Here is a 57,671-nt window from a genome sequence, read left to right as displayed (position 1 = left end):
TGCGATTAAAGTCTGGTGTGAAGCTTATCTCAAATGGCTGGGAATTCTTCATGCCAATGGTATCGGTTTAAGATGGTTTAATGTTACAGCTTTTTACAATCAAGGCAATTTGATCATAGACCGTTCCAACTTTCCCGATCTAGTAGAGAAAGGTCTGGATAAAGAAATTAACATTCGTATTAGAGATTTAAGCAAGAAGGACTTACAAGGAATTGACAACGGGACAACGGGACTGGCTAAAGCTCTGTATAAGGTTTTATCGGAAAAAAGTATTTAAAAGCATTAAGAGGAGATGGATTCAATGAGTAGCTCTTTTTTACCCCCCTTGAAATCACAAGCGCGTGTCAAACCAGGAGAAGCGGGAAAATGGCAACCCCAAGCAGGAATCGCTTATACAGAGGTTGCAGATAGTTTAACCCGCCCCGAGATTGGGACTAATACTCAAAGTATTAGTTCAATTCCCGATATGTGGGCAAGACCGTTACTTGTGGATATGGTGTTACGGGATCAAGAATATCCGCTTCATAGTGCCATTAAAGCCCAATGGAAGGGGATGTTAGCGGCGATCGCCCTAGCAGAGGTGAAACGGCTTAAACTACAAGCCCAACTACTAGATTTAGATACGCTCCAAGCCGATGCTTTGATCAAAGCATTAATCGCTCTATCACCTTCCAGTCAAAGAACGGTTTATCAGTCAACGGAAAGAATTAGGGGGGAAAATCGTAATCCTTGGCACAAAATCTATGTTTTTCTGCTGAATGGACAGTCTGTGGGCATGACTTCTCCCGCAACCTTAGTCTGTCCTGCCGAAGAGGGGAACTGGGAAGGTATTCCTTGGTATGCAGATGGACGCTTACATTCTCCCTTGGACTCCAGTGAATATTTAACAGAAGATGACAAAATTCAATTATGGTTGTGGTTAGATAACTTAAAAACTCAGCTTGACAGTCAAAGGGGGGTAGATTCTGCCAAACTTAAAGAACTTTTGAAAGAATATAAAAATGAACTGGCACAGGAGCTAACGATTGATCCTAGAGGGCAAACTTTTAGACCTAGTAGAAATGTTGCCTATTTTGGAGTACCGCTTACTTTAGGGGATTTAGATGCTCTCAATATTCCAATTCAAGCGAAAAGAAATCCTTCCAGTGTGAGTATTTTAGCTTTAGGGAAGTCAATGAATGAAGAGGTTATTTTCATTCCAGACCTTGAGCAATTGAAAAAACAATGGCCAACCAAACAATCTGTTGATATTTGGATCTATGATACGGTCAGTGCCGCTATTTTTGATAAAGCCGAGTTTACCAAACAATATAAAGGAAAAGTCAAGTTTCTCACAGAAGATGACATCTTTACAAAAACCTTTTTCTATTTGGAAGGAGAGGGAAACTTACCAGGGGCATTACTCCCTGAAGACACAAGGGAGATCACTTATACGGTTGATGAACAAGAACGTCATTTAACCCCTTTATTACCGCTAGAATCTGAAGTGCTTAATTATTTTAGCTCAGAAGAACTCATTAAGCGTCTTGCTTTTAATCCGACGACCATTGGCAACCAATCAGCCGTCAGAGTATCTTTAACTTTACCCTTATCTGGGGGAGACTTTACCATTCACAGAGAGTATCCTATTGAAGTTAACAATGCAATTACAGCGAAACCATTCTTAGAAATTTGGCCGAATTTTAAAGCCCCGAACTGGAAAGCGTATTATGCGCTATATTTCGACAACCGCACCGAAGCGACTAAACAAAATAAAATCTTTCGAGCCGTTTTTCCTGAAGCAAGAGAAATTCATCCCCTTGATCTTAAAGACTGCCAAATTACTCGTTTAGATAGTTTTCCCGATTATATTCTTTGTCAGGATGAAACAGGGATTTCTCAAGGGTTAATTTTGTTGAAAACACCTCCTAAAGTGGGGGATCAAAATCCCAATAAAACATGGACAGTGGGCGTTGATTTTGGTACATCTTTCACCAATGTCTATTATCACATTAATAATGTGCGCGAAGGTGTCACCTTAACGCCGCTGCATCTTCAAATCACTCAAGCTACTCAGATTGAGCGTTTCAGCATTTTGTATGACTACTTCATGTCGGGTGAAGCTGAAAAATTTCCCCTTTCATCCGTTCTGACCACTAAAGGGAGTAAAGAAGAGGAAAGACCTGTACTAGATGGACGGTTCTATATTCTGGAAGATGTCAGAGCGTTTGACCCCACTCAAGATGATATTAAAACCGATCTTAAATGGCACCCTCAGAATATTGCCTATACTCGCACCTTTCTAAAGCATTTAGCTCTTTTAATTACGGCTGAAGCGGCGAAAAATCATGTCAAAAAGATCAACTGGTCTATTTCCTATCCCTCGGCCTTTTCTCGCAGTGACAAAAATCTCTATAAAGTGACGTGGCAACGAATTATCGAGGATTTAGGCAAAACGACGGGAATTGACCATAAATGGTTAGACAGAGGCAACCCCTATCGTGCAGAAAGTTTAGCATTAGCCCATTATTTTGCCGATGAAGAAGGAAAAGACCTCCTTTATACCACCTGCATTGATATGGGAGGGGGAACGTCCGATATTTCTATCTGGGTTGGTAATCGTTTGATTCATCAATGTTCGGTACAGATAGCAGGAAGACTCCTCTTTTCCCAATTTTGGAAAAACCGACCTGATTTTCTTAATCAGCAATTTAATACAGATTTAAGTGATTTAAGCAGTAGTTTGCGGGATGAACCCTTTTTCGTGAAACTTGATGGCTTATTGGCGGCCGAAGGAAGCAAGTGGTTAGAACGCAATCGAACGCTGATGGACGACGATACTGATCTGCAAACGATTGTACAACTTTCTACACTAGGGATTTCAGGTTTGTATTACTATATCGGTCTTGTATTGCGTGCTTTAGACATTGAGGAAAAATACACTCGTAAGCTGAATACGCCAGTCTATATTGGGGGAAATGGCTCTCGGATTCTTAATTGGTTGGATTTAAGTGGAAGATTTAGTCCAGATTGTGAAACTTCTCTTCTTTTTAGCCGATTGCTCAGTAAAGCATCAGGATTTGAGAACAAAAAAGAACCCACTGTCCTCAGTTCTAAACCGAAAGCAGAAGTCGCTTGTGGCTTAGTTTTAGATCAAAATGTGACTCGTTTAACGGGATTACAAGATGATGATGAAGTGATTTTCGCAGGAGAAGATTGTGAGGTGAATGGGGTGGCTTTTGGCTGGCAAGATCGCCTTGATTTAACTCAATTTCAAAAAATTGAAAGCTTTAAGCTGGTTGGATCAGATGATGAGGAGGTAGGATTAGCCAATCTTCAGAAATTTCTAGAGGATTTTCAACAAGCTTTTAAGGAGTTAAAAATCACCAGTATTAAACCGCTCAGACAGTATGACGATGAGCAATGGCGCAATAGTCTCTGGACAAAGGTTAAGCGTTCGGTAGAATCCAATTTAACGAATTTAGAAGGTCGTAACTCAGAGGATGTCAGGGTTGAACCTCCCTTTATCTTAGGGTTAAAAGCCTTATTAAAAGAATTAAATAGCAGACTATAGGAGGAAAGGAACGATGAGGGTTAGAAAAACATTTCTGATACTTTATTTAGCAACGGGATTATCTGCGGGGTTGTTAAGTGGTTGTAATCTTTCTGGGCATCAAGCACAACACTCTTCTTCTTCATCAGCGACAGGAAGTTCAATGGGGCAATCAACAACAGTTGCAGACGATCAACAGACTGCCGCTATTAACAATTTAAAGGCACTGCGAGAAAAACGCGAGGCTCTGAATACTTTTGTTGCAAATATTCAAGTTACAGAAAATGAAGCAAAAGTAGAAAATCCTGTAGATTATGCTAAAGCAAAAAAAATTGTTGATGAACTTGCTACTGCTTACAAGACATTTAAAGATAGTTTATCTGATGATATTAAAACGAAAATCAGTTTTAATAATATTGATTCAAAGATTGAACCTATCCTAGAAGGAACTTCTCAACAGCGAAAAATTCTAGAAGATTTAGCAAGTAAACAACATAGACAAGCACAAATAAAATTACAGAATTTAGGATTCTATACGCAAACAGTTGATAGCACTGATCCAGGTCAAGATGGCGACAACCAACGAATTGCGACTAAAGAGCTATTAAAGCAAATTCTAAATGTAACCCAACCTCTCGCAACTTTAAAAATTGATAATTCATCAGAGCAACCTACTTTAACTACAGATGATTTAAAAACTCAATTAGAACAACTTAAGAAGGATATTAATCGTAATAATTGGGTATGGCCATTATTCAATACTCTTGCGTTACTTTCTGTTCCCATTAGTTTTATTTTTTTATGGAGCAGAATGACTGGCGTTCTTATCACTTATAAAACTAAGAAACCGACAGATTCATCTGATGAACAGCAAAAAATTTTAGTAGAATTGCCAAAAATCAAAAGCGTAATTGAAGGTTTGCAAGAAAAAGTTTCTTGGCTACAAATTCTACCATTTAATAAAAAACCACTTAGTAGTTCAGAAGTAAAAGAAATAGAAAAAAGCCTAGAAAACGTTAGGAAACAATTCAATGGACTATATGAGAAAATAATTATATCACAATCGATTCTTGTTGAAAGTGATAACGATAAGCAGGAGGAAGATACAAAAGCAGTTTATTTTCAAAATTGGCTAGTGGAACAACTTCAATCTATTAAAAAAGAGATAATCACTGATGTAAAATCAACTTCCCTAGATGAAACTACGCAAAATACACTGAAAGATTTAAGCGATAAAGTTAGTAATATTCAAGCAATAGTTGGTAGTTTAAGTATAGGTAAAGAGGGTGGGAGTATATCTCAACATAAAGAAAAAAATGAGCAATTAGAGATTAAAATTCAAGAATATGAGGATCAAAAAGAACGTCATTTGACAAGAATTGGAGAGCTAACTGACGAACGTAATCGACTATCGCAGAACTTAGCAAAACAACGTCAGCAAATCGAGCAGTTTAGTTCAGGAGAAGTGGAACATTTGCGTAAGGAAAATCAGAGACTTTCTAGTTCTTATCAAAACCTAGAAACACGATTGTACAATGTAAACATTGAAAAAGCACAACTAGAACAACAAGCTACAACTCTAAATAGCCAGGTAAACCAGTTACAGCAAGATAAAAAAGATTTAGAGTTAAAAGTTCAGACAAATGTCCAAGATATCGAAGCACTTAAAGAAGAGATTGAACGACTAAGAAAGCTGCTTAACAAAGAGGCAATTGAGACAGTAGATATTCCCTGGCAATGGCAAAACATAATCAATTCCTATAATCAGTCTCCAGATGCTATCCTTAATATTCATGGGGTGCAAAGACAGGGAGAAGTGGTCGAGGATGAAGATAAAGGAGCAGAAAGACGGAATAATTCTAGTAAGCCTGTGGTTTTGACATCTAATGTGTCCCCTGATGGATTTTATATCGTATTAGTAGGAAACGATTACTTACTCTTTCCGAAACAGCACGCTATTGCCGTTTCTCAAAAGTTTACAGTATCTGCTTTATTTGATGGCTATAAAAGCGGCAACACCAGTAAATTTACCTTAATTTCACCTGCACAAGTTACCCCGGTTGGTAGCAGTGGGATGTGGCAACTGAAACACAAAGGAAGATTAGAATACAATTAATGTAAGCTAACAAGCTCAAATATTTTAGATAACTTCCCGTATTTATCAATAATAAAGCGACGAATTCTCATTAACACATCTCGACCAGTACGACCTAATCTGAAATCCAAACTACCGACTGGGGTTTAATAGCTTGATTGGCAGTTAAACGACACTGATTTAAGCGTGCCAGTCGAGTATAAACGTGCCATTCTGCTCCCTGAATATCGGTATTTTTAGCACTTTGGCTAGATTGCCAAGGAATCGCCTTTAAAACCGCGTCTATATCTTCCCTTCCGCGAATTAAAATCGGTTCTGTAATCGGTTGGACATTATCAGCAAAGGGGAATAAATAAACGGAATCGTTATTTTTTAAACTATCGCGAATAATTTGACCGAGGCGCGTCCGTCCTTCATCATTAAAGTTAACACTACCGGTAAGATCGATCGCTAGGATAACATCTCGTCCCTGCCAACGAGCCACCAAATCTAATCCGAGTTTTTGCCAATCGGTAAGCGGTTCCCCGGGGGATACCGTTAAACAGTCAGCACTTTTCATCTAACCTCGTCCGAGAGTGAAAAATTGAGCTTATCCCTATTCTTGCCCCATTGTACTAAAAAAGTTAATACTTCTTAAAAGTTTTTTTCGCTTTTATTCTCGATTTGCCCTAGGTTATTGTCAATAGTAACCATAGATTAAAATAAATTTTTCTGACTCGATTGGCAGCATAGATTAATATTATGGGTGCATCTCAGATTTGCAGAAATACCGACAATTATTACATATATATCAGCAGCTGCCTGTAAGCATCTCACCGAAAAACTGATGTGCAGTCGAGTGAGTGGAACGAACCACTCCAGACACAAAGGAGACAAAGATTGATCGCTACTATATAAGTTAAACTTATCACACAAAGCATAAGAGAGCCAATATTATTCAATTAAGTAACTTTGATTACAGATGAACGTAGGTTGGGTTGAAGCATGAAACCCAACGCCAGCATGGGTTACGCTACCGCTAACCCATCCTACAAATAATTGTGCCTCCCTACTTAAATTGCTTGTTGAGATAAGGCAAGAGGCAACAGCAAAGGGGGGAGATTCAGAGGTTAAAATGGGTCCTAGCTTATCATCTAACCACCTAATCCTAATTCTCGTCTGAGCAATTGAATTGATTTATCCCCAATATAATTATCACTACAGATAATTTCTGGCAGACGAATTAAATCCGATCGCACTTCATTAATCATATTTTTAATTAAAGTATAACTCGCTTGATCACTGATAATTGTCTGGGAAGTTCGGGCTAAAACTTTTAACTTATCCGTTTCATGAATTTGGGCAGACATAACTAATAAATCATCGCCCCGTAAACTATGAATTAAAACTTCGGCCACCTTAATAATACCGGTGCTAATACTGACAATCCCCAAGCGGCTATCGGTGGGTAATTTTTTGATTAATGCCAATTCCTTGCTGTAATCGTAGATATCGATGGGAATGACTCGTAATTGAAAAGGAGCGGCAATTTCCTCCGCTACACTGATAAAATAGCGACTGGTGACAACAGTGGCAGATTTAGTATTGGCTAAAACTTGGGCTAAATCCTCCATTGCCACTAATTGGACGGGAATTTTGAGGGATTGCTCTAATTCTCTTAACATTAGTTCCCCTGCTCCCAAATCATGACGGGGAATGGTGACAAGAACTTGAGAACTACACTGCGATCGCCAATCGATTTCCGCCAGTAATAACTCGCGAATTTGCTCTAAAGTTAAACCTTGAGCGAGAAAACTGGCTAAACTCTGGCTAATTAGTCGGCCTATTTCTGGATTTTGTTCCAATAGGGGCGAACCCAATAAATTATCGTTTTCATGCCCGCGAGCCTTGACATAAATCCCCGAACCTGCTATGGATTCCACTAACCCATCGTCTTCCAGTTGTTGATAAATTTTACTTATCGTATTACGGTGTAATCCCGTGATCATAGCTAGTTGACGGGTACTAGGTAAACGATGGCCCGGGGGATACTGACGAGAGGCGATAGCGAAGCGAATTTGGTCAAATAATTGCTTAGAGGCGGGTATTTCACTGTCTGGCTGGATTTGGAACTGCATCGGATCACTTCACTCACAAACTACTTTCGCTGATGCCCATTCTATCATTAGACCTCCGGCAACAATCGGATATCTTCCCCGATCTGAGGGGTCTTCGAGGCAGTATTCAGGAGCCAGAAGCAGCAAAAACCAAGATATTATTTATTTAAACCAGAAAAGCCACTTTTTTGTTTAAAAATAGTTAAAACAATCATTTTAATCCGTCCCCGAAATCCCACTCATGGGGTAGATAGTCATACCAAATCCGTTTTTAATAGTGTGATTAACTCTCAAGTTATGAATTGTTTCTCCCCACACCCCACTTCCCTATCACCCCATTTCCCCCCGCAACGCGCACGCAGTGACCCCCCCACTATCCTATACTTTTTGAACAGGATTTAGTATCAACAGCTGATTAAGGTGATTGATCCTCGTGGAGAAGTTTTAAGCGATCGCTCAAGGTTTTGGTTAAGCGGACAGTTTCCCGTTTTAGCGAATTTTGTTGATAATCAAGCACATTAATCCCTTGACCGATATTTACTGTTGCTTCGCTTCCCCATCCGGGGTAAGGCTGATTATAACTAATACTTACCGGCAAAATCTTGATATCTGCATCGGGTTTGATAGTCTTAACTTCCAACGCAATCCGCGCTACCCCCGGTTTAAGGGGATGAACCACTCGATCGCGAGAGATACCCCCTTCTGGAAAAATCGCCACCATTTCCCCCGCGGCCAAAAGTTCGACACTATGGACTAGACTACCCATACCGGGGTGATCGGTGTTGACGGGAAAACCCCCCAAACGTCGGATAAACCAACCTTGCACCCCTTTGATCTCATTAGCGGAAACCATAAAGCGCAAATCCCGTCCACTAACTAAGCGTCCCACCGCATAGGGTAAAATCAGCGCATCCCAACGGGACCGATGGGTAGGTGCCAAGATGACACCTCCCGTTAGGGGAATATTTTCCTGGCCTGTCACCGTTATTTTGCTGAAAAAAGCTGGTAAAACCAGATAATTTCCCAGAAAATAACAAAAGCGAATTAAACAGGGATTAATTCGGGAATTGACAGCAGGACTTTTTCTAATGGTGGGGGACTCGTCAATGATAGTGCTTTGAGACATCCGAGTGTTAGGAAAGATCGAGACTTTCTGACCACTTCTACTTTAGAGTAGTTGTCTGGGGGTCGCCATCTTGTCCTGACCAGTTCGGTAATTGTCTTGTCAGATTAATAAACCTCTTGCATAATTAGGGTTTGCGGCAAAAAGTTCTTCCTGGTGGCAGGGTGTGGGGTGTGGGGTGTAGGGTGTAGGGAAGGAAACCTCTTTCATCTGTGGGGGTGAAAATTTTTTCATCGGGACTGACTACTGGCTACTGACTCCTAACCCTAACAACAATTTTTGATTTTTACAAGAGGTCTAATGGTTAGGATTGCGGTTCTACTCCCGATCCTACCGGTGCGATCGAGTTTAATTGCAAAGAGGGATGATCTTCTTTGACTTGCTGTAAATTCCACTCATTTTTGAATAATAAGACGGGACGACCCCAGTAATCTTTGACAGTTAGAGTATTAAAGAGTTTACCTGCTTTTTCTAAAGCGGCCCAACCCCCGGCGACCCAACGGGCTAAACTATAGGCTAGGGGTTCGAGGGTAGTTTCGACTCCGTACTCGCTTAAAAGACGGAATTGCACCACTTCAAACTGTAATTGACCGACGGCGGCTAAAATCGGGTCGCGTTTAAATTCATCGATCGAGGATAATATCTGTACGGCCCCTTCTTCCTGTAATTCCGAGACTCCTTTTTGAAACTGTTTGAACTTGGAAGGGTTAGGATTTCTGAGATAGGCGAATAATTCTGGAGAAAAACAGGGAATACCTTCGTATTCGAGCTTTTTACCCATATAAATGGTATCACCGATCGCAAAGACCCCGGGGTTATTCAATCCGATCACATCTCCGGGATAAGCTTCTTCAATAACTGCCCGATCTTGGGCAAAAAGCTTCTGAGGACGGGATAAACGGATAGTTTTACCGGTTCTAGCGTGGTTTACTACCATATCCTTCTCGAATTTCCCCGTACATACCCGCACAAAGGCCACCCGGTCGCGATGTTTGGGATCCATGTTTGCTTGCAGTTTGAAGACAAAACCGGTGAAATCGGGATAGGTGGGATCAAGGACTCCGAGGGAGGAATTGCGTCCTCTGGGTGGCAATCCATAGTCGAGGAAGGATTCTAGGAATAATTTCACCCCAAAATTGGTCATGGCGCTACCAAAAAAGATCGGGGTCATTTCTCCTGCGTGGACTGCTGGCAAATCCAATTCCGCACCCAATTCCGAGAGTAGTTCTATATCCTCTTTTAACTGGTAATACAGGTCTTTTTCGAGATAATCCTCAATTTTGGGGTCGCCAAGCTCGATCACGGTTTCCTGCGCCTCCTGAGAGCCGTGGGAGCGACGTTCAAACAGGTGTATGGTCTGGGTGGCTCGATCGAAGACTCCCCGAAAGCGATCGCCAATTCCGATCGGCCAATTGACGGGATAGGTCTGTAATCCTAATTCTCGCTCGATTTCGTCCAATAAATCCAGAGGTTCGCGGCCGGGGCGATCCATTTTGTTAACAAAGGTAAAGATGGGTAACTGCCGCAGTTTGCACACTTCAAAGAGTTTTCTCGTTTGGGGTTCCAAACCTTTGGCCGCGTCGATTAACATCACTGCATTATCGGCAGCGGCCAGGGTACGATAGGTATCTTCGCTAAAATCTTGGTGGCCGGGAGTATCGAGGAGATTAATCTGAAAATCACGATAATCGAACTGTAAAACCGTGGAAGTAATCGAAATTCCCCGTTGTTTTTCCATTTCCATCCAGTCGGAGGTGGCTTTGCGTTGGTCGCGTCTTGCTTTGACTGCACCCGCTTGATGGATTGCACCCCCGTATAGTAACAGTTTTTCGGTCAGGGTGGTCTTTCCCGCGTCAGGGTGGGAGATAATGGCAAAATTTCGCCGTTTTTCCAAGACAGCTTCGCTGGTTTCTAGTTCTTTTTCAATTTCGGTCGTCATTCTAATTTCGATCGCTTTCCTATCTTTCTATTCTAGTTTAGCTGGGGAGTCAGATATCTTTATGGCTCTGATTCTAGGTTAAACTCAATCCGGCTCTGTAAAACCATTTCTGCAATTACCGCTCCTCCTTTACCTTGAGCTAAAACCCGCTCAAAACGGTTGATTAATTCGGGAATATTGATCACTTCCTCTACAGATTCTAGATATCTTTCGACAATTGCCCTGATCTTGTATCTTATCTTAGCTTGCTCCGCAACTTTTTCTAAAATTTCCTCGCAAGTCTGCTCAGTTTTAACCACAAAAGTAATGGGATATTTTTGCACTTTATCAATATCTAAAAAATATTTATCAGCAGCTATCGTTTCCGTAACTTGAAAAAATCGACCTAGGGGTTTCATGACAAAATCTATCCCCCCGTCATTGGCATTTGTTCGACCAGTTTTATATAAAAGTAAGTATTCAGAGTTTAAGCGATCAGGCGACCATCCCCAATATATTTTCTGTTCCCCATAATACTCTTTAAGAATTGCATAACTGACAATCTCAAAAACTCTAGCATCAATGTTTGGTCTGAGTAAACTCCGAATAAATTCAATGGCTTTCTGGGGATCTTGCTGTTGAATATCAATCATCTGTTGACAATAGCTGATAAATTGATTAAATGCTTTTTGTCTTGTTTGCACATAGGCATCAATTATATCTATAATCACTGGCGCAATATTAACTTGATTACCCTCTAGAGAAACCTTAATTAGATTCTCATTAATCCAGTATCTATTGGTTTTAACATCTCTAATTATCGGCAGATAAGATAAAGTAGGAAAATACTTGTTAAATTCCTGATTTAATCGATGATTGAGAGCATGATTTTGTAATTTATTGCCAAAAGGAAGCTCCCTTTGCCTGCGAAAAAGTGTCATATACTGAGCGCCTTTATACTCGTCGTATCCATCCTTAAGATGAAACTCATTATTAATATAGTCTTCCACTAAAACATAAATGGCATAATGATTAGCCAATCCTGATCGGGATTTAGAACCTCGATTAGCGGCTCTAGTTTTAATGTTCAAATATTGCAATAACTCACTAGCATTTAAAATGCTATTTCCCTGATTGGGAAAGTAATTATCGATAATTTTAATAATTATCTTGGTGAATTCATGCTTTACTATCGACATCGAAAAGACTCTCCTGTACAAAGTTAGATTCTTGTTTATTTTCGCTTTTTCTACTATAGCTTTTTTGAGGAGGGAGTAACTTTTCTCCCTTGTATTCTTGCCATCCGAGAATCCGTCGAAGACCAATTTTTAAATACTCCTCTTGTAATTCTATACTAATAGAAATTCTTCCCAAACGTTTAGCTACAGCTGCAGCTGTAAAAGTTCCTGCAAAGGGATCAAGCACAATTCCACTCTTGTCAGTGCTGGCCAAAATAATTCTTTCTAGCAATGATTCAGGTTTTTGTGAGGGATGATTTTCGTATTCATCCATGCGATATCTTACCCTAGGGAAATACCAGACATTGCCCGGTACTTTCTCTGTATTGTATTGACTCGGAATCGCTTTTCTATAATCAATTAGTTTTCGTTTTGCTCCAGTTTTTGCTTCTATCTTAATATCCTTTGAATTAAAAGTGTAATTATTTTTATCTTTCACACAGTGAAGTATTGGTTCATACATCGAACCAAAGTATTTTGTTGCTTGTACTCCTGAACTATCATAATGCCAGATAATGCGACTAAGAATCGTCATTTTTTGTCTTAAGTAAAGATCAAAGTAAGGCATTGCTTGAGTGCTGGCCATAACATATAATGTTCCCTGGGGTTTCAAGATGCGAAGGCAATGATCAAGAATTTGATTTGCCCAATTTATATAATCATTTTCCGATTCCCATTTGTCGTAAAAATCGGCGAAATGCTTACCTATATTATAGGGAGGATCGAGAAAAATAAGATCTACGGAATTAGAATCAATCTCACTGGATAAAATCGGCAAAGAATCACCATGAAATATAACTTGTTCATCAGCTTCATATCGTTTAAACATGATCATTTTTTCAATTTAAAGTAGTTAGATTTTTACTAGCTATTAGCGTTCAGCACCTAGAGAATTTTTCAGATATCAGAACATCCACTTTTAGTTCTTTATTTTTCAATTAAGCTGAGGGCTTCAAGATCAATCCTATAAGATTTGTTGGGAAAATTTATATTTGTCAACAAAATTACAAAGTATTGTAAATATTGTTAAACAATGTATCGAATGTCAACTATTGGTCAAATAATTTTGACATAATTGGGGTGGAGGGGTTGACAGGTAAAATTTTTGTGTTTTATCCAGCATTTCTTAAGTGTAACTAGGATAGTTTAAAATCCACAACTGATAGTGTTATGAGTGATAATACCAAACAAATTTATAACTACACCGTTATTCTAGAAAAAGAGTCAGACGGTGGTTATCACGCTTTTTGTCCTGCGCTTAAAGGTTGTCATTCTCAAGGAGACACTTTTGAAGAAACGATTGTCAATATTACAGAAGCTATGGAATTGTACCTCGAAAGTTTGATAGCTGATCATCAACCCATTCCCAAAGAAGATTTGATTTTTAAGCCTTTAAATATTTTAATATGAGTCAGTATCCCGCAGTTAAAGTCAAGGAGTTTATTAAAGTTATTGAAAAATTGGGCTTTTATTTGGATCGTCAAAAAGGTAGCCATGCTATTTACAAAAATAGTGGTGGATGTAGGGTTGTGATCCCTATTCATTCAGGAAAAGATATTAAGCAAGGTACTCTCATGGGTATGATTCAAGATATTGGTCTTGATAAAGAAACATTTTTCGAGTTGTTACGAAAATAAGAGTTAAAAGATAGTCGAAGCGATAGCAGCAATTGTACTTTAAGAGGAACGAAGCAATGTTTTAGACAAAATGTAAATTATAATCTGCAAAATGTGAATTATAATCTGTAGAAATGTCTCATACACTTTCTTGATAATTGATCTGTGGCACAAAAAGAATCCTTAGATATCAAACATCGTTTTGGTAAAGCTATCAGAAGACGCAGAAGGGAACTTGACTTATCTCAAGAAATCTTAGCTGAAAAAGCGGAACTGCACCGAACTTATATTTCCAGTATCGAACTTGGTAAGTGTAATGTATCTTTAGAAAATATCGAAAAGTTAGCCAAAGCACTTGATATATCTATTGCTGATCTTTTTGCTGATCTATAAATTTGATTAATTGCAATTCAGTATGGATAATAACCAGTTAGTGATAGAAATTCAAAAGCTAATTAAAAACTCAATAGAAAACTATTTTAAAAAACCCAAACCTAGGAATCATCATATTTTAGATTATTTATTTCCAGAAGAGAGACAGATTAGTTCTGTGATGACTGGACTAACGACAAGCATGGGAACTACTTTCTGGGAAAAATTAGCAACCTTTTTAGCCAAAGATAATGGATTTCGTATTTTATATAAGCAGGATAAAAAACTTTTACAACCTAGTCCATTTCCTCAAGACTTAAGAAGTGAACTCGATAATTTAAAAAGTCTCAGAAAATCGAAAGAACAAAAAATATCCATGACAGAGTGCATTGAAAGACTTAGAGTAGTAGCTAAGAAAATAAATAGGAATAACCTCAATTATATCGATCCTCCTTCTGGTCATGGAGTAGATATTTATTTAATCAAAGACAATATTGAGTATGTGTTTGATTTAAAAGCTACACATCCTAATAGGGGAGATGGTTCTAGATTTAGCGACCAGTTGTTAGATTGGTATTGTTATCGGCTGTCCCGTGAACCTTTAGCAAGTATTCACACAAGAATTGTTATTCCTTTTAATCCTTTCTTACCTCAAACATGGTGGCAATCACAGGGAAATAAAATGTATCCTCTAGAGGAACATCATGATATATGGGTTGAAAATGAATTTTGGGATTTTTGTTCTGGTAAAATCAATACTTTGTCATTAATTAAAGAAGCTTTTATCGATCTTCAAAAAGATCAAGCATTTATCAACAAGTATAGACAAAAGTTTCGTAATTATCTAGATAATTAATTTGGTAAAATTATTTCCAGTAAATTTCTTGCTACTGCCTCCACCACTGGTACAGGAACAGCGTTTCCGAATTGTTTTTTAGAAATAGCCGGCTGTGGATGATAGATAAAATTATCGGGGAATCCTTGTAATTTACGCGCATCTTGGGGAGTAATTTCTCGAAACTTTTTGGGTTTATAGATTTTATTTAAAAACAATTGTTTGTATTCTTGGGGATGAGTAGCGGTAATTGAAATAGTAGCAATATAATCTTTAGCACCCGTAGCGGTTAGGGTAGGAATAATATCGGCCGTCGGTAAAATAATCCGATAAATGCCGTTAATTCCCGTCATATTTTTCGAGTTAATAAATTCATACTTACCTGCGGTCGTTTGCCAACAAATACCGAGAGAAACTAACTGATTTAGTTCCTCGATTTTTAGGTCGGGTATAATTTCCAAAAAAGTAGAAAAAGCCACGGGATGACCATCTTTTTCGCCATACTTTTTACTGCGTCTTAATTTCAGCAAAGCTAAACAGATACTTTTTTGTCGTTCCGTAGTTTTGATAATATCCCAAGAATGAATAGTTGTGTGGCCATTTCTTAAATCAGAAAAAATAAAGAAGTCATTTAATTCATCTTCTTTTTGGAAACGAGTTCTTGATGGGGGAACAAAACCATTAAATAAAGTATCCGCAGATAACTTAACTTTCTCGACGGGTTGAATATTTTTGATGTCTTCTAAAATATCCAAAACCTTCGGATGGATACCCAAAGGTAAAGGAAATTTAAACCGCTCATAGTTATCTATATTTTTTCTAATTCCTACGATAAAAACTCTCTCGCGATTCTGGGGTAAACCAAAATCGTAGGCATTTAATAACTGCCAGTAAACTTGATAACCACAGCTAGTTAATTCATCGATAATTAACTCTAAATTCTCCCGATTGCGAGGACTAGCTAACCCACTGACATTCTCGAAAATAAAGCTTTTCGGTTGACTTTTCTGGACTAATTTAATCACATCAAACCAGAGTTTTCCCCGGGGATCTTCAAATCCCCGTAAACATCCCGCCACCGACCAAGGTTGACAGGGAACGCCGCCGACAATAAGATCAAGATTATCGGGTAAATTGCTGATTTTACTCACATCTCCGAAAGCAATTTCATCGCTGTTGAGATAGCTAATAAAATTCTGTTGATAAACTTGGATTGCCTGTTTATCGATTTCTGAATAGCCTAAACAACGTCCTCCCAATTTCTCCAAAGCGATTCTAAACCCACCGATTCCCGCGAATAAATCGACAAAACGATACTGGGGATGGGTAATAACTAGATGTAGGGGTAATTGGGGTTGTGTGCTGACTTTAACTGTGGTTTTCAAGGGTAAATAATTCCTTTTCACCGTCTGGGAAGATGCCTATATGTACTAACTATTTTAGTATAAATTAAGAGTTTTTTTCCAGAGACCTCTTGCAAATCTCCTGTCTCCTGACTTGAAAGAGGGTGTGAGGTGTGGGGTGTGGGGAAGTGGGGAAATTGAACTAAAACCCCAAAACCCCAAAACCCAAAACCTGTCTCCTATCTCCTGTCTCCTGAATCCTCACTAACCACGACAATTTTTGATTTTTGCAGGAGATCTATCGAGTCGAGGAATGCTCGTAGTCTTCGATAATATGGAGAAGTCGCATAGCTGAACTACAGGATTCTTCTAAAATTTCCTGTTTCTCCTGAGAATCATCGATTAAATCCTCAGATACCAGACGCAGAGAACCCAAAAGACTATTAAGACTGCTTCTCGCTTCGTAGGATAAATAAGCTTTTCTTTTTTGCTCATCTTCCCTATTCTTAGAGTCAGCCTCTTTGCTATCACTAAATTGCAGAGCGTGTAAACGGGCATAATGACCACCTTGAGCTAATAATTCCTCATGATTGCCGATTTCCGCCACTTTTCCCTTGTCCAGCACCACAATTTGATAGGCTTTTTGAACAGTGGAAAGACGGTGAGCGATCACAAGAGTAGTCCGCTCGCGACAGAGTTCATCGATCGCTTCCTGTACTAAACGCTCAGAAATTGTATCCAAAGCACTGGTAGCTTCATCGAGAATGAGAATATCCGGCTCTCGCAATAAGGCACGAGCGATCGCTAGTCTTTGTTTTTGTCCCCCCGAAAGTCTCACTCCCCGATCACCAATTTCCGTATCCAGTCCTTCCGGCAGTTTGCAGATAAACTCGTAGGCATTCGCCCTTTTTGTCGCTGCTACAATTTCTGCATCACTAACATCGCTTAATCCGTAGGCAATATTAAAACGCAGAGAATTATTAAAGAGAAAAGTGTCTTGACTGACTATTCCCATGGCTTTTCTCAGAGATTTGATCTCATAATCCCTTAAATCTTGACCGTCAAAAAGAATTCTCCCGCCTCTAGGATCATAAAAGCGTGGTAATAAATCGGCAATTGTCGATTTTCCCGCCCCCGAAGCACCAACAAGAGCGATCATTTTTCCTTTTGGAATCCAAAGATCGATGCCCTTGAGAACTAATTCTTGATGACCGGGATAGGAAAATTGGACGTTATCAAAATGAATGCCTGTCTCTAATCTTTGATAGGGAATAGAGCCATTGCTCATAAATGGTTTATTCTCTCGAATGAGAAAATCCGCTACCACCTCTACTGCGGAAACATCACCCAATAGACTACTCCTAGCACTGTTAATTTGACTAACTATCGGCAGGGCCCGGAAAAGTACATAGAGATAGGTCAATAAAATTGTCGCTAAAGCTTGCAGTTGTTCATTAAAAAGATAACGACCAGCAATGATAATTAAGGCAATAATAATTACCCCACCGATCTCATTGAGCGGAGCGATTACAGCATTATTAGTCTGGGCATCTAAACCCGCTTTCTCCCGGGCTTCTATATCTTCCACAATAGATTCTAATTCGTATCTTTCATTTCCTACTGCTTTAATTAGACGAATTCCCGTTAATAGTTCCAACAGTTTATTAGTTTGCTGTTTGGCCGTTACGGTGATAATCTCTCCAAACTTTTTCGCTCTCTTGACAAAGTATTGATTAAGCAGACCTAAAAGGCCTCCCAAAACACTAGAAAGAATAGTTAATTGCCAAGAAATTGATAATAAAATAGCCAAGTACATGAAAGCTGTGGCGATAATCTTAATCAGGTTTATGTAATTTCTAATTGATGCTACAGCCCGATTAATCTCCGACATGAAACGATTAAAAATATCTCCTATTTTACTTTTTACATAATAATCTATATCCACTTCTAGCAGCAGAATAACTGAATCAATTCGCATATCTTTGGCCATAATCAAAGACAAGTAAGTGCCTAGCAAATTACTGACAAAATTGGTAATGTGCTTGAGAATTAAAATCAATAATATCGCCGCAAACATCCAGAAAAAACGAGTATCGACCGAGAAAACCTCGAAAACTGAGAGCAGCTTTTTGATAATTTGGGGGGCATTTTTTAATATATCATTTTCGGGATTAATAAAAGAAATTAGTAAGGGGATAACTAAAATAGCTCCCACCCCATTAAATATGGTACTGGCAAAGCCGATAACAATACTGGAAACCACTAATATCCAGTGTTTAAGCGTATATTTAAGCAGAATTTGCTGAGGATTCATCGCTATAAGTAATAAAGTAAATAGTCAACGGTCAATTATTCTACTCGCTAGACTCTAATATTTCCCTTCCAGAGAAGTAATTATGCCAGAGAGAGTTGTCGCCATGGCGGTGGTACTGTAGGAGGCGATACAGCGCTCTCTCGCTTTTAGTCCTCGTGCATTAGCCGAGTCGAGATGATTAAAAACTTCGCTAATCATAGCAGCTAGTTGCTCTGGCGATCGAGGTTCGACTAAATAGCCAATATCAGCTAAAATTTCGGGAATATCTGCCACTTTAGTGGAAATAATCGGTTTAGCCATCGCCATACCATCGGTGAGTTTAATCGGAAATTGGGCGTTAGCCGTGGCTTCATCCCTCTGGGGAACGATAATAGCATGGGCAGCGGCGATAACTTCCGGCATTCGCTCGATCGGTTGAGCAGCTAAATGAATTAACCAAGGTTGACCTTTTTCTAGCAAACTATCCAGATAACCATCCCCGATTTGGCGACCACCGACCACCACCAATTTAAAATCAGGATCACCAATTTGATCTAAAGCGATTAAGACATCTTCTAAACCTTTGTGGGGTCTAGCTGTACCCGGGAACATTAAGACTTTATAGGCAGATAAACCGTATTTTTGACGACAAGCGACAGGATCGTAGAGATTGGGATCGAAAAGTTGCGTATCCTTGCCATTCGGTAAATAAATCCCCCCATAACGCTTTTGCAAAAATTGATTATTAACCGTCACCGCATCAGCGCGGTTAATTAAATTTTCCAGCCAACGCAGATAAAGAGGGTGATTCGGATCCCTAAGCGCACCATTTTTTTTGAGGATATCCCTAGCTAATTGTCGGGGATGAGGACGATAGGACCATCGATCGCCACCAAACCAACTCATTTCCCAATCGTCAATATCGAGAATTAGGGGACGTGGGGAAAAAAAACGTTTCAGTAAACCGATGCCGAAACTGGTGGGACGGGGTTTAACCGCGTAGATAATCTCTCCGGAGAGGCGATCAAGTAAAGTTTTGATCTGGCCAAAAAACTGGGGATAATTATTGCCTTTGACCGATACCACCGGTAAACTCTGCGGTGGGGTGGGATAGATTTCCCGGCCAAAAATCGGACCATAAACCGTCACCTGACAGTTTAGCTGTTGCAAGACTTGAGCAATCAAATAGACTCTTGTGCCACCACCACCGGATAAATCTGGTGCTAAAACAGAGATTTTTTTGTTCATGATCGCCGATCAATCCAGATTATCTAGCACGATAGGAGAATGTTAATCAATGTTAACGATTTTGTCAATCTTAAACGGACTTAACATTAATCCCCCCCAGAGATAGACTAGACAAGGAAAACTAACATATACATTGCCGAGACAACTAACTGAGTAAACATCACCGGTAAACCGTAGCGCAGAAAGGTATGAAAAGTAATTTTGCCCCCGTGTTGTTCGGCGATGCCGGCGGCGACAATATTAGAAGAAGCCCCCACTAAAGTACCATTACCTCCTAGGGTGGCCCCATACATCATCGCATAGAAAAGCGGTAAAACTTCCGGGGGAAAAGAACCAGCATAATCGGGAGAAAGAACCTCCGTACCGACTAAATTAACATTAACCAGGTACTGTTTCAGCAGTGGAACCATGGCCACCACTAGGGGAATATTCGGAACGACACTGGAAACAAGTCCGACAAAAAACAGCAAAACTAGAGAACCTAAAAAGATATTTTGTCCTAAAATTATCGCCAGAAATCCCGATACACTATTAACTACCCCAGTTTTTTCTAAACCGCCAATTAGGACAAAAATCGACATGAAAAATAACAGGGTACTCCAGTCCACATCTCGGAGAATATTATGCACCGTATCGATTTTCGATTGCTGGGCTAAAAGTAGGGCTAAAGCTGCCCCCATCAAAGCAACGGCAGCAGGAGCAAGGGGTACAGGAAAGGATTCACCGACGACGAATAAAAATAAGACCAAAAAGACGATAATTCCCCCCAGAGCTAAGACGCGAGGATGATTAATCTTCGGATGGGGTAAGTCTTCTAAATGCTCGAATTTTGTCCGCCAGATCGTGGGGAATAACCAAGGTAACATAACCAGAATGGTAATCACTGCCAACGCACCACCTAAACTTAAACGCTGTAGGTATTCCATGAAGGTGATATTAATAGAATCACCGACGATATAAGTAGCGGGATCACCAACGATAGTTAATAACCCGGAACTGTTGGCCACGAAAACCATCAGGATTAATAGCGGCACAAAATCCACGCCTATGTCTTGAGCTAAGGGGGGAATCAGCGGGGCTAATAACATCACTGTGGTAGCGTTGGGTAATACCGCACAGATCGGGGTAGTAATGGCGACAATCCCTATTAGTAATAATTTGCCCTGTCCCTTGGCTAAAAGCACCATTTGTGCTGCTAAATAATCAAAAATTTTCGTTGGCTCAAAGGCTCTCACTAACACCATCACCCCAAAAAATAGGGCGAGAGTGGCATAACTGCGACTGATATAACCCACCGCCTCCTGGAGAGTCATGATATGGGTAAAAACTAATATTAAAGCTCCCAGTAAAGCCGCTACGGTAATATGAAGCCACTCGAACATAATCACCACAATGACTGCAATAAAAGTCATCGCAGCAATCCACATTGGTAAAGATTCCAGCATTTTTGATCCTGTTTTTACTCTCGGTTTCTCAATAGGACTAAAAGTTTGCCCGAAGAAGGTACAGCAAACTCATAGAAAATATGGTTATCTACGGAAAATCTTAAAATTGTTGTGATCGGTAAGCTGACATGAGAATCCCCATAAACAATGTCTCCTGTAAGTTATGACTATCAAGTAGTACCAGCGACATAACTGAACCGATCAAGACATTGCTAGGAATGTAGTGATGTTTCAGTCTTCCCCCCCACGCCGACGAAGTTAGCTGACGGGCTAGGATAGAGAGATATCCTTTTCTAGGCTAAAAAATCTAGAAATACGCCCCAAATATGGTTCCTCCGCTCCGAATTTGTCTAGCTAATATCTAGCATAGAAACTTGGATTAGGCTGACTTACTCTATTTAGTGATCCACCATAACATATTAACCTCAAAAAAACTATATAGCCCTATACTAGACCTATCCTGTCGGTTATCCCCCAGGTTGCTAGGATAGAACAGTGATAAGCTAATAGCTAACGACTGACCGCCATAGCAGCCACATCAGAAATTTCTATGAATAGAAGACCTCGTTATACTCCTCCTCGATCGCGCGAACGTGATTATGACCGCTCCTATGGCGATGACTCCCGCGCTTCGGCCCCCGGAGGCCTATTGGCAAAATTAAACTATGCCATGGTCGCCCTGATTGGCGGTATTTTTGTACTAGGAGTGGGTCTCGGTCTGGTATTCAGTTCTACTGCTAATTTTAGCCCCGAAAACGTCGCTTCCCGGGAAGTAATTGATCGCAGCGCCCCCAATGCGGAATTATGCGTGCAATTTGGGGCCAGTGCCATTGTCACCGATTTGCGGGTTTATGTCACCCTTAACCCCTTTAATGTTTTTGTCACCCAACCAGTCATGCAACCCGGTTGCGTTTTGCGACGCAATAACTGGTCAATTTTAGAACAACAAAAATTAGTCGATGGACAGCAGGTACAAAGTTGTAAAAACCGGATGAATACCTTTGGTTATACTGGCCCCTTGGAAGGCAAGCCGAAAATCGATTGTATCTTCCAAAATGAAGCCGGGGGCAATCTTTTTGTTAATCCCGCCGGCGCTGTTGGTCCCAGACCAGATACAGATAAATTCTAAACTGGAAAAGCTCTTTCTCCTGACTGCTGACTTGAAAGAGGGTGTAGGGTGTGGGGTTTTACCCATTTTCAGGGGGTCAATTACCTAATTTTCAGGGAAAAAGTCCCTGAATTTTTCCCCCCCGATCACTGCAAGGGCTGGCACTTTTTGATTTCAAAAAAGCCTAAAAATATTATCCAGCAAGGGTTTTACCATTATTCAGCAAACCCTAATTAACTACGACAATTTTTGATTTTTACAAGAGGTCTAATGAGTTAGCCATTGGGCCGTAGTCACCACAAAAATTCCGCCGGCTTTTTTTAAAAAAGGCTGAATTTTATCGATCAGACGACCGAGTTGTTCGTCACTATTACAAACCGTCATAATGTAGCTACTACTGTAATCACAATCCAAGTCATCACAGGATAAACCTCGATCACCTTTTCCCGAAGTACTGCCAAAGACGGTATAACCAGAAACTCCGACAACATCAAGAACACTTAAGGTTTCTTCCAGAAAAGCATGACTAACAATTATCTCCACTTTTTTGACATTTTGTAGGGAAGGATGCGGGGATTCAAGCATGGTAGTTAAATAAAAAAAAGACAAGTGAAAGAGAAAAATTTTGACAGGAATTATTTAAAAACCGCTGGGCATTTTAGACTCCACAGCCAATGATTTTAATCATCTCTAGGTACAGAGGAATACCGATGATGATATTGAAGGGAAAAGTTAAAGCCAAGGCCATAGAAACGTATAAACTAGGATTCGCTTCGGGAACAGTCATTCTCATGGCCGCAGGAACAGCAATATAAGAGGCACTGGCACACAAAACAGCGAATAATAAAGCATTGCCCTGTTCAAATCCGAGAACCTTAGCGATGAGAATGCCAACTATAGCATTGATGACGGGAATGAACACCGAGAAACCGATGAGAAAAGGACCAGTTTTGCCTAATTCTCGGATTCTTTTCGCCGCCACTAATCCCATATCCAGGAGAAAGAAAGTTAACGCACCATAAAAAATCCCTTGGGTGAAAGGTTGTAATTTTTCCCAGCCTCTTTCCCCAGTGAGCATACCAATAATAACACTACCGACTAAGAGAAATACCGAACCATTTAAAAAGGCTTCATGTAGAACCTTTGACCAAGAAAACGCTTCTTCTTGGCCATTTTTCTCTTTAAAGACTCGCACCAGGATTAAACCCACTACAATCGCCGGCGATTCCATTAAAGCTAAGGCGGCTACCATGTGACCGCCATAGGAAATATGCAGTTTTTCTAAAAAAGAACTGGCGGTGATGAAAGTAACGGCACTAATGGAACCATAGGCGGCTGCAATCGCTGCTGCATTGGCACTATCGAGTTTAATTTTCAGGATAAAGAAAGTGTAAATGGGAACGATGCAAGCCATAACCACAGAGGCAATCAAAGTTAAAGCGATTTGGTTATTGATGCCACTTTCCGCTAGTTCATAACCTCCCTTGAAACCAATCGCCATCAACAGATAAAGAGAAAAGAGTTTAGGCAGTGGTTGGGGAATCTCTAGGTCGGATTTAAAAAACACTGCCAGCATTCCCAAGAAAAAGAACAAAACCGGCGGATTGAGAATGTTGAACAGGATTAAGCTGCCATCCATAGGTTTGCCTACATTGAGTTATTTCAATCTATACTATTCGATTTTGGCAATATTGAGAAAATGTTAAGAACCCGATTAAAACTCTTAACGATGGCCGCCCAAAAAATGCCGTCAGCTTTTCTCCCCTCTCCCTTCTCCCTTCTCTCCCTCTACAATAGACCTTTTATAAAAACCAAAAATTGTTGCTAGGGTTAGGAGTCAGTAGTCAGGAGAATTAAAAATGAATGATAATCAGTTAAATGGTCTATTTACATACTTTATGCCATTTAATCCTTATTTTTGCCGTTTTTGAACCCTGAAAAATTAATTATGCAAGAGGTTTAATAATTACTCGCAGCCAGAAATCACTTGGGTTCTTATCATACTTTCTGCTTTTTGTCAAAAAAACTTTTTTTTTGCAATAAAACTACACAAAAAAAAGATCATCGTTGTGGGTGAAATTGACTGATTTAACCGTCTTAATTGGGATTACCTTCTAGGTGTGGCAAAGGTTTCAACCATTGCTGCCCAAAAAAGCACAGAACAACCCATTATGAAATTCAGTAAAATCGCTGTAACTATGATAACATCGTTGTTAAATAAAAATCTTTCTCAATTAATTCTTAAGAATTTATAAATATTGCGGAATGTTAATTTAAATATTTTCAAGTTTGTGGAGTCAATAAATAACTTTTGCTTATCTTTGTCGGAAAATAGGACTCCTGCAAAAATCCCACATCTACCATTGGATTCAGGAGACAGGATTCAGGATTCAGGAGACAGGAGATTATTTTTATTTATTCTCCCTTCTCCCCACACCCCACACCCCACACCCCACACCCCACACCCCACACCCCACACCCCACACCCCACACCCCACACCCTGCTCCCTTCCCCGATCAATGCCAAAAATCCAGCTTAAAACCCCAAAATCAGAGCATCTGGCCGCCATGGTGTCCCTCGATCACAGCAGTCTCGGCGGTATTTGGACCCTATCCGGTTATGAACGGGAATTAAACAGCCCCAACAGTGAATTATTAATTCTTACCCTGGGCCAGGAGGACGAAACCCTAATCGGATTAGCTTGTTCTTGGGCAATTCTCGAAGAAGCGCATATTACCCTCCTGGCAATTTATCCGGACTATCAAAGACAAGGATTAGGAAAACTGCTTCTCTACAAACTACTGGAGAAGGCTGTACAAAGACAACTGGAAAGGGCTACGCTAGAGGTGAGGGTGTCGAACCAGTCGGCGATCGCACTCTACGAGCATTTTGGCTTCCGCGTCGCTGGAGAGCGGAAAAATTATTATTCGCAAACTGGCGAATCAGCCCTAATTTTCTGGCGCAACGATCTACAAACGGCCGCTTTTCAGGAACAATTAAGCAAGTGGCGCCAAGAAATCCGCTCAAGACTGGCGCGGGGAGAGTGGCAATTAGAGGAAGAAACCAGAGACAAAATAGATACCATGGGGATGCAATGATTACCTACAAGCTTAAATCAGGTCGAGGTTAGGGAAAAATGAGGATTTTAGTCTTGGCGTGGGAATTTCCACCGCGATTAGTGGGCGGTATCGCCCGTCATGTCGCCGAACTCTATCCCGAAATCGTCAAACTCGGTCACGAAGTCCATTTAATCACGATCGAATTCGGTCAGGCCCCCAGCTACGAACTGGTGGAAGGTATTCACATCCACCGCGTCCCCGTACCCCCTGGCAATGACTTTTTCCATTGGGTGGTCAACATGAATAACAGCATGGGACAACAAGGGGGCAAAATAATCGCCGAATACGGAAAATTTGACCTTGTTCATGCCCACGATTGGTTAGTAGGGGATGCGGCCATTGCCCTGAAACATCTCTTTAAAACACCCCTGATTGCCACAATTCACGCCACGGAATACGGACGTTATAACGGACTGCACACCGACACCCAACGCTATATCGCCAGCAAAGAGGGGACCCTTGTCTATAATGCTTGGCGCGTTATCGTCTGTACCGGCTATATGCGCCATGAAGTCCATCGGGCTTTGGGCGCACCCTGGGATAAAATCGATGTGGTTTATAACGGTATTCGGGCCGAGAAAAAGCAAAGAGACCCTAACTTTGATTACCGAGCTTTTCGTCGTCAATATGCCGAAGATCACGAAAAAATCGTCTATTATGTCGGGCGCATGACCTTTGAAAAGGGGGTTTCGGTGTTACTCAACGCTGCCCCAAAAGTCCTCGCTCAGACGGAGGCTAAAACTAAATTTGTGATTATCGGTGGCGGCAATACCGACAAACTCAAACAACAGGCCTGGCATCTCGGTATCTGGCATCATTGTTATTTTACGGGCTTTATGTCCGATGAAAACCTCGATCGCTTCCAAACTGTGGCCGATTGTGCCGTTTTTCCCAGTCTTTACGAACCTTTTGGTATTGTCGCCCTGGAAAGTTTCGCCGCTAGGGTTCCCGTGGTAGTTTCCGATACCTGCGGTTTTCCCGAAGTTGTCCGTCATGGCCAAACGGGAATTGTCACCCGCGTCAATAATCCTGATTCCCTCGCTTGGGGCATTTTAGAGGTTTTAAATAATCCCGAATACGCCCAAGAATTGGTTAATAACGCCTACCAAGACCTAGAAAAACGCTTTCATTGGGCGAATTTAGCCCGTCAAACCGAGACAGTATATGGTTTGGTCGTCCAAGAACGACAACTGGTAGAATGGCGTTAATCAGGGATCAGTTTTTTAGCCGTCAGCCGTCAGGCTCTTCTAGGTTCTGTGTGATAAGTTTAACTTACATAGGATCGATCAATCTTTGTGTCCTTTGTGTCTTTGTGGTTCGTTCCACCCCCTCGCTAGGAAGAATGTATCTTAGAATACATTTTACCCACCAAACCTAAGAGAGCCGCCGTCAGTATTAGGGGTCAGTTTATGTCTTAAAATAACAAAGGCACAACTTAACTTCTCCAAATATGACTATGAAAGCAGCTGAAATTATGACCACGGAGGTGGCCAAGATTAAAGGTTCTGAAACCGTTGCCAAAGCAGTACAATTGATGAGAGAAAAGAACATTAGAACTCTCATTGTTGATCGTCGTCACGATGAAGATGCCTACGGAATTATCACTGAAACCGATATTGTCTATAAAGTCGTCGCTTTCGGTCAAGATCCGCAAAAAGTGCGCGTCTATGAAGTGATGAGCAAACCCTGCATCGTGATTAATCCCGACCTCGGGGTTGAATATGTGGCCCGCTTATTTGCTAATACCGGTATTCGTTTCGCACCGGTAATTAAGGGCGGTTTACTCGGTGTTATCTCTGTTAGTGACATCCTCCATAAAGGTAACGCCGTCGAAAAGCCCCGCAGTCTTGATTTAGAAGCGGAGATTATCAAAGCTAGAGATATTGCCCGGGCAGTATGTGCTGAAAAAGGGGGAAATTCTCCCGATTGTGCTGCAGCTTGGGATATTGTTGAGGAATTACAGGCAGAATTGGCACACCAACGCGCTAAAAAACCGGAAAAAACCTATTTTGAGGAATACTGTCAAGAAAATCCCGATGCTTTTGAAGCGCGTATTTATGACACCTAATCCCCAGGGTTTTTCGGTATTCTCCGATACCTCAAACTTTTTAATCTGGCAAAAGTAGTGTATAAAGGTTTTATTTGCTAATAATCGAGGAAAAACCATGGCTGATCTATTTGTCATCGCCTATGAGGACGAATTTAAAGCAGAAGAAGTTCGTTTAACTTTGGCCAAGCTGCAACGGGAACATCTCATCGAGCTAGAAGATGCTGCCGTAGTGGTTAAAAACAAAGATGGTGAGATTAAACTCAAGCAAGCGGTCAATTTAACGGCAGCCGGAGCCGCTAGTGGCAGTTTCTGGGGATTATTAATCGGTACACTCTTTTTATCCCCTCTCTTGGGGGTTGTTCTCGGTGCTGCTGGTGGCGCTTTAGGTGGTGCTTTAAGTGATATCGGTGTGGATGACAATTTTATGCGGGAATTGGGAGAAACCCTGCAGCCTGGAACCTCTGCTCTCTTTGTTCTCGTCCAAAAAGTTACCCCCGATAAGGTCCTCGATGAAGTGGCTCCCTACGGGGGTAAAGTATTACGCACTTCTTTGACTAAAACCGACGAAGCTGAATTACAGAAAATTCTCGACCAAAGAGGTGTTAAACCCGAAGCGGTTTAGGATATGAGTCCATAAAAGCTAGAAAAAGGGAATATATTTCCCTTTTTGCTTTTTGAACAAGAATGGGTTTAGCATGACAACCACAGCAGCTATAAAATAAGAAACAATCAATAATTATTAATGAACTTTAAGCTTCGATCGAGAATAAAAGTGCTTCAGTGTCGTAGTATTTATTCGTTAATCCCATTGATTGCATTCCTAATCTTTCCGTGACACGAATTGAGCGATAATTATCGGGATTAACCACGGCGTAGATAATCGGCAATTGTCAGGTGATTAAGCCGTATTCTAGAATAACTCTAGCCGCTTCGGTTATATATCCTTGTCCCCAATAATCGCGCCGTAAATGCCAACCAATTTCGCTATCTGGCGTAGGATAACCGTAGTTATCGGGCAAATTCTGTAAAATTATCGAACCGATAATCTGATTATTTTTTTGATCGATCATTGCCCACCAATCGCTGCCATTACCCTGATTACGAATAGTTGCTAATCTTACAGAAAAATGGGCATTTAAACTCTCAATATCCGTGGCTAACTGACGAATTCTCGGTAAAAAATAAGTGACTTCGGAATTTTGATAGATCTGAAAAAAAGACTCTTTGTCTGCGGGTAGTTGCCAAGGACGGAGAATTAGGCGATCACTTTTCATTGTTTTAGTGAGCAAATTATAGCAATTCTTTTTCTGAGATTAGGGATTATTGTCGATAAAAAAACTTCTAAATCCTACGGCTAGTAAGGAACCACTTAGGACGGTTATCAATGTCCAAATTTGATTTTTTTGGGTTCCTTCGACTTTCTCTAAGCGTTTATTCATGTCATCAAATTTACTATCAAGAGTTTTAATATCACCTTTAACTTCCGTGAGTTCAATCTTTAAATCGGTAGTATCTTTTTGAACAGTTTTGACATCAGCTTTCATTTCCGCTTGTCCATTCTCGATCACCTTCAATCGATTGTCAACCTCAATCAGTCGAGTTTCCATGGTAGTGAGTCGAGTTTCCATGGTAGTGAGTCGAGTTTCCATGGTAGTGAGTCGATTGTCGATTTCGTTGAATCGATGTTCGATTATCTTCTGTCCATTGAGGATTAAATCTTCTAGTCTTTTTAAATCATTATCGGTAGTAGTAGTGGTGGTCATTGATTAAACTCCTATAATTTCAATTCGCTCTTATCTTTATTATTACAGCCTTTCTTATAAACATGAAGTATGATCGGCTCTCTTGGGTTAGGTGGGTAAAATATATTATAGGATACATTCCTGCTGGCGGTCGCAACGCGCTCGCTACGCGAGACCAACTGGAACGAACCACAAAGACACAAAGGACACAAAGATTGATCGCTTCTAGATAATCTAAAATTATCACACAAAAAATTAAGAGAGCTTATGAGCTAATTTAGTATTGACAACCGACTCCCCACTTCCCCACTTCCCCTATACCTTTTAAACAGGATTTAGTATTAGTTATAGCTTTGGTGCTTGAGCAAATATGTTCACCGAGCATCACTCCCGTTAGAGTGAGATAAGATTAACTCTTATTCCTCACCCTAACTACTAGGAAAAACCGGCAATTAAATTAGGCACCTTGGCGTAATTTATCCAAAACCGATCGATCTTCTAGAGTAGAAGTATCACCAGAAATCTCTTGACCTGATGCTAAAGTTCGCAAGAGACGACGCATAATTTTACCCGATCGCGTTTTTGGCAGTACATCAGTAAAACGGATTTCTCCCGGTCGAGCAATAATGCCAATTTCCTTGACAACGTGGTCTTTTAATGCTTGCGCTAACTCCGGACTCGCTTCATAATGCCCCTCGAGAGTCACAAAAGCATAGACTTCTTCCCCTTTAATTTCATCCGGTCGTCCCACTACAGCCGCCTCCGCTACCGCGGGATGGGATACTAAAGCTGATTCGATCTCCATTGTCCCTAAACGGTGGCCAGAAACGCTCATCACGTCATCGACGCGCCCCATTACCCAGAAATAACCGTCTTCGTCCTGACGGCTACCATCCCCGGCAAAATAGAGATATTGGCCATCTTTGGGGGCGATCTGTTCCCAGTAGGTATTGCGGAAGCGATCGGGATTTTTATAGACTGTTCGCATCATACCGGGCCAGGGATGTTTGACCACCAGATAACCCCCCTCATTCGCGTGGGTGGGATTGCCCTCTAAGTCCACCACTTCGGCCATAATACCGGGGAAAGGCAGGGTTGCTGACCCCGGTTTGGTGGCAATTGCCCCGGGTAAGGGAGTAATCATAATTCCCCCGGTTTCCGTTTGCCACCAAGTATCGACAATCGGACATTTTTCCTTACCGATAACTCGGTGATACCACATCCAAGCTTCTGGGTTAATCGGTTCTCCCACGGTTCCCAGTAAGCGCAAAGAGGATAAATCCCGGCTATTGGGGATGTCTTCACCCATTTTGATAAAAGCGCGGATAGCAGTGGGGGCAGTATAAAAGATATTAACGCGATATTTCTCGATTACATCCCAAAAACAACCTAAATTAGAGGGACGGGGAACCCCTTCATACATTACCGTCGTTGCACCATTGGAAAGCGGTCCGTAAACGATATAACTATGGCCGGTAATCCACCCCACATCGGCAGTACACCAGTAAACATCGGTGTCTTTCAGGTCAAAAATCCATTTGCAGGTGACATGGGTGTAGAGATTATAACCGCCGGTGGTGTGGACGACTCCTTTCGGTTTGCCGGTGGAACCACTGGTATAGAGGATAAATAACATATCTTCGCTATCCATCGGTTCGGCCGGACAGTTAGCAGATACCTGTTTTTGTAGATCATGCCACCAGTAATCGCGATCGGCAACCATATTGATGGGTTCCTTGCTGCGCTGGACAACGAGAACTTTTTCCACACTGGGGGCGCTATTATCGGCTAGAGCCAGATCCACCTGTTCCTTGAGGGCAACGACTTTATCCTTGCGGAAACCACCATCGGCAGTGATTACCACCTTAGCGGCCGCATCATTAAGACGATCGCGCAAAGCATCGGCACTAAATCCCCCAAAAACTACACTGTGGGGCGCACCAATTCTGGCACAGGCTAACATGGCGATGGCCGCCTCGGGAATCATCGGCAGATAAATTCCGACCACATCGCCTTTTTTAACGCCTAATTCCTTTAAAGCGTTGGCAAATTGGCACACTTCTCGGTGTAGCTGTTCATAGGTAATGGTGCGGCTGTCTCCCGGTTCTCCTTCCCAGATGATGGCGGCTTTATTGCGTCTCCAGGTGGTGAGATGTCTGTCAATACAGTTGTAACAAATATTAATCTTGCCGTTGACGAACCATTTAGCAAAGGGGGGCTGCCAGTCAAGAACCTCTGACCATTTTTCAAACCAATGTAATTCTTTTTCGGCTAATTGGGCCCAAAAAGCTGGGGGATCGGCCTTGGCTTTGGCGTAGAGTTGCTGGTATTCTTCAAGGCTTTTAATGGTGGCATTCTGAGCAAATTCGGCACTGGGGGGAAACAGCCGATTTTCCTGTAGGATCGATTCGATCGCTATTTCTGTCATACTGGCAAACGAAATAAATTATCTTGCGATCCAGATTACCTTTTTCGGTTCCCCCCGTAACCTTGGCAAGCAATTCTTTAAGGCTATTTTAGGATTACTCGATCCCCAACTAGCGATCGCCATTTTGCCCCAAGTGTTACAGAGTTTAAAGTTATGTCACCGATCGAGCGATGAACAGATCGCTGTAAGGTAAACTAACCGATAAACCCGAAATTTAACATGGAGAACACTCGGTAAGGAGTCATAATTCGATGTCTCATAGCGTTAAAATTTACGATACCTGTATCGGTTGCACCCAATGCGTTCGGGCTTGTCCCCTCGACGTGCTGGAAATGGTCCCCTGGGATGGCTGTAAAGCTGCCCAGATTGCCTCCTCTCCCCGCACGGAAGACTGTATTGGTTGTAAGCGTTGCGAAACCGCTTGTCCGACGGATTTCTTGAGCATTCGGGTTTATCTCGGAGCAGAAACCACCCGCAGCATGGGTCTAGCCTACTAGGCCTGGCAATCATTCTGTGTTTAACATTTAGCGAAAACTAATCTTGTTAAGAGGACTAACCAGTCCTCTTTTTTTTTGTTATACTCCCGTCGCTAGTGAAGATTTTAGTTAGGGTTTGCGGCAAAAAGTACGGGCGAAGCATTCGGATAGAAAATCTACGGTTTCACCGATAAGTTATTGCCCGAATGCTTCGCCCCTACAGGACGCAATCGCCGATCAAGATGCAAGGTTTTTGAGCCACTAGCTTTAAAATCTTGCACCTGCCTCGCCAAACAGGCCCCAAACCCCTTACCTCGTCTATATTTCACATTTATTCAGCAGACCCTAGTTAGGTAATTCCCCAAAAAGTTGACGATATTTTTGCAGTTTTGCCTCCATTTCTACTAACTGCTGATTAGCCTGTTCAGCCCGTTGGCGTTCATTTTCAGCCCGTTGTCGTTCATTTTCAGCCCGTTGCTTTTCCTGCTCCAGTAGTTGATTAATTTCGCTGTAGGACAAGAATTGAGTACCATCAGGACGATAAATTTTTAACTCGTCGGTTAAGTCGAAACGAATGCCTAAACGGGGACTCACCCAATTATTAACCTCACTAACACTGTCTAAACTGTCACCAATTCGCTGCCAAGCTTCTAGACTATTATCATCGGGATCATAGACGTAGTATTCTTGGACTCCATAGCGATCATAAAATAGCAATTTTTTGGCCATTTCGATGGAGGTGTTACTGGGAGAAAGAATCTCAAAGACGACTTGAGGAGCAAGATTATCTTCTTGCCATTGTTTGTAGGAACCTCGATCGCCTTTCGGTCTGCCAAATACTACCATCGTATCAGGAGCGGCAGCAATTTTCGGCTGGACTTCCACGGGATACCATAACAGATCCCCCGCTACAAATACCTGGGGATCATCGATATATAACCAGTCGAGATTCTGCTTAATCGTTACTATCCAGTGAAATTGTTTAGTACTATCTGCCATCGGTTTACCGTCGCTCTCAGGATAGATAATCTCGGTTTTGTTAACTTGACTAACCATGGGGAATACCTGCCGAACTGATTGGGCTATTTTTATTATATAATAAATTTGAACTAAGTAAGGAAAAGACCGATCTTGATTTTAGAACTAGAGCAAGTAAATTTAGCTATCCGACGCGGCAGTGCTTATCTGTTAGAAGATATTACTTTTAGCATCAAGCAAGGAGAAAAGTTAGCTATTGTCGGAGCATCTGGGGCAGGAAAAACAACTCTTTTGCGATTGTTAAATCGTTTGCAGGAACCCAGCACGGGAAATATTTATTTTCGAGGTAAATCGATTCAGGAAATACCGGTTATTTCCCTGCGACAACAGATAGTTTTATTGCTACAAGAGTCGAAGTTATTAGGGATGACTGTTCGAGATGCTCTCGCTTATCCTCTGCAATTAAAAAAACTTAACCCTGCTGAAATTAATCAGAGAATTGACCATTGGACATCCCTATTAAAAATTCCTCAACAGTGGTTTGAGCGCGGGGAGTTAGAATTATCTTTAGGACAAAGACAATTAGTAGCAATTACCAGAGCTTTGCTGTTAGAACCGAGCATACTGTTATTAGATGAACCCACCTCTGCTTTAGATACAGGCACGGCCAGCAGGTTATTAGAAGTATTAAATAATCAAAGTTCAATGACGATAATTATGGTCAATCATCAACTAGATTTTTTAGAGGAATTTGCCGAGCGAGTCATTTATCTAGAAGCAGGAAAAATTGGATCAGATTGCCTTGCTAATCAATTAGATTGGTTAGGGCTAAAAACTCAGTTAATTGACTTAGAAAAATCTCGACAAAGTGACCACTGGTAAGATTAACTTAAAATTGGTGCGCCCTCCTGAAAAACTAATAATTCTCCTGCATTAATCGATGTCCAAACTTCATTATCGGTTAAGGGTGTAGTGGCAATAATTGCCACTTGATCGCCCGGACGAGCTAAAGCTTGAAAATCAACGCTCACATCTTCATCAATTAAATGAGCGGCGGCAAAAGGATACTGACGGATTATATAGCTTAATTTAGTGGAACAATGGGCAAAAAAATGTTCACCATCGGATAAAAGATAATTAAAAATTCCTTGACAAGCGATAGAGTTTGTGATAGTTTTTAGGACTTGATAAAGTTGTTCTAGGGAAGGTTTGCCCTGGGGAAAAGTCTCTCGCAGGGTATTAAGAATTAAACAAAAAGCTCTTTCGGAATCCGTCTCCCCAACCGGTTGATAAAAATCTCCCGCAGCCGGTGAGAAATTTTCTAAATTACCATTATGGGCAAAAACCCAATATTTTCCCCACAATTCCCGCCGAAAAGGATGACAGTTTTCTAGTTTAATTTCTCCTTGGGTAGCTTTGCGAATATGGGCGATAACATTGGTAGAATGGATGGGATAGTTTTTAATTAATTCCGCAATCGGAGAAGCGATCGAGGGTTTAACATCAATAAAAGTTCGACAACCTAAACCCTCAAAAAAAGCGATTCCCCAACCGTCTCGATGTTCGTCGGTTTTTCCTCCCCGCGCACAAAATCCCTCGAAGGAAAAACAGATATCCGTGGGGACATTACAATTCATGCCTAGAAGTTGACACATAGTTGCTTGAGTTTGAACTGAACATCAGATGCTGGCAAAATTACTTACTGCCAGCAGTCGTGACAGGAGACAGGAGAATTTTTTTTCAGCTGCCTCTTGCCTATCCTAGCTAAGAAATTAATCTGGCACTACTACTAATTAGGGTTTACTGAAAAAATTTGTTGGTTGGTGTGGGGTTTTACCGATTTTCAGAAGGTTTTTAGATTTATTCAGTAAATCCTAATTAAATCAACCTCTGAAAGACAAAAAGGGCAAAAATCAGATTTTTAGGGATAAAATGACAATTTTTTGCCTAAAAAGGTCATTTATTTGCTGTTATTGCCTTTTATCTCCCTGCATCCCTGTTTTAACTCCCATGAATCTGAATCGGGCGATCAAGATTAATTTTTTTGCCTGCTTATTGGATAAAATGGGAAATCAGGCCATCTAATCAAATCTGTATCTTAAGGCTATGACAATTATTTCTCGATCGATCCCCCAATCACCCACTAAATCCTCGTCTATCGGCGGCTGGCGCGGTTTGATCGAAGAATATCGCCAATTTCTGCCCGTAAGCAGTAAAACCCCTGTAATTACCCTCCTAGAAGGCAATACACCCCTGATCCCCGCCCCCTATCTCTCAGCACAAATCGGGCGCGATGTCAAGGTTTTTGTCAAATATGATGGTTTAAATCCCACCGGCAGCTTTAAAGACCGGGGCATGACCATGGCCATCTCGAAAGCTAAGGAAGAAGGGGCAAAAGCGGTGATTTGTGCCAGTACCGGGAACACCTCGGCGGCGGCGGCAGCCTATGCAAGAAGGGCCGGGATGCGGGCCTTTGTGATTATCCCCGATGGTTATGTGGCCTTAGGAAAATTGGCCCAGGCTTTATTGTATGGAGCGGAAGTCATCGCTATTAATGGCAACTTTGATGATGCCCTCAAGATTGTCCGCCAACTATCAGAAAATTATCCCGTAACTTTAGTCAATTCCGTCAATCCCTACCGTTTAGAGGGTCAAAAAACGGCGGCTTTCGAGATTGTCGATGTCTTGGGTAATGCCCCCGACTGGTTATGTATTCCCGTGGGTAATGCGGGCAATATTAGCGCCTATTGGATGGGATTCTGTCAGTATCACCAGATAGGTAAATGCGACCGGCTGCCGAAGATGATGGGTTTTCAGGCCGCCGGGGCCGCCCCTTTTATCTCTAAACAACCGGTTGACCATCCCGAAACCCTAGCCACGGCTATCCGTATCGGCAACCCCGCTAACTGGGAAAAAGCCTGGGCCGCTAGTCACGCTAGTCAAGGGCAATTTCATGCGGTCAGCGATGAGGAAATATTAGCAGCCTATCGGATTTTAGGGGGCCAAGAGGGGGTTTTCTGTGAACCAGCCAGCGCCGCTTCTGTGGCAGGATTATTAAAAGTGCATCAACAGGTTCCTGATGGGGCCACGGTAGTGTGTGTTTTAACGGGCAATGGACTAAAAGACCCAGATTCGGCGGTAAAATACAGCAATAACCAACTAAAATCTGGGATTGCTCCCGAATTAACGCAAGTGGCTCAAATTATGGGCTTCTAAGCTAACGTTAATTCGGTTAAGCAGTGCTTCTATAAAACTCCCTTAGAACTGGGAATTATACCGGCGCGACGGGGATCGATCGCTATGGCCATACTCATCGCCCGGGCAAAAGCTTTAAAAGTAGCCTCAATAAGATGATGGGAATTAATCCCGTCTAATTGACGAATATGTAGGGTCATTTGACTGTGATTGACCAAAGCAACAAAAAATTCCCGCACTAGCTGAGTATCGTAGGTTCCCACTCTTTGGGTGGGAATTTCTAGACCATAACTGAGGTGGGGGCGACCGGAAAAATCGAGGGCAACCTGCACTAAAGCTTCATCGAGAGGGGCGACAAAATGCCCGAAACGGACGATCCCCTTTTTGTCCCCCAAAGCTTGCAGTAAAGCTTGTCCGAGGGTGATTCCCACGTCTTCATTGGTGTGATGGTCATCAATTTCTAGATCTCCGGTGGCACGCACATCGAGATCGATCGCAGCGTGGGAGGCAATTTGCTGTAACATATGATCGAGAAAGGGAATTCCTGTCTGGGCGCGACAATTGCCGCTACCATCAAGATCGATCGTCACCTGTACATCGGTTTCTTTGGTAGTACGACTAACCGAGGCGCGACGGCAAGGTGAGACAAAAGAATCGGGTATCTGGGAAGTGGAAATCATTTAAGTAAAAATAAGTAGGTAGCCGTTAAAAATTATCAGATGCCCCCTTATCAAGCTATCCCTTATAGGGATCTTTCTTAACAATTTTTTCAGTAAGCACTCCAACCCTTATCCTGACTTGATTTCAGTTTTTTCCTTGTCAGTAAGGGTGTCAACAAGGAATATTACAGATTGTTAACCGAGTCTTGAAAGCCTTGTGCTACAAAGGTTTGAAATGTTAAGAAAGATGTGACTAAAGGACAGCTTATTAAGGGGGGACTAAGGGGGGATCGAATTATTGACTAGGAAGATGAGAGTTTTTTTCAGTAATCAGTGAACTTAAAACTCACATCTGATAACTGATAACTGATAACTGATAACTGATAACTGATAACTGATAACTGATAACTGATAACTGATAACTGATAACTGAAAAGGCCTAACTTTCTGGTTCAGTTTTAGCTTCCGCCGGCGGACCGGGGGGCAAAGCTTCCTCGCCCAGGGGTTGAGGATTTTGGCTAGTGGGGGGACTGGCGGGGGAAACCTCCGGCTGATTGAGAGCGGGGGTTTGAGAAGAAGTTTCTGGGGCTTTTTCCTCGATTATTGCTTCTTTGGGCGGTTCTGGCTGGGTTTGGACTGGATTTGGCCCTGTGGTTGCGGGGGGGTTGACGTTATCCGGTTGGGGGCTAACGGCGGGTTGCGGGGTTTGATTGGGACGAAGCGGGGTTTCAATTGCCGGCGTTACGGGGGGGGAGTTACGGGTATTGAGGTTACTACCCTCTGGTTTTGGGGGATTAGCGATCGCACCTCGGCACACTTCCGGGTTAGGGGCAAAACTGACTCGCACCTGATAGATTCTCGACTCACCACTGGGATTATTAAAGCGAGTTAAGCGCACTTCCCTAGCCCCCTGTTGATTGAAAATCGGGAAGCCGGCACTTTTAATTAACTGGGGTTCACTGCTGAGGCGGCCTTGACCATCCACCGTCACGCCATAAACCGCCGTCCCCGCTAATTGACGGGAACAAGCCGTGGCGGGATAGTTACCAGTCAAATTGACGGTAGTTATGCCTCCGCTGCCCTGATTGGGCTGATTTAGTTCATTTAAGGCGTTAGGATTGGTTTTTTGGACTCTGGCCAGCCAATCCACCTGATTTCTCATGGCCTCCTCGTTACTGGTATTGCTTTTGTCCGCCTCTAGGGAGCGCAAACGTTCCCGCATTTCCCACATTAATTGTTGACGACGCTGTTCGTCGAGGGGCGATTGACCATTCGGCTCCGACGTGCGGGCCAAGGAATTGTTTAATTGTTGCTGCGCCTGTTGCGATGCACTAAGAGGCGAATTTCGCAATCTATCTAAAGTTAGATTATCTTGGTAGGGATCGAAGTCAGGCCGCACCTGCTGGTTATTAGTCTCCCTAGGTAGATTATTATTGTCCGGCAGGGGAGGAACAGCAGGAGGACCAGGTAAACTGGGGGTAGAAGTGGGAAAATTGCGAGGAATCGGTAATCTACCCGGGGAGGGGATAGATGCCACCGGAGGAGAATAGATATTGACAGAGGGTAAAGAGGAGAGGGGAGGTAAAGCAGGTAAGGAAGGTAAGGGGGGAAGGGAAGAAACCGCGGGTAAAGGAGGTAAGGTGCTGTTATGGATGCCGTCCATGGAGGGGAGAGGCGGCAAAGAGGAAGAGGAGGAATTAAGGTTAGGCAGTTCCGGTAAGCTGGACAGGGAGGGGTCAAGACTGGGAAGACGTGACTGCTCTAGAGGGTTCAATTCAATCAGATTGACGTTGCGTAATTCCTTTTTTGGCTCCTGCGCTGGATTATTGAGGAAATTAGGTAAGATAATCGCTAAAATTAGGCCATGAATACCAAGAGAAGCGGCGAACGAGAGATTATTAGAGTTAATTAGTTTATTTTCTTCGGTTTCTAGACCAAAATAGGAGGATGTCATAATGCTAGTTAATTGAGCAGAGCCTTGAGGGGAAAAGTTAACTCTATTCTAATCGTCAAGGCGATTTTTTTTTCTTGGGGCGGGGAATTAATTGCTGTCAGTACCCCACCACCCCACACCCCACACCCCACACCCTGCCCCTAGGAAAAACTTTTTCAGCCAACCCTACTTAGACTGGGAGCGAGCCACAGCTTTTAATTTGGGATATAATTCCGAAGGGTCTAACAAAGGGATAAACTCATCGATTACCGGCTTAAAATTAGCCGAAAAATTCTCCCTAGTTCCATGGCTGTTAGGCGATTTAGGCACTGATTCTAATTCAGGGAATTTGGGCGTTTCTGGGGTTAACTGCGAGAATAATTCCTCCACATCACTCATCCCTTTACGAGGATCATCAAAAAGAGAAGCTTCTAAGTTTAGTAAAGAATCTTTACCCGTGACTTCCGCTTGTGACTCTGGATAAGGCCGCTCAAGGGTGGGGGAAGGTATATTGACCTGTTCCTGTTTAGGGATAACTGCTGTTTTTTTGCCATTTAACTGGGAATCTGGCAAGTTTTTACAAACCAAGCGCTCGAATTCCCCCGTAAAATGAAAGGTAGGATGGCCGCGGCGCCGCCAAATTTTGAGGATTTCCTCCACCGAAATGACTTTGTAACGTCCCTGATAGAGTGCCTCTAAAATTGCCATGCGAATCCAATTTAGCGAATAGGTGGGCAACCAGCGCTCGATTAATTCTTGCGCTTTATATCCTCTCATTTCAAATCGATATTGGTTGAGTATAGTCGCTATCTGCATGAGGTTGATCTCTGGGTTAATCTCTGCCATGGAATTTACAAAAACAGTGAGCGCGATCGTTACGGCTACTAGGCACTCCGTATCTTAAGATTTTATTCGGGTTTTTCCTAGCGGTTTTCCCCTATTCTCCCCACACTTACCCTTTCTAGTATCTTCGCTCAAGGTTAGTTAACTCCCTAACGTCGGGTTCGCTTTTGGTGGCAATTTATCCCCCGCTAACCCCTACGCGGTTTAACGGCACTCCTCTGGCGGCCTTAAGATAGTTTTTGTCTTTCCCTTGATTGGGCGATCAAGCTTACACCTCTTTGCTACCATAATCTGAGTAATTTGTCAAGGAAAAAGCAAAATTTCGTCAATAAACCCAGATAAGGTAGAACTACAGCACTACCCTGACAGCCTACCCGATCGAGGTTTTCTGAGTCCCCAAAAATTTTTTGTTAAAATTTGCAACATAACTTAACAATGTGTTACACTTCTTAACACAAGCATACAAAAGGAGCCTCCCCATGACTGCCCGCGGCTACACCACCGAAGAACAAGGAAGACTGAATAATTTTGCTGTCGAACCGAAAATGTACGTTGATAGTTCTAGCAGTCTCGGTTTTACCAAAAACGCTGAAAAATTGAATGGCAGACTAGCCATGATTGGCTTTGTCTCTCTTTTGGCCATTGAATTGTTAACCGGTAAAGGAATTATTGCTTGGATTACCAGTCTCTAAGAATCAACAATCCCGTCGCGCTGTTCGGGGAGTTCAGTCCCCGTCCTAGCGGGTTGGTTTAGACCAAGTAAATGCCCTCAAAAACAGCTTTAGCAGGACCTGTCATGTAAACCCGGTTATCGGTTTGCGACCAGTGAATCTGAAGACAACCACCGGGGAGTTCCACGGTACAACGGCGATCGCATTTGCCCGTTAATAGGGCAGCCACCACCACAGCACAAGCACCGGTACCGCAAGCGAGAGTAATTCCCGCTCCTCTTTCCCAGACACGCATCTTCATATAATCTGGCGCGATTACCTCCACAAACTCCACATTAGTCCGTTGGGGAAAAACCGGATGATGCTCAAATTTGGGTCCGATAGTTTCTAGGGGAATAGAGGCCAGATCATCCACAAAAGTGACACAGTGGGGATTACCCATACTAACGCAAGTAACTAACCAATCTTTGCCCTCCACCTCTAGGGGAACCGCGAGGATTTTTTCAGACCCCTCGACTAAAGTGGTGGGGATTTCACTGGCTAGTAATTGCGGCGGTCCCATATCAACCGTTACCTGTTCATTGGCTTCTAAACGAGGAATAATCGTTCCTGCTAGAGTATGAATACGATAGGTGCGGCCAATGGCGTTGTTAGCCTCTAAACGGGCGATAAATTGGGCTAGACAGCGAATACCGTTACCACACATTTCCGGTTCCGAACCATCAGAGTTGAAAATTCTCATGGTGTAGTCGGTTACTGCTTGGCCAGGAAGCGCAAAAATCACGCCATCGGCGCCGATACCAAAATGTCGATCGCACATAGCCACGGCCATTTCTGGTGTGATCAGGGGTTCGGGACTGTGACGGTTATCTATCAAAATAAAATCATTGCCCAGGCCTTGATATTTGGTGAAGGGGATTTTCATCGTCAATAAAAGCTACTCAACAGGAATAATAGAGGATAAACACCTCATCGATAAACTCATTATGTCTCAATTCGATCCTGGTCTGCCGAGTATTAAACAAGTACAGAGCTATATTCAAGAGAAACGGGAAGTAGAAATTAAGTTAAGCACCGATGATCTCCTCGTTGGTCGCATCCTTTGGCAAGATGCTAACTGTCTATACCTAGTCGATCACTACGATAAACCCACTTTAATTTGGCAACAGTCTCTAGTTTATTTAAGACCTAAAGCCTAGGGGGAAATTGGCGATATTTGGCTGTGGGATGCGTCCCGGACGCATCAAAAATTCAGTGCCAAGCAGATAGCTTTTGAGCAAATGTAGCGTCAGTTCGGGTTAAGGAGATTTGGCCGTGAATTCTAGCAAATAATTAGGTGGGATGGCGAGGATAGCATCAGAATTTCAGTTGCTGGAAAATTTGGGTTAAATTGCCCAATAAAGAAGGTCAGAGAATCCAGCAGAGCGATCGCCATCTAATTTCAGATATGGATTGCCGCTCAGAGGAAAAAGAATAAGCAGATTGTCTGCTAACAATTTGGGACATTGCTGTACATAACCTGTTATACTCTTGGGCAAAACGAATCCACCGCGATTATTATGCTGGAAAATCAGGTCATGGCAGATGCCGCCTCTAAGGAGCAGATACCTACTTTAGAATTATCGATCGTCATGCCCTGTCTCAACGAGGCGGAAACCTTGGCCACCTGTATCGGCAAAGCACGAGATTATCTGGAACGACACAAAATTGCGGGAGAGGTGCTAATCGCCGATAATGGCAGTAGCGATGGTTCCCAGGAAATTGCCACTAATTCCGGGGCGCGGGTGGTTCCTATCCCAGAAAGGGGACTATGATCATGAGGGATTTGAATATGTGAGGACAGTTTATCTCTATTCGATATAGTGGTTACTATCGTGTAACCCAAGTTATTGCCAAAGTAATCTAAATTATGATTAATCTACTTCAAAAGAGTTTTTACAAATTTTGTTCTTTACTATCTAGTCAACAATTTCGACGATTTTTTATTTTTGGTTTAACTTGTAATATTATTTATACTGTTTCCATATATTTATTAACTGAAAAAATCAAATTTCATTACATTGCTTCGGTAGTTGTTGCTCTAATTTATACAAGTTTTATTGGGTTTTGCCTAAATAAGTTTTATACTTTTAATACAAGTACAAAAACCTTTTTTCCAGAATTGATAAAGTACTATAATGTCATGTTTTCTGGCTTATTAATTAACGTGGCTTGGATGTTTATTTTGGTAGAAGTATTTAAACTATGGTACATGGCATCGGTAGTAATTGTGAGTGCAGGTTTAATGTTTTATAATTTTTTCTTGCACAAACACTGGAGTTTTCGTGGTTTAAATAAGCATAGAAAAGACAACAATAGCAGATAGTTTTCCTCTTTATTAGTAGATCAATTTCGACGTTGTTAACTTAGTTAAGTGCAGTAAAGATTATGGCAAAAAAACAATTATTGACGAGAATATTTTCCGAAGATATAAACAAATTATTCTTTGCTTGTGGGATTTTATCAATGATCATTATCAAGTTTTTTTTAATCAGAAACAGTGAAGTTGTTGGTCATCCAAGAGATTCCTTGCTCTATACGTTAATGGCAGATGAGAATATTTGGTTTCCTACTAATAAAGCTAAGGCAATAATCGATTATATGCCAGGATATCCGATATTTATAATGTTTTCTAATTTTCTTAACTTTTCTCTAAGAATTAGTCATGAGATTTTTTATATCATCTCTAATATTTTATTAGTTTTTAGTTTTAGATTACTAAAAATTCCTCGATATATTTGCTTAGTTATTTTTGCAGTTTTAACTTTTCATATAACAACTTTTCTGTGGTTCAATAAGTACCTAAGCAAAATTAATTACACATATCTAACCACCTCTTGCCTCCTGCTTTTTGCCTCTTGCCTATCTTCACTAGGAAATTAATTTTGCACGACTACTTACTATTTTAACTGAAACAATAGCCATTAGCTCATATCATATCCTTTTGGCTTTAACTGTCATAACTGTTATGTCAGAAAATTTAGCCAGGAAACTAATATTTTCCGTTCTTGGCGGATTGTGTTTAGGAATAATATTCATTACCCGTCCAGAACAGATGGTGTTCTTGCTGAGTTACCTAGTTGTTTTTGTGATTCTTGTATTAAGGAATAGAATGAATATAGCAAGAGCTATTCGAGAAGCTTTGCCGATTTGTATTATTCCCATTGCTATAAGTTTATTAATTACCACAGTTTTTACTTTATTAAATGCCTTTTTTCTAGAATTACCAGCATTATCCATTAGTGGCTCATCGGCTTTCAAAGAAACTTTTTCCCAGATTCAGAGTATAGATGATGGTCAAAATATAGATGATTTTGAGTTTGTCAATATAAATCGCCAACAATTAAAAATGGCTTATCAAGTGAGTCCAACATTGAATCAAGTCAAACCTCTAATCGAAGAAGAATTGGCTGAGAGAATCACTAGACAGGGGGGAAAAGATACTAATATAGAAGTAACAATTGATTGGGTGTCCTGGTCAACAATAGAAGCAATTAGAAGAAGCAATTTAACAGAAGATAGGAGTATGTATCAAGTTTTTACTCAAATTAATTCTGAACTGCAAGAGGCATTTAACGATAAAAGAATTAACCAGAAAACTTTCTCTTTTAATGATATAGATATAGGATTTTGGCTAAACAAATTTCCTCATTCATTAACTGAAATGAGTGGATATTTATTTTTGCCACGAGTCAGTAGTAAGAAATTCTTACAAAATACGGATGATCCTCGAGTAACCCCTGAAATGAGATCAATATTTAATCGAGTGGCACATCGTCGAACTTATCTAGTTAATCAACGAGATTTAAATAAAGACCTTATTTTCTATTTAAACCGGATCACTCCTTTAATTCAGATCATCAATATTCTTGGAATGTTATCTTTTGTAATATTGTTCGTCTATTACTTGGTTAAACCTATTCACTCCCAACTTCTTAATCAATACATATTGATTATTTCTTTGGCCTTATCTATAATTTTACTGCGCTTATTTTTGTATATTGCAATTGATCTGGCATTTTTCCCTGCACCCTCACGTTATTTATTCCCCACTAATCCATTGCTATCCGCACTGTCAATTCTAAACTTATATGTTACAACTAAACTTTTAAGTTCATTTCGATTTTCACCTTGATATAGCTAAGGTTTATGGCTGTGAAACCAAGATAAACTTCAATTTTTCATTTTCAGTATCTTTTTTGACAGCAAGTTAAAAACGACAAATATATTGAGTAAGGATAATCCAGAGAACAATGGCATACTGGGAAATAGATAACGCATCGGAATTTCCCAAGCAGAGGCATCAAGTAAACTATAGAGAAGAAGACGAGCAATTTGAGTTAAAAGAATCAAGAAAACTATAATTATGTAGGTAGATAGAAACAGTGATTTGGCTTGATAAACACAGGAATAAATTAGGAGGATTACAAAGGAAATAATTCCCAGCACATTGAGAACATATACGAGATAATTTAAGATTTTGACTTTAGTAAATATTTTAGAATTAGGATTGTGGTTGTTGATCAAAGCGGCTCGGCGATTAGCGGTTGCATTAAATAATGCTACACTGGCTTTGGGATCATCCTTAGCAATAATATTTTCTACTTCAGACATAGGGGGGAATATAAACCAATTTACCACCTTAATAAATGAACTCTTGACGTGGGGCAACCAAACCCCTATGTTAGGATCTAAATAACCTAATAGTAAAGGTTTACTAGGTAAAGTTTTCTCCTGAAAGGCCTTTTCTAGTTCCTTATTAACTTCTGTGAATACCTGATAAACACTCTGAGATTTTCGATCTGATGATACCTCGCGAGCTGCATAAATTAACAACCAGGTATTGTAACTTTGCATCATTTCTTCTTTGGGTAAGAAAGGCTTCATTTTTTTCAAAGTTGGGCTAACTTCATAAGCAGCGGCTAATTGTGCCTGCGTAAAAGTAATATATCTTTGAGGAGTACCCACATCTATTTTCATCAGTTTTGTGTACATTCCTTTATAACTGGGAGAATCGAATAAACTGACTCCAGACACACCAAAATTGACTTTGTTTAAGACCGTGCAGGAGAAATTAACTAGACAGAAAAGCAGAAAGGGAATTAAACAGTAATAAACTATTTTCTCGATCTTTTGATTTCTGGAAATTCGATAACCTGTGATCCAAGTAATTAGACCGAAGCCGAGAAAGTATAGATAGAATACCTCTCTTTCTGGTCTAGTAATGGCAATCATTCCTAGAATCAAACCCGATAGACAGGAATAAACAAGTTTACTCGATCTTTTCCTAGAAATTAATAATAATATTGTCACTCCCACTAGAAAATTGAATAAAGAAATTACCGATGATTCACTCCTGGCATCATTGAAAAACCTAAAAGTCAATGGATAAAAAACCATGACACCAAATACACCAAGACAAATCAATTTAGGAATTTTCAAAAATCCCAGGCAATAAACTAAAAATCCTGTGGAAAGTATATAAAAAATATCGTGAAATATTCTCAAAGGAATCCCAGATAAATTAACTAACCAGACAAAGATAGAATAACCGGGAGGATGACCTAAGGCCCCGATACCTACTTTATCCGACCAAATATTGAATGCAGCTCTCGCCAGATAGCTTTCTGGATCGGAACCGATAGCGACAATTTCATACTTTCTGGTTAAATAAAATTTAATAATTATTATCAGGACAAATCCTAATCCAATAAGAAAGTTAAAAATTTGCGTACGTCGACTTAATTTATTCATAATTTTCTCATCCCTCAACACTTTCTGATAGTTCTTAGCTCTCTGAGTTTTTTTTTGAATAGGTAAAGTGTATCCTATGATACTATACAAATCGTTGTGAATTCACCAACAAGTAGATAGATAGGAAGTCTCCCTTATCGGTTAAGATTCATCAAACTAAGAATTAAAAAGACAAGCCAATCAATTAAGGCAGCACTATTGAGCAATCAAAAATCTGTTGTCACAAATGTCAATAATCCTGTTATACTTTTGGGCAAAACGAATCCACCGCGATTATTATGCTGGAAAATCAGGTCATGGCAGATGCCGCCTCTAAGGAGCAGATACCTACTCTAGAATTATCGATCATCATGCCCTGTCTCAACGAGGCGGAAACCCTGGCCACCTGTATCGGCAAAGCGCGAGATTATCTCGAACAACACAAAATTGCGGGAGAGGTGCTAATCGCCGATAATGGCAGTAGCGATGGTTCCCAAGAAATTGCCACTAATTCCGGGGCGCGGGTGGTTCCTATCCCGGAAAGGGGTTATGGTAGCGCCCTGCGGGGAGGTATCGCCGCCGCCAAAGGTCAATACATTATTATGGGGGATGCCGATGATAGCTATGACTTTACCAATCTCTCGCCTTTCCTAGAAAAATTGCGACAGGGTTACGATTTGGTGATGGGCAATCGTTTTCAGGGGGGAATTCAACCTGGGGCGATGCCAGTATTGCATAAGTATCTGGGCAATCCTGTCTTGACTTGGTTAGGACGGTTATTTTTTGGCAGCCCCTGTGGTGATTTTCACTGTGGATTGCGCGGGTTTAGTAAACGGGCGATCGAACAATTGAACCTACGCACCACTGGCATGGAATTCGCCAGCGAGATGGTGGTGAAAGCATCCCTCTACGGTCTGAAAATTACCGAAGTACCAACCACTTTATCCCCTGACGGTCGTAGTCGTCCCCCCCACCTAAAAACTTGGCGCGATGGCTGGCGACATCTCCGATTTCTCTTAATGTATAGTCCTCGCTGGTTGTTTCTCTACCCCGGACTGGCTTTAATGTTTCTGGGATTTGTGGCGACGATTTGGTTTATTCCTCAACCGAAAGTTCACACCCTTCTCTATTCAGCTACAGCTTTGATTATTGGCTTTCAAATCGTCAGTTTTGCCGTCTTCACAAAAGCTTTTGCTATCAGCGAAGGTTTATTACCAGAAGACCGAAAATTAAGACGATTTTTGCGTTATATTAATTTGGAGGTGGGGTTAATCATTGGTGTAATTTTATTTTTACTAGGTATAGGCGGTTCGGTGTATGCTTTATATACTTGGAATGCTCGACTTTATGGGGCTTTAGATCCAGCCGTGACCATGCGGATTGTCATTCCTTCCGTAACCGCCCTGGCTTTGGGAGTACAGGTGGTTTTTTCCAGTTTCTTTTTAAGTGTTTTGGGATTGAAACGAAGATAAAAATAATTGTAACCGATTGTTATCGGCTTTATTGCTTCTAAACTTATATGTTACCCTTCAACTTTTATACTCAAAAATACCAAGAAATAGACAATCATCCTAGTTCTTATGGTATCCGTATTAAACAGGGTAAGCTCATCTAATTTAGCAGTTAAGTAGGTAGGCACAATTATTTGTAGGATGGGTTAGCGGTAGCGTAACATAATCGGGCGTTGGGTTTCATGCTTCAACCCAACCTACGTTCATTTTATATTTAATTCCACCCACCTACTTAATCATATTCAAGCCAAAAAAGCTGACTACGTTGTCGCCCTTAAAGCTAATCATCCGACTCTTTATACTCAGGTCAAAAACTGGTTTGAGCAAGCTCAAGCACATCAATTTGATGGTATTCAATTTAGTTATGATTACCATCTGGAAAAAGGTCATCATCGCCTCGAAAAACGTTGGTGTTGGGCTGTACCCTTAGAAGCTTTCGGCGGTCTTTATCAACAGGCTCAATGGCAAGGAATTCAAAGTATTATCATGGTTAAACGAGTTCGTCATCCTGGTCATAAAACCACTTGTGAAGTCCAATTTTCTCTCAGTTCTCTCCCTGCTGATGCTCAAAAAATAGGTAATGCTATTCGTAAACATTGGGGCATTGAAAATCAGGCTCATTGGATTTTAGATGTTACTTTTAATTAAGATAAATGTCGGATTCGCTCTGGTCACAGCCCTCGTAATGGGAGCCTTCTTGAGACGAGTAGCACTTAACGCTCTTAACCAAGAATCGACTTACCGACGTAGTCTGGCACAAAAAAGTCAACGGGCGGCCATGGATAATAACTATATGATGGCTGTGCTGAAAGCCTTTTGTCAAGCCTAATTGAGATGCTCTTACCCTGGGTGATTCTGGCAAGAGCATTTGTTCGCTTGACTTGCTGTTCTTACTTATTATACTATAACAGTCCTTGGGCTATCAATTTTTCGAGATACCCAACTATGTAAACAAATATATTATGAATCAAGGCATTGACTATTTTAATCGTGGACATTGGTTAACAGGGATTCAAGAACGCTTAAGTGTAGAAGCTCGCCGTAAGATGTTTGATTTAGCTATGAACAAACTCGATTTACGGGCAGGAGAAAGTATTATTGATATTGGTTCTACTCCAGATGTGGAGAGGATAGACAGTAACTGTATGATTCCCTGGTTTCATGAAGCAGGGTTAACTGTCGCCCTCTCTTCCCCAGAAGACATTTCTTCCCTGAGCCAAGTGTTTCCTTTTGCCAAAATTTTAAGCCCCAATGGATTTCATCGCCCAATTCTTGCTAAGGAGTGTGAGTTTGATGTAGCCACCTCTAGCGCAGTTTTAGAACATTGTGGTTCGACTCATTTACAGGTTGAACATATTCGAGAGTGTGCCAGAGTTGCTAGTAAAATATTCTTAACTACACCCAATCGTTGGCATTGGCTAGAATTTCATACTAAACTTCCCCTAATCCATTGGTTACCAAAATCTTGGCATCGGTTTCTATTAAATATAGTCGGTTTATCCTTCTGGGCTAAGGAAGATAATTTAAACCTACTGGGTAGAGCCGAATTATTAAACTTAGCTAAACAAGCTTTAGGAGACAATTTCAGTATTAGAGTCGAAACCATCTGGGCGCTGGGAATGCCTTCCAATTTAGTATTATTAGCTAGACGTATTAATGACTAATACAGGGTAAGCGCATCTTAACAATCCTTGACAAAATGAACTTTATGTGAGTTGCTTACCCAGAGGTACATTCAGGCATATTTGAGGAGAATTTGCCATCTCAATTGTTAAGCAAAAATCGACCCAATGTTAAGATTTTGTAACTATTCTGATTGACTGGTATCACTTGAAATGCCCACAAAGCAAGCAGATCACAAAATTGGCTAATTGTCAATAGCGTTTGAGATGCGCTCACCCTGGTATTAAATGTAAAATACTTGGATAAAACTTAAGGGTAGTTATGCACACAAAGAACTTGTATTTTTTAGATTTAACTCCTCTAAGAGAATTGATGCTTTCCAGAACCTTCTGGTTCAGTCTCAGCATCGTATTCTCTATTTTGTACAGTATCTTATTCTTACAAATCGCTTTCGGTAGCGAGTACAGTATTCAGGATGACGCACGCCGTAGTATCGTTTGGATGATGCGCTTCTCCGATTCAGGGCTTTTTCCCGATGATTTCCTGATGAACTATTATCAATGGGCGACTCCTTCGGCCTTAGCAAGTCTTTATAAATTGATGTCAATGGTGGGGATAAACGCCATAGTTTTTAATAAGCTCCTACCGATCGCCCTAGGTTTAATATCTACCATTTATTGCTATCGAGTCTCCCTACAAATTCTGCCCGTACCTTTGGCTGGATTTATCTCTACACTATTTCTCAATCAAAATCTGTGGTTAAAAGATGATTTAGGTTCCGGTACTCCGAGGGGCTTTTTAAACCCTCTTTTCTGGCCTTTATCTATTACTTACTTCGCTCTTTCACGATTCCTTGTTTACTCTCTTTAATTTTACTGGCTTTCGAGACTGCTTAGAACCCTATAACTTGTTATTCTATGAAAAACTTCGCCAAAGATATATCGACTTGATCGAGGCCCAATATAGTCCCGATCTGACTGCCGTGCAGAAATTTATCCAGAAAAATAACATTCGTTGAAGGTACCTGGAAGGATGAATTGGGTAGTTATCCAGTAGGCAGTTGGCTAAGATACCCCCCCAATTGCCCCTACAGTCCTTCCTCAACAACAGGTTGTCTCATTTACGTTAAAACCTATCCTGTTACTGATACAACCGCCAGATTTGTGGTCGGTGATGATTTCCAATATCCTCAAGCAATCTGAAGCAACCATCTATGGGATTGAGGGTAGGACGTAGAGCCAAAAAAGACAGGCAGAGAGCCTGTCTAGAAAACCAAACAAATTACCTATCAGTTGGCCAAAAATAGGGAGTTTTTTGCGTCAAATTTCCAAGCAATACCATCGGGATCTCTGATGCGACTCCAATCGGCGAATTCTGTTTCGGATTTATTTTTCTTGTTTCTACCCAAAACGGCTGGGGTAACTCCTAAACGTTTAGCCAAATCCGCCAAACTCATCGATGAGATGGTTTCAGATACAGAGGTTAGTGATTCTTCCCTAACTTCTGCTTCTGACTGGAACAAAGAACTGGCAGAACTGTTCAAACTAGGATTAATTATCTCCTCCGGTTCTTGAATTACCGTTTCTTGAACAGCGATTGCTGCGGTATTTTCTTCCTCTTTTTCCTCAAATAATTTACCTAAATTAGTCAGAGGTTGGGAGGAGGAAATAACAGGAACCTCCGGGACAGAATTTTCGCTTTTCTCGGCCACAATCAGGGGGGATTTAGCCTCCTGCGATGGCTCTAAATTGGTCAGAGGGGATCTCGAGGCAGTAATCGCAGGAACTTGTTTTTCCTCTATTTCTTCTAAAGAGGGGTCACTCTCATCAAAAATACTACCCAGGGTACTGGCGGTGATAAAGTAATAGGCCATACCCTTATCGCCTACAGCTTTTTTTTGCGCTCCAAATTCCTCAGCTTTTCTGTCTAAAAATTGTCTGGCTAATTTGGCCGTGAGATTGGCTTTTGCCGATAGGTCAATCGGGGTGAGACAACCTTGATTGTCCTGTAAAAGTTGATTGAAATAGGGGTTAATCACCGTCGATAATTTTGACCAGCGATAGTCTTGCCACACCTTGACTGCCAGAGTTAAGAGGAAGACAAGTAGGATCAATGGCCAAGCGGTAAAAACAAGGATGATTAGCACCGCTAGGGGGATGATGATGACGAGAAACCCCGCCGTTTGACGATCGATAATTTTTCCAGTCATAATTTCATAAGCTGCCAGAATTAAAATTCTTAATGGCTAGTTTGACTATCTCCTGCCATAAGTGTATATGACCAGTTTAGGCTTTATTGGTCACGCCGGTTAGTTCTAGTCGTTCAAACATGGCAAATCTTGCTTTCAGGGCCAGAGAATCATCAAGTTTTGTTAAAAAAATCGGTTTTTGATACTTTTGTTCTAAAGCTTTTTGGATTAACCAATCGGCTAAAAAGGGATTTTTGGGTAGTAGGGGACCGTGGGCATAGGTAGCGATCGCATTGTGGTAAAATGCTCCTTCATAACCGTCCTCTCCGTTATTTCCGTAGCCAGTAATCACCTTTCCTAAAGGAGAAACGGTCTGTAAATAGGTACGACCCCCGTGATTTTCAAAGCCAATTACTAGCGGTTTTTCCCCTGTCATAGCTTTAATTTCCTCCGCTAAGGGAGAGGCAGTAATTTCAAAAACCACGTTACCGATACAGCGTTTTGCATTGGGACCAGGATGTTTACTTACTAGGTCTAATAATCCTAATCCTTCGATTCTTTGACCGAAAGCTGGTTCGTAATAATGCCCTAATAATTGTGGGGAACCACAGGTAAAAACCCCCGGTATTCCTGCCGATAATTGTTCTTTCATCGCCGCCGCTTTTTTACCCTGTAAATCGCGCATAACGATCTCCTGTTGCCGATCCTGCGCCCCACCCCCAACAATTATATCTACTTGATAAAATGTCTCGGCTTCTGTTTGAGCATCTAGGGGAATAATTGTCACAGCAATATCACGCCATTGACATCTTCTTTGGATAGTAATAACATTACCTCGATCGCCGTAGGTACTCATTAAGGTCGGATATAACCAGCCGATTTTTAGTTCTAGTTCTTGCATAATTTTTTAGTGGATTAGGAAATGGGGAAATGGGGAAATGGGGGAATGGGGAAATGGGGAAATGGGGAAATGGGGGAATTCAACTAACACCCTAACACCCCAACACCTAACACCAATCTTCACTCTTTTCTAATTTCTACAAAATCTTTCGACCTGTGAGAATCTCTCTTACTTCTAACATAGCAGAATAGGTGGGTAAAATATGTAAAGTTTCCTCATTTTTGGTGTTCTTAAGGGCAATTTGGATCGCTTTTTTCAGATCGGATTCAACAACTAAATTAACGGGATAAGCGAGACTATCCTGACTATATTGTAAGCGCAAAGCCATGTCATAAAGTCGATCACCTGTTACCACTAAAGTTGTTCCCAAACGGGTTAATTTTTCCGTATCCACATCCCAAATCCAAGAAACATCCGTCCCGTCGGGGATGCGATCATTGAGAACTAAGAGAGTAGTAGAAGACTTTTCTTTCTGTAAAATATCAGCCACTGCGCGAATTGTTTCATTCATACCCACGGGATTTTTGGACAGTAAAATTCTAACTTTTTTACCCTCAATTTCTAATTCTTCCGCTCGACCAAAAGCCGCTTTAAAACCCTGAACTGTCTCAAAAATTTCTCGATCTTTAATCCCCAATTCCTGGGCTACTAAACCCGCCGCCAAAGTATTATATTTATTATAAACACCGATTAATATCTGCGGCCAATCGTGACTATGAAAAGCAGGACTACTCTTTTTAAAGCCACAACTAGGACAACTAAAATCCCCTAAATGGGAGAGATAAACCCCGCGATAATCCAAAGAAGCACCACATTTAGGACAGTAAATAGAATCGACGGCGTGGGGAATTTCTTCTAGATATAATTCTGGCTCACTTAAGCCAAAATATACAACTCTTTGGGGCAGTTGTTGACCCAAATGGGAAAGAGTCGGATCATCAGCATTGAGAATCACTAAAGTATCGGTGGGCAGGGGAGATATAGCCCCTTGCCAACGGCGACTAATCGTATCCACTTCCCCATAGCGATCGAGTTGATCGCGAAACAAATTTAGAGCTAAAATAGCGCGAGGACGACAATCTTTTAAAACCAAAGGGAGAATATTTTCATCTACTTCTAAAATGGCATAATCAGCCTTTAAAGTGCCGAATAAATTGGCATCGGCCAATAAAGCAGTGATTAAACCATTAATTAAATTCGCCCCAGTTGTATTATGGGTGACTTTTGCCCCCTGACGCTCTAGAATAGTTCTTAGGAGTAGGGAAGTGGTAGTTTTTCCATTCGTGCCAACCACCAAGATTACCCCCCCTCGGACTTGCCCACAAAGTAGCGGCAACAAACGGGGATGGAGACGACGGGCAATTTCCCCCGGCAAGACGCTGGCAGCCCCTAAACGGAGTCCTTTAACCACAGCAGTAACGGTTTTAGCCACCGCTACGGCTATCCCTAAACGGATACGATCAAACAATTGCATGAACTGAGATTCTCATAGCTGTTTCGTGATTTTACCCCTAAAAGAAGACCAGTAAACGGGGTAAGTTCCCTAATTAGTCTCCCAGTGGGGGTAAATCTCAGTTTATTCTGGCTTTTTTTCTCCCCTAACAAGTTTTTTAATTGTAGTTCTGATCGGAAATTTTCTGCGTAATTCACTATAAGTAATTGTTGATTTTTCCTCAATCATAAACAGGAAAGCTTCTTGTGTAGAATTGTATTTTTGAGGATAGCGAGGACTGCTAGGGTGAATGGCGATTAAATTATAAAAACAAGAACCTTGGTTAAGAGAATGGAGGCGACGTAGATCGCTAGTGAGAAAAGGCGCAGGAGCGAAATAACGAAAGAAATGGTAGCCAATTTCTGCTAAAAATTCTTGCAATTGCTCAATTTTAAATCCATATTTTTCGTAATGGGGTGAACAAACTTCAATATATAACATGGGGTGATACTGTTTTAAGGTCTTCCTAGCTCCCTGAAGAACTTTAATCTCCATTCCTTCCACATCTATTTTAATAAAATCACATTGTTTCAGATGCAAATTATTTTCTATCCAAAAATCTAAGGTTGTGGAAGTAAATAGTTCTCCCTCCACCTCTGATGATTCAATAAAGCGGGTAGCTCCCATGTTTTTAGGGGCTTTTTTTATAGAAAAATTTTTTTGAGTATCACTAATAACATCAGTTTGTACTTGTACTAAATGTGAAACATTATTCAATCGCAGGTTTTCCAAGAGAATTTGATGAGTTTCTGGACAAGGCTCAAAGGCAAATACCCGTCCTTCAGGGGATGATAAACGGGCTGCCAAAGTTGAAAAAGTGCCAATATTGGCACCAATATCAAAGCAAACATCCCCTGGATGAATCATTTTATCGTCGATTCCAGGATAAGCACTCTCAAAATTTTGCAGATTTTCTAATAAGTTAGCCATCTTCTGATCGAGACAATAAAATTTACCTTCAGGTGTATTAACCAGCCTCAAATTATCATTCATAAACTCAGCCTTGAAATATTTGAAACCATCATATTCCGCTTCGATAATTTTGTCAATATTTAAAGCCAATAGATTTCTATGAAATGTAGCACCTGAGTTAAGTTTTAGCTACTTGATTACAGGGAAGTATTCTTACAGCGGTTATCTTAGTAGTAGAGTGCGAAATTTTCTTTTTGGGGAGTCAGCAGACCGGAGAGCGGAGACGATGCCAAGTATACGTTACACTTTACCTTTATGAGAAACGCTTCATCACAGTGATTGCCACTGCCATCAAATACAAAAAGCCTTTATCTGCCCCGGCGGTTCGTCTTTGAAAAAGACAGCCTATAATATAGGTAAGTTTGGGGCCGATTCTACCGCACACCACATTTTAGGGCTAGAGCTTATGGGTTTATTGACAAGATTGGGGATTTCACTGGGATTACTCGCCCTAGGTGGTACTGTGGGTGTGCTAGGAAATCAGTATTTAAGCAGAAAAGCACCCCTAGAGGTAAATAAACCGCCGGCAATCCTCCCCGCTTCCCTCTCTCTCCCTGTTATTCCCCAAACCGACGGCAATGTTAATTTTATCGCCCAGGCCGTGCAGAAAGTCGGGCCGGCGGTGGTGCGGATTGACTCGGCCCGGGAAGTGGCCGACCAAATTCCCGAAGAATTTAAACAGCCCTTTTTTCGGCGCTTTTTTGGTAATGAAGTGCCGATTCCCAAGGAGCATTTAGAACGAGGAACCGGTTCTGGGTTTATTGTTAGTACAGATGGACTGCTTTTAACTAATGCCCATGTGGTGGAAGGGACAACCCAAGTAAAAGTGACTTTGAAAAACGGTCAAATCTATCAGGGTAAAGTTCTGGGGGTTGACAATATGACCGATGTGGCCTTGGTGAAAATTGAGGCGGAAAATTTACCGACGGTGACTTTTGGCAAGGCCGAAACTTTAATCCCAGGGGAGTGGGCGATCGCAATTGGCAATCCCCTAGGCTTAGATAATACGGTGACAGTGGGCATTATTAGCGCCCTAGGACGCACTAGCAGCGAAGTGGGGGTTCCCGATAAACGGGTTCGTTTTATCCAAACCGATGCCGCTATTAACCCCGGCAATTCCGGCGGCCCGTTGCTAAACGCCAAGGGGGAAGTTATCGGCATTAATACGGCAATTCGGGCCGATGCCCAGGGTTTAGGGTTTGCCATTCCCATCGAAACCGCCCAAAAAGTGGCGGGACAGCTATCTAGCAAGGGTAAAGCGGAACATCCCTACATCGGTATCCACATGGTGACGCTAACCCCAGAATTACGGCAGCAATTGAACGAAACTAAAGAATTAAACTTTAATATTGACCAAAATGAAGGGGTAATCGTCCTGCGAGTGGTGGAAAATTCCCCCGCCCAAAAAGCCGGGATGCAAGCGGGTGATATTATCGAAACTGTGGCAGGAAACCCCGTTAAAACCGCCGCCGATGTGCAGCAAGGTGTAGAAACCAGTGCGATCGGTGGTAATCTGGAAATCGAGATTAACCGCAGGGGTAAACAACAAACTCTCACCGTTCAACCGGGGGTTTTTCCCAGCAAAACTAGCGATTAAACTACTTTCAACCGGTCAAGGGGGGACCCCTTACCCTACACTGGGAGGAGAGAGAATAGCAGCGGAGCGATCAAAATTGAGGCAGCGGTTACACTTAAAACTATCAATTGGGCGCGGGGCTGCCCTCCTCATCGGTTTGCTGGGATTAACGGCCTGTCAACCCCCCGATCCGCCGACAATTTCGCCGACAGAATCGCCTAAAATCGAGGAAACTGGCCGCTTAATTCTCAATAATGCCACCTTAGAACAGGCTAACCCCTCGGGACAACCCCTCTGGAAAATTCAAGTCAAAAAAGCTACCTACACCCAAGACCAAAAAATTGCCCGTCTGGAAAATATCAAGGGTAATATCTATCAAGAGGGGAAAGTAGTTTTACAGGTTAGTGCTGACCGCGGTGAAGTTTACAAGGAAGGCCAGGAAATTCTCCTCAAAGATAATATTGTGGCTGTAGATCCCCGCAATAAGGCCATTATTAACGCGCCGGAATTGCGTTGGCTACCCAAGGAAGGTATTTTAATCTCCCCCAAAGGGATCAAAGGTAGTCATCTACAACTAGAAGCTAAGGCCCGCCAAGGACGCTACGACACGCGCCAAGAAAAACTAGAATTACAAGGTCAAGTGGTGGCTACCGCCAAGGAATCCCGTGTCGTCCTGCAAACCGAGCGCCTGTACTGGGAAATTCCGCAACAGGTCATTAGTACCGATCAAAAAGTCGCTTTTGATCGCTATATTAATAAAACTATTATCGATCGCCTGACTGCTATCGGCGGTCGTTGGGAAAGAAAAAATAATCAGGTTATCCTGCAAGAAAACCTCGAATATCGCTCTTTAGAACCACCTTTACAGATTTCTGGTTCTCAGGCAATTTGGAACTATCAAAATCGTAGCCTAACTTCCGATCGCCCCACGGAAATTTTTCAATATCAAGATCAAATTACTATTACTGGTAATCGTGTGGTGGTGGAATTAGGCAATCGCATCGCTTATCTCAAGGATGGGGTTAAGGGAATTAATCAGAAAACTGGGGCGCAATTGTATAGTCAGATTTTAACTTGGAAAATGTCGGAAAAAATTGTCGAGGCCGAGGGGAATATTATCTATGAACAACAGGAACCAAAATTTAATCTCACCGGCGATAAAGCGATCGGCACTTTAGAAGATAATAACATTGTTGTTACCAGTAGTTCCCCCGATCGAGTTGTCACCGAGATTTATCCCCGTTAACATGGAAAACTGGCCAAAAAAAACTCTCCCCAG

General features: G+C 41.5%; 54 protein-coding genes, 2 pseudogenes and 1 riboswitch (1 of these 57 running past the window's edge). Of the genes and pseudogenes, 28 read left to right on the top strand and 28 right to left on the bottom strand.

Translation table 11 applies throughout. From position 1 onward, the window contains the following. The 3 genes in view from MICAI_RS15150 to MICAI_RS15140 are tightly spaced (at most 24 nt apart) and all read left to right on the top strand, a layout consistent with a single transcriptional unit that may run on beyond the window. Nucleotides 1-277, top strand: partial view of a hypothetical protein gene (locus MICAI_RS15150; RefSeq protein ID WP_008203606.1) — the 3' portion only. 1,190 nt of this gene lie to the left of the window's left edge; the window shows 277 of its 1,467 coding nt (coding positions 1,191-1,467); its start codon lies beyond the left edge, outside the window; its stop codon occupies nt 275-277. Between the two features lie 24 nt (nt 278-301). Further along, nucleotides 302-3,553: a hypothetical protein gene (locus MICAI_RS15145; protein ID WP_008203605.1), complete on the top strand. Its 3,252-nt coding sequence runs from the start codon at nt 302-304 to the stop codon at nt 3,551-3,553. A 13-nt stretch (nt 3,554-3,566) separates the two neighbouring features. Then, on the top strand, nt 3,567-5,648 hold the full coding sequence (locus MICAI_RS15140; RefSeq protein ID WP_008203603.1) for a hypothetical protein: 2,082 nt from the start codon (nt 3,567-3,569) through the stop codon (nt 5,646-5,648). Between the two features lie 97 nt (nt 5,649-5,745). On the opposite strand, the pseudogene MICAI_RS15135 reads toward MICAI_RS15140, so the two are convergent. The 6 genes and pseudogenes from MICAI_RS15135 to yhdJ form a co-directional block, all read right to left on the bottom strand. After that, a pseudogene (locus tag MICAI_RS15135) lies at nt 5,746-6,186 on the bottom strand (vWA domain-containing protein); the annotation flags it as partial. 574 nt (nt 6,187-6,760) lie between these two features. Continuing rightward, on the bottom strand, nt 6,761-7,744 hold the full coding sequence (locus MICAI_RS15130; RefSeq protein WP_008203598.1) for a GntR family transcriptional regulator: 984 nt from the start codon (nt 7,742-7,744) through the stop codon (nt 6,761-6,763). A 394-nt stretch (nt 7,745-8,138) separates the two neighbouring features. Further along, complete coding sequence (locus MICAI_RS15125) at nt 8,139-8,849, bottom strand: lysophospholipid acyltransferase family protein (RefSeq protein ID WP_008203596.1); 711 nt, start codon at nt 8,847-8,849, stop codon at nt 8,139-8,141. A gap of 301 nt (nt 8,850-9,150) precedes the next feature. Next, the gene (gene prfC, locus MICAI_RS15120; RefSeq protein ID WP_002732604.1) at nt 9,151-10,785 is read right to left on the bottom strand and encodes a peptide chain release factor 3; all 1,635 of its coding nucleotides are present in this window, start codon (nt 10,783-10,785) and stop codon (nt 9,151-9,153) included. Nucleotides 10,786-10,844: 59 nt separating this feature from the next. Continuing rightward, the gene (locus MICAI_RS15115; protein ID WP_008203593.1) at nt 10,845-11,963 is read right to left on the bottom strand and encodes a hypothetical protein; all 1,119 of its coding nucleotides are present in this window, start codon (nt 11,961-11,963) and stop codon (nt 10,845-10,847) included. Then, complete coding sequence (gene yhdJ / locus MICAI_RS15110; protein ID WP_008203592.1) at nt 11,944-12,831, bottom strand: adenine-specific DNA-methyltransferase; 888 nt, start codon at nt 12,829-12,831, stop codon at nt 11,944-11,946. The genes MICAI_RS15115 and yhdJ overlap by 20 nt, the downstream gene beginning before the upstream one ends. Nucleotides 12,832-13,172: 341 nt before the next feature. Between yhdJ and MICAI_RS15105 the strand changes: the two genes are divergently transcribed. The 4 genes from MICAI_RS15105 to MICAI_RS15090 all read left to right on the top strand — a co-directional run bounded on the left by MICAI_RS15105 (nt 13,173) and on the right by MICAI_RS15090 (nt 14,846). Continuing rightward, on the top strand, nt 13,173-13,412 hold the full coding sequence (locus MICAI_RS15105) for a type II toxin-antitoxin system HicB family antitoxin (protein ID WP_002732327.1): 240 nt from the start codon (nt 13,173-13,175) through the stop codon (nt 13,410-13,412). Next, complete coding sequence (locus MICAI_RS15100; RefSeq protein ID WP_002744591.1) at nt 13,409-13,639, top strand: type II toxin-antitoxin system HicA family toxin; 231 nt, start codon at nt 13,409-13,411, stop codon at nt 13,637-13,639. The genes MICAI_RS15105 and MICAI_RS15100 overlap by 4 nt, the downstream gene beginning before the upstream one ends. Nucleotides 13,640-13,783: 144 nt before the next feature. Beyond that, nucleotides 13,784-14,011 carry a helix-turn-helix domain-containing protein gene (locus MICAI_RS15095; RefSeq protein WP_008203587.1) on the top strand — a complete coding sequence of 76 codons (228 nt, stop codon included), beginning with the start codon at nt 13,784-13,786 and terminating at the stop codon, nt 14,009-14,011. Between the two features lie 22 nt (nt 14,012-14,033). Further along, nucleotides 14,034-14,846 (top strand): TdeIII family type II restriction endonuclease, encoded by an 813-nt coding sequence (locus MICAI_RS15090; RefSeq protein WP_008203585.1) that lies wholly within the window; start codon nt 14,034-14,036, stop codon nt 14,844-14,846. On the opposite strand, the gene dcm is transcribed toward MICAI_RS15090, so the two are convergent. The 4 genes from dcm to MICAI_RS15070 all read right to left on the bottom strand — a co-directional run bounded on the left by dcm (nt 14,843) and on the right by MICAI_RS15070 (nt 21,154). Beyond that, the gene (gene dcm / locus MICAI_RS15085; RefSeq protein WP_039900253.1) at nt 14,843-16,210 is read right to left on the bottom strand and encodes a DNA cytosine methyltransferase; all 1,368 of its coding nucleotides are present in this window, start codon (nt 16,208-16,210) and stop codon (nt 14,843-14,845) included. The two genes, MICAI_RS15090 and dcm, sit on opposite strands and share 4 nt — an antisense overlap. 256 nt (nt 16,211-16,466) lie before the next feature. Continuing rightward, entirely contained in the window at nt 16,467-18,482 is a 2,016-nt protein-coding gene (locus MICAI_RS15080) for an ABC transporter ATP-binding protein (RefSeq protein WP_008203581.1), read from the bottom strand. Nucleotides 18,483-18,536: 54 nt separating this feature from the next. Continuing rightward, nucleotides 18,537-19,709 carry a glycosyltransferase gene (locus tag MICAI_RS15075; protein ID WP_008203580.1) on the bottom strand — a complete coding sequence of 391 codons (1,173 nt, stop codon included), beginning with the start codon at nt 19,707-19,709 and terminating at the stop codon, nt 18,537-18,539. A gap of 107 nt (nt 19,710-19,816) precedes the next feature. Beyond that, the gene (locus MICAI_RS15070) at nt 19,817-21,154 is read right to left on the bottom strand and encodes an ArsB/NhaD family transporter (RefSeq protein ID WP_008203578.1); all 1,338 of its coding nucleotides are present in this window, start codon (nt 21,152-21,154) and stop codon (nt 19,817-19,819) included. 232 nt (nt 21,155-21,386) lie between these two features. Next, nucleotides 21,387-21,550, bottom strand: a riboswitch (cyclic di-AMP (ydaO/yuaA leader). A gap of 154 nt (nt 21,551-21,704) precedes the next feature. On the opposite strand from MICAI_RS15070, the gene MICAI_RS15065 reads away from it, so the two are divergent. After that, nucleotides 21,705-22,283 carry a DUF3172 domain-containing protein gene (locus MICAI_RS15065; protein ID WP_008203575.1) on the top strand — a complete coding sequence of 193 codons (579 nt, stop codon included), beginning with the start codon at nt 21,705-21,707 and terminating at the stop codon, nt 22,281-22,283. Between the two features lie 246 nt (nt 22,284-22,529). Here MICAI_RS15065 and MICAI_RS15060 read toward each other — a convergent pair whose 3' ends face one another. Both MICAI_RS15060 and MICAI_RS15055 read right to left on the bottom strand, forming a co-directional pair. Next, nucleotides 22,530-22,847, bottom strand: coding sequence for a P-II family nitrogen regulator (locus MICAI_RS15060; protein WP_008203573.1), 318 nt, complete (start codon nt 22,845-22,847; stop codon nt 22,530-22,532). A gap of 73 nt (nt 22,848-22,920) precedes the next feature. Beyond that, a complete protein-coding gene (locus MICAI_RS15055; protein ID WP_008203570.1) occupies nt 22,921-23,901 on the bottom strand; it encodes a sodium-dependent bicarbonate transport family permease in 981 nt (326 codons plus the stop codon). Nucleotides 23,902-24,782: 881 nt separating this feature from the next. Here MICAI_RS15055 and rimI point away from each other — a divergent pair. The 4 genes from rimI to MICAI_RS15035 all read left to right on the top strand — a co-directional run bounded on the left by rimI (nt 24,783) and on the right by MICAI_RS15035 (nt 28,054). Further along, a complete protein-coding gene (gene rimI / locus MICAI_RS15050) occupies nt 24,783-25,361 on the top strand; it encodes a ribosomal protein S18-alanine N-acetyltransferase (protein ID WP_008203566.1) in 579 nt (192 codons plus the stop codon). A 38-nt stretch (nt 25,362-25,399) separates the two neighbouring features. Next, the gene (locus tag MICAI_RS15045) at nt 25,400-26,590 is read left to right on the top strand and encodes a glycosyltransferase family 4 protein (protein ID WP_008203564.1); all 1,191 of its coding nucleotides are present in this window, start codon (nt 25,400-25,402) and stop codon (nt 26,588-26,590) included. Nucleotides 26,591-26,832: 242 nt separating this feature from the next. Then, nucleotides 26,833-27,450 (top strand): CP12 domain-containing protein, encoded by a 618-nt coding sequence (locus MICAI_RS15040; RefSeq protein ID WP_002756663.1) that lies wholly within the window; start codon nt 26,833-26,835, stop codon nt 27,448-27,450. 97 nt (nt 27,451-27,547) lie between these two features. Beyond that, complete coding sequence (locus tag MICAI_RS15035) at nt 27,548-28,054, top strand: DUF1269 domain-containing protein (RefSeq protein WP_008203560.1); 507 nt, start codon at nt 27,548-27,550, stop codon at nt 28,052-28,054. Nucleotides 28,055-28,181: 127 nt separating this feature from the next. On the opposite strand, the gene MICAI_RS27200 is transcribed toward MICAI_RS15035, so the two are convergent. From MICAI_RS27200 to acs, 5 genes are all read right to left on the bottom strand, one after another. After that, on the bottom strand, nt 28,182-28,319 hold the full coding sequence (locus MICAI_RS27200) for a hypothetical protein (protein ID WP_008203558.1): 138 nt from the start codon (nt 28,317-28,319) through the stop codon (nt 28,182-28,184). Nucleotides 28,320-28,322: 3 nt separating this feature from the next. Next, nucleotides 28,323-28,706 carry a GNAT family N-acetyltransferase gene (locus MICAI_RS15030; protein ID WP_008203555.1) on the bottom strand — a complete coding sequence of 128 codons (384 nt, stop codon included), beginning with the start codon at nt 28,704-28,706 and terminating at the stop codon, nt 28,323-28,325. Nucleotides 28,707-28,745: 39 nt separating this feature from the next. Then, the gene (locus tag MICAI_RS15025) at nt 28,746-29,195 is read right to left on the bottom strand and encodes a hypothetical protein (protein WP_002756670.1); all 450 of its coding nucleotides are present in this window, start codon (nt 29,193-29,195) and stop codon (nt 28,746-28,748) included. Nucleotides 29,196-29,214: 19 nt separating this feature from the next. Beyond that, entirely contained in the window at nt 29,215-29,421 is a 207-nt protein-coding gene (locus MICAI_RS27920; RefSeq protein ID WP_071989067.1) for a hypothetical protein, read from the bottom strand. Nucleotides 29,422-29,631: 210 nt separating this feature from the next. Continuing rightward, complete coding sequence (acs, locus tag MICAI_RS15020) at nt 29,632-31,602, bottom strand: acetate--CoA ligase (RefSeq protein ID WP_008203552.1); 1,971 nt, start codon at nt 31,600-31,602, stop codon at nt 29,632-29,634. A 251-nt stretch (nt 31,603-31,853) separates the two neighbouring features. On the opposite strand from acs, the gene psaC reads away from it, so the two are divergent. Beyond that, entirely contained in the window at nt 31,854-32,099 is a 246-nt protein-coding gene (gene psaC, locus MICAI_RS15015) for a photosystem I iron-sulfur center protein PsaC (RefSeq protein ID WP_002734319.1), read from the top strand. Between the two features lie 324 nt (nt 32,100-32,423). Here psaC and MICAI_RS15010 read toward each other — a convergent pair whose 3' ends face one another. After that, a complete protein-coding gene (locus MICAI_RS15010; protein WP_008203550.1) occupies nt 32,424-33,134 on the bottom strand; it encodes a Uma2 family endonuclease in 711 nt (236 codons plus the stop codon). Nucleotides 33,135-33,209: 75 nt separating this feature from the next. On the opposite strand from MICAI_RS15010, the gene MICAI_RS15005 reads away from it, so the two are divergent. Next, nucleotides 33,210-33,938 carry an ABC transporter ATP-binding protein gene (locus MICAI_RS15005; protein ID WP_008203547.1) on the top strand — a complete coding sequence of 243 codons (729 nt, stop codon included), beginning with the start codon at nt 33,210-33,212 and terminating at the stop codon, nt 33,936-33,938. A 2-nt stretch (nt 33,939-33,940) separates the two neighbouring features. On the opposite strand, the gene MICAI_RS15000 is transcribed toward MICAI_RS15005, so the two are convergent. After that, the gene (locus MICAI_RS15000) at nt 33,941-34,711 is read right to left on the bottom strand and encodes a class II glutamine amidotransferase (RefSeq protein ID WP_008203546.1); all 771 of its coding nucleotides are present in this window, start codon (nt 34,709-34,711) and stop codon (nt 33,941-33,943) included. 451 nt (nt 34,712-35,162) lie between these two features. On the opposite strand from MICAI_RS15000, the gene thrC reads away from it, so the two are divergent. Beyond that, nucleotides 35,163-36,272, top strand: coding sequence for a threonine synthase (thrC, locus tag MICAI_RS14995; protein WP_008203543.1), 1,110 nt, complete (start codon nt 35,163-35,165; stop codon nt 36,270-36,272). A 29-nt stretch (nt 36,273-36,301) separates the two neighbouring features. Here thrC and hisB read toward each other — a convergent pair whose 3' ends face one another. The 3 genes from hisB to MICAI_RS14980 form a co-directional block, all read right to left on the bottom strand. Further along, nucleotides 36,302-36,931, bottom strand: a complete 630-nt coding sequence (gene hisB / locus MICAI_RS14990) for an imidazoleglycerol-phosphate dehydratase HisB (protein WP_008203540.1) — start codon at nt 36,929-36,931, stop codon at nt 36,302-36,304. Nucleotides 36,932-37,349: 418 nt separating this feature from the next. Continuing rightward, the gene (locus tag MICAI_RS14985; RefSeq protein ID WP_008203537.1) at nt 37,350-38,864 is read right to left on the bottom strand and encodes an energy transducer TonB; all 1,515 of its coding nucleotides are present in this window, start codon (nt 38,862-38,864) and stop codon (nt 37,350-37,352) included. A 165-nt stretch (nt 38,865-39,029) separates the two neighbouring features. Next, nucleotides 39,030-39,689 carry a hypothetical protein gene (locus MICAI_RS14980; RefSeq protein WP_008203534.1) on the bottom strand — a complete coding sequence of 220 codons (660 nt, stop codon included), beginning with the start codon at nt 39,687-39,689 and terminating at the stop codon, nt 39,030-39,032. Between the two features lie 476 nt (nt 39,690-40,165). On the opposite strand from MICAI_RS14980, the gene MICAI_RS14975 reads away from it, so the two are divergent. Then, nucleotides 40,166-40,378 (top strand): chlorophyll a/b-binding protein, encoded by a 213-nt coding sequence (locus tag MICAI_RS14975; RefSeq protein WP_002756687.1) that lies wholly within the window; start codon nt 40,166-40,168, stop codon nt 40,376-40,378. A gap of 58 nt (nt 40,379-40,436) precedes the next feature. On the opposite strand, the gene dapF is transcribed toward MICAI_RS14975, so the two are convergent. Continuing rightward, on the bottom strand, nt 40,437-41,282 hold the full coding sequence (gene dapF, locus MICAI_RS14970) for a diaminopimelate epimerase (protein ID WP_008203531.1): 846 nt from the start codon (nt 41,280-41,282) through the stop codon (nt 40,437-40,439). Nucleotides 41,283-41,343: 61 nt separating this feature from the next. Between dapF and MICAI_RS14965 the strand changes: the two genes are divergently transcribed. The 4 genes and pseudogenes from MICAI_RS14965 (at nt 41,344) to MICAI_RS14950 (ending at nt 44,531) form a co-directional block, all read left to right on the top strand. Beyond that, nucleotides 41,344-41,556 (top strand): Hfq-related RNA-binding protein, encoded by a 213-nt coding sequence (locus MICAI_RS14965; RefSeq protein WP_002733331.1) that lies wholly within the window; start codon nt 41,344-41,346, stop codon nt 41,554-41,556. 360 nt (nt 41,557-41,916) lie between these two features. After that, nucleotides 41,917-42,165 (top strand): annotated as a pseudogene (locus MICAI_RS14960) (glycosyltransferase); the annotation flags it as partial. Between the two features lie 101 nt (nt 42,166-42,266). Continuing rightward, nucleotides 42,267-42,722, top strand: a complete 456-nt coding sequence (locus MICAI_RS14955; protein WP_008203524.1) for a GtrA family protein — start codon at nt 42,267-42,269, stop codon at nt 42,720-42,722. A gap of 642 nt (nt 42,723-43,364) precedes the next feature. Beyond that, on the top strand, nt 43,365-44,531 hold the full coding sequence (locus MICAI_RS14950; RefSeq protein ID WP_008203522.1) for a hypothetical protein: 1,167 nt from the start codon (nt 43,365-43,367) through the stop codon (nt 44,529-44,531). A 38-nt stretch (nt 44,532-44,569) separates the two neighbouring features. On the opposite strand, the gene MICAI_RS14945 is transcribed toward MICAI_RS14950, so the two are convergent. Further along, the gene (locus MICAI_RS14945) at nt 44,570-46,150 is read right to left on the bottom strand and encodes a hypothetical protein (RefSeq protein WP_008203520.1); all 1,581 of its coding nucleotides are present in this window, start codon (nt 46,148-46,150) and stop codon (nt 44,570-44,572) included. A gap of 278 nt (nt 46,151-46,428) precedes the next feature. Between MICAI_RS14945 and MICAI_RS14940 the strand changes: the two genes are divergently transcribed. The 6 genes from MICAI_RS14940 to MICAI_RS24060 all read left to right on the top strand — a co-directional run bounded on the left by MICAI_RS14940 (nt 46,429) and on the right by MICAI_RS24060 (nt 50,465). Then, nucleotides 46,429-47,601 (top strand): glycosyltransferase family 2 protein, encoded by a 1,173-nt coding sequence (locus MICAI_RS14940; protein WP_008203518.1) that lies wholly within the window; start codon nt 46,429-46,431, stop codon nt 47,599-47,601. A gap of 201 nt (nt 47,602-47,802) precedes the next feature. Then, on the top strand, nt 47,803-48,288 hold the full coding sequence (locus MICAI_RS14935; protein WP_369751914.1) for an ISAs1 family transposase: 486 nt from the start codon (nt 47,803-47,805) through the stop codon (nt 48,286-48,288). After that, on the top strand, nt 48,272-48,469 hold the full coding sequence (locus MICAI_RS26500) for a hypothetical protein (protein ID WP_008203514.1): 198 nt from the start codon (nt 48,272-48,274) through the stop codon (nt 48,467-48,469). Before MICAI_RS14935 ends, MICAI_RS26500 begins: the two co-directional genes overlap by 17 nt. A 133-nt stretch (nt 48,470-48,602) precedes the next feature. Then, entirely contained in the window at nt 48,603-49,304 is a 702-nt protein-coding gene (locus tag MICAI_RS14930; protein ID WP_002756702.1) for a hypothetical protein, read from the top strand. Between the two features lie 331 nt (nt 49,305-49,635). Continuing rightward, nucleotides 49,636-50,133 carry a hypothetical protein gene (locus MICAI_RS14925; protein ID WP_149989055.1) on the top strand — a complete coding sequence of 166 codons (498 nt, stop codon included), beginning with the start codon at nt 49,636-49,638 and terminating at the stop codon, nt 50,131-50,133. A 167-nt stretch (nt 50,134-50,300) separates the two neighbouring features. Continuing rightward, entirely contained in the window at nt 50,301-50,465 is a 165-nt protein-coding gene (locus MICAI_RS24060) for a cupin domain-containing protein (protein WP_232306205.1), read from the top strand. 86 nt (nt 50,466-50,551) lie between these two features. Here MICAI_RS24060 and MICAI_RS14920 read toward each other — a convergent pair whose 3' ends face one another. From MICAI_RS14920 to MICAI_RS14905, 4 genes are all read right to left on the bottom strand, one after another. Next, entirely contained in the window at nt 50,552-51,472 is a 921-nt protein-coding gene (locus tag MICAI_RS14920; protein ID WP_008203506.1) for a hypothetical protein, read from the bottom strand. Between the two features lie 76 nt (nt 51,473-51,548). Continuing rightward, a complete protein-coding gene (locus MICAI_RS14915) occupies nt 51,549-52,352 on the bottom strand; it encodes a type 1 glutamine amidotransferase (protein ID WP_008203505.1) in 804 nt (267 codons plus the stop codon). Nucleotides 52,353-52,488: 136 nt separating this feature from the next. After that, nucleotides 52,489-53,826, bottom strand: a complete 1,338-nt coding sequence (locus tag MICAI_RS14910) for a Mur ligase family protein (RefSeq protein ID WP_008203504.1) — start codon at nt 53,824-53,826, stop codon at nt 52,489-52,491. Nucleotides 53,827-53,928: 102 nt separating this feature from the next. After that, nucleotides 53,929-54,906, bottom strand: a complete 978-nt coding sequence (locus MICAI_RS14905; protein WP_008203503.1) for an FkbM family methyltransferase — start codon at nt 54,904-54,906, stop codon at nt 53,929-53,931. Between the two features lie 316 nt (nt 54,907-55,222). On the opposite strand from MICAI_RS14905, the gene MICAI_RS14900 reads away from it, so the two are divergent. Together MICAI_RS14900 and lptC are read left to right on the top strand one after the other, a co-directional pair. Then, nucleotides 55,223-56,413, top strand: coding sequence for an HhoA/HhoB/HtrA family serine endopeptidase (locus tag MICAI_RS14900; RefSeq protein ID WP_008203502.1), 1,191 nt, complete (start codon nt 55,223-55,225; stop codon nt 56,411-56,413). 76 nt (nt 56,414-56,489) lie between these two features. After that, nucleotides 56,490-57,638 carry an LPS export ABC transporter periplasmic protein LptC gene (lptC, locus tag MICAI_RS14895; RefSeq protein WP_008203501.1) on the top strand — a complete coding sequence of 383 codons (1,149 nt, stop codon included), beginning with the start codon at nt 56,490-56,492 and terminating at the stop codon, nt 57,636-57,638. Nucleotides 57,639-57,671 lie beyond the last annotated feature (33 nt).

Source organism: Microcystis sp. T1-4 (genome assembly GCF_000297435.1).
In the GTDB taxonomy this organism is placed as follows: Bacteria; Cyanobacteriota; Cyanobacteriia; order Cyanobacteriales; family Microcystaceae; genus Microcystis.
The sequence above is the reverse complement of the archived record's forward strand: the minus strand, read 5'-3'. Positions and strand labels throughout refer to the sequence as shown.

Coding starts and splice junctions, on each gene's coding strand:
- MICAI_RS15145 (WP_008203605.1), top strand. CDS start 302: ATGAGTAGCTCTTTTTTACCCCCCTTGAAATCACAAGCGCGTGTCAAA.
- MICAI_RS15140 (WP_008203603.1), top strand. CDS start 3,567: ATGAGGGTTAGAAAAACATTTCTGATACTTTATTTAGCAACGGGATTA.
- MICAI_RS15130 (WP_008203598.1), bottom strand. CDS start 7,744: ATGCAGTTCCAAATCCAGCCAGACAGTGAAATACCCGCCTCTAAGCAA.
- MICAI_RS15125 (WP_008203596.1), bottom strand. CDS start 8,849: ATGTCTCAAAGCACTATCATTGACGAGTCCCCCACCATTAGAAAAAGT.
- prfC (WP_002732604.1), bottom strand. CDS start 10,785: ATGACGACCGAAATTGAAAAAGAACTAGAAACCAGCGAAGCTGTCTTG.
- MICAI_RS15115 (WP_008203593.1), bottom strand. CDS start 11,963: ATGTCGATAGTAAAGCATGAATTCACCAAGATAATTATTAAAATTATC.
- yhdJ (WP_008203592.1), bottom strand. CDS start 12,831: ATGTTTAAACGATATGAAGCTGATGAACAAGTTATATTTCATGGTGAT.
- MICAI_RS15105 (WP_002732327.1), top strand. CDS start 13,173: ATGAGTGATAATACCAAACAAATTTATAACTACACCGTTATTCTAGAA.
- MICAI_RS15100 (WP_002744591.1), top strand. CDS start 13,409: ATGAGTCAGTATCCCGCAGTTAAAGTCAAGGAGTTTATTAAAGTTATT.
- MICAI_RS15090 (WP_008203585.1), top strand. CDS start 14,034: ATGGATAATAACCAGTTAGTGATAGAAATTCAAAAGCTAATTAAAAAC.
- MICAI_RS15080 (WP_008203581.1), bottom strand. CDS start 18,482: ATGAATCCTCAGCAAATTCTGCTTAAATATACGCTTAAACACTGGATA.
- MICAI_RS15075 (WP_008203580.1), bottom strand. CDS start 19,709: ATGAACAAAAAAATCTCTGTTTTAGCACCAGATTTATCCGGTGGTGGT.
- MICAI_RS15070 (WP_008203578.1), bottom strand. CDS start 21,154: ATGCTGGAATCTTTACCAATGTGGATTGCTGCGATGACTTTTATTGCA.
- MICAI_RS15065 (WP_008203575.1), top strand. CDS start 21,705: ATGAATAGAAGACCTCGTTATACTCCTCCTCGATCGCGCGAACGTGAT.
- MICAI_RS15060 (WP_008203573.1), bottom strand. CDS start 22,847: ATGCTTGAATCCCCGCATCCTTCCCTACAAAATGTCAAAAAAGTGGAG.
- MICAI_RS15055 (WP_008203570.1), bottom strand. CDS start 23,901: ATGGATGGCAGCTTAATCCTGTTCAACATTCTCAATCCGCCGGTTTTG.
- rimI (WP_008203566.1), top strand. CDS start 24,783: ATGCCAAAAATCCAGCTTAAAACCCCAAAATCAGAGCATCTGGCCGCC.
- MICAI_RS15045 (WP_008203564.1), top strand. CDS start 25,400: ATGAGGATTTTAGTCTTGGCGTGGGAATTTCCACCGCGATTAGTGGGC.
- MICAI_RS15040 (WP_002756663.1), top strand. CDS start 26,833: ATGACTATGAAAGCAGCTGAAATTATGACCACGGAGGTGGCCAAGATT.
- MICAI_RS15035 (WP_008203560.1), top strand. CDS start 27,548: ATGGCTGATCTATTTGTCATCGCCTATGAGGACGAATTTAAAGCAGAA.
- MICAI_RS15030 (WP_008203555.1), bottom strand. CDS start 28,706: ATGAAAAGTGATCGCCTAATTCTCCGTCCTTGGCAACTACCCGCAGAC.
- MICAI_RS15025 (WP_002756670.1), bottom strand. CDS start 29,195: ATGACCACCACTACTACTACCGATAATGATTTAAAAAGACTAGAAGAT.
- acs (WP_008203552.1), bottom strand. CDS start 31,602: ATGACAGAAATAGCGATCGAATCGATCCTACAGGAAAATCGGCTGTTT.
- psaC (WP_002734319.1), top strand. CDS start 31,854: ATGTCTCATAGCGTTAAAATTTACGATACCTGTATCGGTTGCACCCAA.
- MICAI_RS15010 (WP_008203550.1), bottom strand. CDS start 33,134: ATGGTTAGTCAAGTTAACAAAACCGAGATTATCTATCCTGAGAGCGAC.
- MICAI_RS15000 (WP_008203546.1), bottom strand. CDS start 34,711: ATGTGTCAACTTCTAGGCATGAATTGTAATGTCCCCACGGATATCTGT.
- thrC (WP_008203543.1), top strand. CDS start 35,163: ATGACAATTATTTCTCGATCGATCCCCCAATCACCCACTAAATCCTCG.
- hisB (WP_008203540.1), bottom strand. CDS start 36,931: ATGATTTCCACTTCCCAGATACCCGATTCTTTTGTCTCACCTTGCCGT.
- MICAI_RS14985 (WP_008203537.1), bottom strand. CDS start 38,864: ATGACATCCTCCTATTTTGGTCTAGAAACCGAAGAAAATAAACTAATT.
- MICAI_RS14980 (WP_008203534.1), bottom strand. CDS start 39,689: ATGGCAGAGATTAACCCAGAGATCAACCTCATGCAGATAGCGACTATA.
- MICAI_RS14975 (WP_002756687.1), top strand. CDS start 40,166: ATGACTGCCCGCGGCTACACCACCGAAGAACAAGGAAGACTGAATAAT.
- dapF (WP_008203531.1), bottom strand. CDS start 41,282: ATGAAAATCCCCTTCACCAAATATCAAGGCCTGGGCAATGATTTTATT.
- MICAI_RS14965 (WP_002733331.1), top strand. CDS start 41,344: ATGTCTCAATTCGATCCTGGTCTGCCGAGTATTAAACAAGTACAGAGC.
- MICAI_RS14955 (WP_008203524.1), top strand. CDS start 42,267: ATGATTAATCTACTTCAAAAGAGTTTTTACAAATTTTGTTCTTTACTA.
- MICAI_RS14950 (WP_008203522.1), top strand. CDS start 43,365: ATGTCAGAAAATTTAGCCAGGAAACTAATATTTTCCGTTCTTGGCGGA.
- MICAI_RS14945 (WP_008203520.1), bottom strand. CDS start 46,150: ATGAATAAATTAAGTCGACGTACGCAAATTTTTAACTTTCTTATTGGA.
- MICAI_RS14940 (WP_008203518.1), top strand. CDS start 46,429: ATGCTGGAAAATCAGGTCATGGCAGATGCCGCCTCTAAGGAGCAGATA.
- MICAI_RS26500 (WP_008203514.1), top strand. CDS start 48,272: ATGTTACTTTTAATTAAGATAAATGTCGGATTCGCTCTGGTCACAGCC.
- MICAI_RS14930 (WP_002756702.1), top strand. CDS start 48,603: ATGAATCAAGGCATTGACTATTTTAATCGTGGACATTGGTTAACAGGG.
- MICAI_RS14925 (WP_149989055.1), top strand. CDS start 49,636: ATGCTTTCCAGAACCTTCTGGTTCAGTCTCAGCATCGTATTCTCTATT.
- MICAI_RS14920 (WP_008203506.1), bottom strand. CDS start 51,472: ATGACTGGAAAAATTATCGATCGTCAAACGGCGGGGTTTCTCGTCATC.
- MICAI_RS14915 (WP_008203505.1), bottom strand. CDS start 52,352: ATGCAAGAACTAGAACTAAAAATCGGCTGGTTATATCCGACCTTAATG.
- MICAI_RS14910 (WP_008203504.1), bottom strand. CDS start 53,826: ATGCAATTGTTTGATCGTATCCGTTTAGGGATAGCCGTAGCGGTGGCT.
- MICAI_RS14900 (WP_008203502.1), top strand. CDS start 55,223: ATGGGTTTATTGACAAGATTGGGGATTTCACTGGGATTACTCGCCCTA.